Origin of the sequence: Streptosporangium sp. NPDC005286 (assembly GCF_040607515.1) — a bacterium.
Classification (GTDB): domain Bacteria; phylum Actinomycetota; class Actinomycetes; order Streptosporangiales; family Streptosporangiaceae; genus Streptosporangium.
This window is the reverse complement of record NZ_JBEXGU010000013.1, coordinates 55,523-98,521: the sequence shown is the minus strand read 5'-3', so window position 1 is coordinate 98,521 and position 42,999 is coordinate 55,523. Positions and strand designations below refer to the sequence as shown.

The 42,999-nt window shown below is 69.5% G+C and carries 42 protein-coding genes and 1 pseudogene (1 of these 43 running past the window's edge); 29 read left to right on the top strand and 14 right to left on the bottom strand.

Annotated features, from left to right (window positions below):
• Nucleotides 1-69: 69 nt before the first annotated feature.
• A complete protein-coding gene (acs, locus tag ABZU75_RS07920; RefSeq protein ID WP_355550676.1) occupies nt 70-2,055 on the bottom strand; it encodes an acetate--CoA ligase in 1,986 nt (661 codons plus the stop codon).
• Nucleotides 2,056-2,393: 338 nt separating this feature from the next.
• On the opposite strand from acs, the gene ABZU75_RS07915 reads away from it, so the two are divergent.
• The 6 genes and pseudogenes from ABZU75_RS07915 (at nt 2,394) to cyaB (ending at nt 9,202) form a co-directional block, all read left to right on the top strand.
• Complete coding sequence (locus ABZU75_RS07915; RefSeq protein ID WP_350958938.1) at nt 2,394-3,167, top strand: oxidoreductase; 774 nt, start codon at nt 2,394-2,396, stop codon at nt 3,165-3,167.
• Nucleotides 3,168-4,226: 1,059 nt separating this feature from the next.
• A complete protein-coding gene (ssd, locus tag ABZU75_RS07910; protein ID WP_355550673.1) occupies nt 4,227-5,273 on the top strand; it encodes a septum site-determining protein Ssd in 1,047 nt (348 codons plus the stop codon).
• A pseudogene (locus tag ABZU75_RS07905) lies at nt 5,270-6,397 on the top strand (TadA family conjugal transfer-associated ATPase); the annotation flags it as partial. The gene ssd and the pseudogene ABZU75_RS07905, both read left to right, overlap by 4 nt.
• 392 nt (nt 6,398-6,789) lie before the next feature.
• Nucleotides 6,790-7,494 carry a type II secretion system F family protein gene (locus tag ABZU75_RS07900; RefSeq protein WP_355550670.1) on the top strand — a complete coding sequence of 235 codons (705 nt, stop codon included), beginning with the start codon at nt 6,790-6,792 and terminating at the stop codon, nt 7,492-7,494.
• 323 nt (nt 7,495-7,817) lie between these two features.
• Entirely contained in the window at nt 7,818-8,447 is a 630-nt protein-coding gene (locus ABZU75_RS07895) for a type II secretion system F family protein (RefSeq protein WP_355550668.1), read from the top strand.
• Between the two features lie 200 nt (nt 8,448-8,647).
• A complete protein-coding gene (gene cyaB, locus ABZU75_RS07890) occupies nt 8,648-9,202 on the top strand; it encodes a class IV adenylate cyclase (protein ID WP_355550666.1) in 555 nt (184 codons plus the stop codon).
• Here the strand turns inward: cyaB and ABZU75_RS07885 are convergent.
• The 7 genes from ABZU75_RS07885 to ABZU75_RS07855 form a co-directional block, all read right to left on the bottom strand.
• Nucleotides 9,199-10,002, bottom strand: a complete 804-nt coding sequence (locus tag ABZU75_RS07885) for an endonuclease/exonuclease/phosphatase family protein (RefSeq protein ID WP_355550664.1) — start codon at nt 10,000-10,002, stop codon at nt 9,199-9,201. The genes cyaB and ABZU75_RS07885 overlap by 4 nt on opposite strands.
• 20 nt (nt 10,003-10,022) lie before the next feature.
• A complete protein-coding gene (gene tmk, locus ABZU75_RS07880) occupies nt 10,023-10,625 on the bottom strand; it encodes a dTMP kinase (protein WP_355550662.1) in 603 nt (200 codons plus the stop codon).
• The gene (locus ABZU75_RS07875; RefSeq protein ID WP_355550660.1) at nt 10,622-11,722 is read right to left on the bottom strand and encodes a radical SAM protein; all 1,101 of its coding nucleotides are present in this window, start codon (nt 11,720-11,722) and stop codon (nt 10,622-10,624) included. The genes tmk and ABZU75_RS07875 overlap by 4 nt, the downstream gene beginning before the upstream one ends.
• 318 nt (nt 11,723-12,040) lie before the next feature.
• Nucleotides 12,041-12,367 carry a hypothetical protein gene (locus ABZU75_RS07870; protein ID WP_350930167.1) on the bottom strand — a complete coding sequence of 109 codons (327 nt, stop codon included), beginning with the start codon at nt 12,365-12,367 and terminating at the stop codon, nt 12,041-12,043.
• The gene (locus tag ABZU75_RS07865) at nt 12,364-12,738 is read right to left on the bottom strand and encodes a hypothetical protein (RefSeq protein ID WP_355550657.1); all 375 of its coding nucleotides are present in this window, start codon (nt 12,736-12,738) and stop codon (nt 12,364-12,366) included. Before ABZU75_RS07865 ends, ABZU75_RS07870 begins: the two co-directional genes overlap by 4 nt.
• Nucleotides 12,722-13,144: a hypothetical protein gene (locus ABZU75_RS07860; protein WP_355550655.1), complete on the bottom strand. Its 423-nt coding sequence runs from the start codon at nt 13,142-13,144 to the stop codon at nt 12,722-12,724. The genes ABZU75_RS07865 and ABZU75_RS07860 overlap by 17 nt, the downstream gene beginning before the upstream one ends.
• On the bottom strand, nt 13,141-13,857 hold the full coding sequence (locus tag ABZU75_RS07855) for a hypothetical protein (protein ID WP_355550653.1): 717 nt from the start codon (nt 13,855-13,857) through the stop codon (nt 13,141-13,143). The genes ABZU75_RS07860 and ABZU75_RS07855 overlap by 4 nt, the downstream gene beginning before the upstream one ends.
• A 158-nt stretch (nt 13,858-14,015) precedes the next feature.
• Between ABZU75_RS07855 and ABZU75_RS07850 the strand changes: the two genes are divergently transcribed.
• The 7 genes from ABZU75_RS07850 to ABZU75_RS07820 all read left to right on the top strand — a co-directional run bounded on the left by ABZU75_RS07850 (nt 14,016) and on the right by ABZU75_RS07820 (nt 20,021).
• Nucleotides 14,016-14,648 (top strand): UTRA domain-containing protein, encoded by a 633-nt coding sequence (locus ABZU75_RS07850; protein WP_355550651.1) that lies wholly within the window; start codon nt 14,016-14,018, stop codon nt 14,646-14,648.
• 15 nt (nt 14,649-14,663) lie between these two features.
• Entirely contained in the window at nt 14,664-15,380 is a 717-nt protein-coding gene (locus ABZU75_RS07845; RefSeq protein ID WP_355550649.1) for a GntR family transcriptional regulator, read from the top strand.
• Between the two features lie 201 nt (nt 15,381-15,581).
• Nucleotides 15,582-15,809: a hypothetical protein gene (locus ABZU75_RS07840; RefSeq protein WP_355550647.1), complete on the top strand. Its 228-nt coding sequence runs from the start codon at nt 15,582-15,584 to the stop codon at nt 15,807-15,809.
• 516 nt (nt 15,810-16,325) lie between these two features.
• Complete coding sequence (locus ABZU75_RS07835) at nt 16,326-16,562, top strand: DUF4244 domain-containing protein (protein ID WP_350930265.1); 237 nt, start codon at nt 16,326-16,328, stop codon at nt 16,560-16,562.
• Nucleotides 16,559-16,939 (top strand): TadE family type IV pilus minor pilin, encoded by a 381-nt coding sequence (locus tag ABZU75_RS07830; RefSeq protein WP_355550644.1) that lies wholly within the window; start codon nt 16,559-16,561, stop codon nt 16,937-16,939. Before ABZU75_RS07835 ends, ABZU75_RS07830 begins: the two co-directional genes overlap by 4 nt.
• A gap of 88 nt (nt 16,940-17,027) precedes the next feature.
• Nucleotides 17,028-17,402, top strand: coding sequence for an Rv3654c family TadE-like protein (locus tag ABZU75_RS07825; RefSeq protein WP_355550642.1), 375 nt, complete (start codon nt 17,028-17,030; stop codon nt 17,400-17,402).
• Between the two features lie 519 nt (nt 17,403-17,921).
• Nucleotides 17,922-20,021: a hypothetical protein gene (locus ABZU75_RS07820; RefSeq protein ID WP_355550640.1), complete on the top strand. Its 2,100-nt coding sequence runs from the start codon at nt 17,922-17,924 to the stop codon at nt 20,019-20,021.
• Between the two features lie 74 nt (nt 20,022-20,095).
• Here ABZU75_RS07820 and ABZU75_RS07815 read toward each other — a convergent pair whose 3' ends face one another.
• Nucleotides 20,096-22,339, bottom strand: coding sequence for a DEAD/DEAH box helicase (locus ABZU75_RS07815; protein ID WP_355550638.1), 2,244 nt, complete (start codon nt 22,337-22,339; stop codon nt 20,096-20,098).
• A 262-nt stretch (nt 22,340-22,601) separates the two neighbouring features.
• On the opposite strand from ABZU75_RS07815, the gene ABZU75_RS07810 reads away from it, so the two are divergent.
• From ABZU75_RS07810 to ABZU75_RS07790, 5 genes are all read left to right on the top strand, one after another.
• Nucleotides 22,602-22,952 carry an STAS domain-containing protein gene (locus ABZU75_RS07810; protein ID WP_030916965.1) on the top strand — a complete coding sequence of 117 codons (351 nt, stop codon included), beginning with the start codon at nt 22,602-22,604 and terminating at the stop codon, nt 22,950-22,952.
• Nucleotides 22,953-22,954: 2 nt separating this feature from the next.
• A complete protein-coding gene (locus ABZU75_RS07805; protein WP_355550635.1) occupies nt 22,955-23,401 on the top strand; it encodes an ATP-binding protein in 447 nt (148 codons plus the stop codon).
• 424 nt (nt 23,402-23,825) lie between these two features.
• On the top strand, nt 23,826-26,159 hold the full coding sequence (locus tag ABZU75_RS07800; protein ID WP_355550633.1) for a sodium-translocating pyrophosphatase: 2,334 nt from the start codon (nt 23,826-23,828) through the stop codon (nt 26,157-26,159).
• Between the two features lie 181 nt (nt 26,160-26,340).
• Complete coding sequence (locus ABZU75_RS07795) at nt 26,341-26,817, top strand: histidine phosphatase family protein (RefSeq protein WP_355550631.1); 477 nt, start codon at nt 26,341-26,343, stop codon at nt 26,815-26,817.
• Between the two features lie 59 nt (nt 26,818-26,876).
• Nucleotides 26,877-28,970 carry an FUSC family protein gene (locus ABZU75_RS07790; RefSeq protein WP_355550629.1) on the top strand — a complete coding sequence of 698 codons (2,094 nt, stop codon included), beginning with the start codon at nt 26,877-26,879 and terminating at the stop codon, nt 28,968-28,970.
• Nucleotides 28,971-29,012: 42 nt separating this feature from the next.
• On the opposite strand, the gene serB is transcribed toward ABZU75_RS07790, so the two are convergent.
• The 3 genes from serB to ABZU75_RS07775 all read right to left on the bottom strand — a co-directional run bounded on the left by serB (nt 29,013) and on the right by ABZU75_RS07775 (nt 32,478).
• Nucleotides 29,013-30,233 carry a phosphoserine phosphatase SerB gene (serB, locus tag ABZU75_RS07785; RefSeq protein ID WP_350930256.1) on the bottom strand — a complete coding sequence of 407 codons (1,221 nt, stop codon included), beginning with the start codon at nt 30,231-30,233 and terminating at the stop codon, nt 29,013-29,015.
• A 76-nt stretch (nt 30,234-30,309) separates the two neighbouring features.
• Nucleotides 30,310-31,101, bottom strand: coding sequence for an IclR family transcriptional regulator (locus ABZU75_RS07780; protein WP_350958991.1), 792 nt, complete (start codon nt 31,099-31,101; stop codon nt 30,310-30,312).
• An 84-nt stretch (nt 31,102-31,185) separates the two neighbouring features.
• On the bottom strand, nt 31,186-32,478 hold the full coding sequence (locus ABZU75_RS07775; RefSeq protein ID WP_355550625.1) for a hypothetical protein: 1,293 nt from the start codon (nt 32,476-32,478) through the stop codon (nt 31,186-31,188).
• A gap of 98 nt (nt 32,479-32,576) precedes the next feature.
• On the opposite strand from ABZU75_RS07775, the gene fdxA reads away from it, so the two are divergent.
• From fdxA to ABZU75_RS07740, 7 genes are all read left to right on the top strand, one after another.
• Entirely contained in the window at nt 32,577-32,894 is a 318-nt protein-coding gene (gene fdxA / locus ABZU75_RS07770) for a ferredoxin (RefSeq protein WP_350930253.1), read from the top strand.
• Entirely contained in the window at nt 32,891-33,868 is a 978-nt protein-coding gene (locus tag ABZU75_RS07765) for an NAD(P)/FAD-dependent oxidoreductase (protein ID WP_355550623.1), read from the top strand. Before fdxA ends, ABZU75_RS07765 begins: the two co-directional genes overlap by 4 nt.
• Nucleotides 33,869-33,922: 54 nt before the next feature.
• On the top strand, nt 33,923-34,699 hold the full coding sequence (locus ABZU75_RS07760) for an IclR family transcriptional regulator (RefSeq protein WP_355550620.1): 777 nt from the start codon (nt 33,923-33,925) through the stop codon (nt 34,697-34,699).
• A 417-nt stretch (nt 34,700-35,116) separates the two neighbouring features.
• A complete protein-coding gene (locus ABZU75_RS07755; protein ID WP_355550618.1) occupies nt 35,117-35,923 on the top strand; it encodes a fumarylacetoacetate hydrolase family protein in 807 nt (268 codons plus the stop codon).
• Between the two features lie 50 nt (nt 35,924-35,973).
• The gene (locus tag ABZU75_RS07750; protein WP_355550616.1) at nt 35,974-37,131 is read left to right on the top strand and encodes a hypothetical protein; all 1,158 of its coding nucleotides are present in this window, start codon (nt 35,974-35,976) and stop codon (nt 37,129-37,131) included.
• Nucleotides 37,128-37,901 carry an aldolase/citrate lyase family protein gene (locus tag ABZU75_RS07745; protein WP_355550614.1) on the top strand — a complete coding sequence of 258 codons (774 nt, stop codon included), beginning with the start codon at nt 37,128-37,130 and terminating at the stop codon, nt 37,899-37,901. Before ABZU75_RS07750 ends, ABZU75_RS07745 begins: the two co-directional genes overlap by 4 nt.
• Before the next feature lie 11 nt (nt 37,902-37,912).
• On the top strand, nt 37,913-38,284 hold the full coding sequence (locus ABZU75_RS07740) for a cupin domain-containing protein (RefSeq protein ID WP_343961829.1): 372 nt from the start codon (nt 37,913-37,915) through the stop codon (nt 38,282-38,284).
• 20 nt (nt 38,285-38,304) lie between these two features.
• Here the strand turns inward: ABZU75_RS07740 and ABZU75_RS07735 are convergent, their stop codons facing one another.
• On the bottom strand, nt 38,305-39,408 hold the full coding sequence (locus tag ABZU75_RS07735; RefSeq protein WP_355550612.1) for an acetamidase/formamidase family protein: 1,104 nt from the start codon (nt 39,406-39,408) through the stop codon (nt 38,305-38,307).
• Between the two features lie 197 nt (nt 39,409-39,605).
• Between ABZU75_RS07735 and ABZU75_RS07730 the strand changes: the two genes are divergently transcribed.
• The 4 genes from ABZU75_RS07730 (at nt 39,606) to ABZU75_RS07715 (ending at nt 42,714) form a co-directional block, all read left to right on the top strand.
• Nucleotides 39,606-40,916, top strand: coding sequence for an aromatic ring-hydroxylating dioxygenase subunit alpha (locus ABZU75_RS07730; RefSeq protein WP_355550610.1), 1,311 nt, complete (start codon nt 39,606-39,608; stop codon nt 40,914-40,916).
• 19 nt (nt 40,917-40,935) lie between these two features.
• The gene (locus ABZU75_RS07725; protein WP_355550608.1) at nt 40,936-41,454 is read left to right on the top strand and encodes an aromatic-ring-hydroxylating dioxygenase subunit beta; all 519 of its coding nucleotides are present in this window, start codon (nt 40,936-40,938) and stop codon (nt 41,452-41,454) included.
• Nucleotides 41,454-41,747 carry a Dabb family protein gene (locus tag ABZU75_RS07720; RefSeq protein ID WP_030916912.1) on the top strand — a complete coding sequence of 98 codons (294 nt, stop codon included), beginning with the start codon at nt 41,454-41,456 and terminating at the stop codon, nt 41,745-41,747. The genes ABZU75_RS07725 and ABZU75_RS07720 overlap by 1 nt, the downstream gene beginning before the upstream one ends.
• A 79-nt stretch (nt 41,748-41,826) precedes the next feature.
• Nucleotides 41,827-42,714, top strand: coding sequence for a VOC family protein (locus ABZU75_RS07715; RefSeq protein ID WP_355550605.1), 888 nt, complete (start codon nt 41,827-41,829; stop codon nt 42,712-42,714).
• Between the two features lie 70 nt (nt 42,715-42,784).
• Here ABZU75_RS07715 and ABZU75_RS07710 read toward each other — a convergent pair whose 3' ends face one another.
• Nucleotides 42,785-42,999, bottom strand: partial view of a hypothetical protein gene (locus tag ABZU75_RS07710; RefSeq protein ID WP_355550603.1) — the final stretch only. The gene runs 340 nt beyond the window's last position; the window shows 215 of its 555 coding nt (coding positions 341-555); its start codon lies beyond the right edge, outside the window — the gene reads right to left on this strand; the stop codon is at nt 42,785-42,787.

Below are 42,999 nucleotides of genomic sequence, written 5' to 3'. Positions count from 1 at the left end.
GCGGCGGGGAGGGGGGCGGGGGCCGCGGGGGGGCCAGGGGTCCTGGTCCACCCGGGGCCTCCGGTTCGCTCAGTCCTCGCCCTTGGCGCTGGGCAGCTTCTCCGAGATGAGGTTCATCACCGTGCTGTCGGCCAGGGTGGTGACGTCGCCGATGCTGCGGTTCTCCGCCACGTCGCGCAGTAGACGCCGCATGATCTTGCCGGAGCGGGTCTTGGGCAACTCGGGCACCACCAGGATCTGGCGGGGCTTCGCGATCGGGCCCAGTGTCTTGGACACGTGGGCGCGGAGTTCGGCGGCGATGTCCGCACCTTCCACGGCATCGCCGCGCAGGATCACGAACGACACGATGGCCTGCCCGGTCACCGGGTCGGTCGCCCCGACCACGGCCGCCTCCGCGACCTTCGGGTGGGAGACCAGCGCCGACTCGACCTCGGTGGTGGAGATGTTGTGCCCGGAGACGAGCATGACGTCGTCCACCCGGCCGAGCAGCCAGATGTCGCCGTCCTGGTCCCTCTTGGCGCCGTCGCCCGCGAAGTACATGCCCTCGAAGCGGGACCAGTAGGTGTCGATGTAGCGCTGGTCGTCGCCCCAGATCGTGCGGAGCATCGACGGCCACGGGTCGCGGATCGCGAGGTAGCCGCCACCGCCGTTGCCGACGCTTCGGCCCTGGTCGTCGACCACGTCGGCGGTGATGCCCGGCAGCGGGCGCATGGCCGCGCCGGGCTTGCCCTCGGTGACGCCGGGCAGCGGGCTGATCATGATGGCGCCGGTCTCGGTCTGCCACCAGGTGTCGACGACCGGGGTACGGTTGCCGCCGATGTGCTCGCGGTACCAGACGTACGCCTCGGGGTTGATCGGCTCGCCGACGCTGCCCAGGATCCGCAGAGACGACATGTCGTACTTGGCGGGGATGTCGTCGCCCCACTTCATGAACGTGCGGATGGCGGTCGGGGCGGTGTAGAGCAGCGTGACCCCGTACTTCTGCACGATCTCCCAGAACCGGCCGCGGTGCGGGGTGTCCGGAGTGCCCTCGTAGATGACGCTGGTCGCGCCGTTGGCCAGCGGGCCGTACACGATGTAGGAGTGGCCGGTCACCCAGCCGATGTCGGCGGTGCACCAGTAGACGTCGGTGTCGGGCTTGAGGTCGAAGACCGCGTCGTGGGTGTACGCGGCCTGGGTGAGGTAGCCGCCGGTGGTGTGCAGGATGCCCTTGGGCTTACCGGTCGTGCCGCTGGTGTAGAGGATGTAGAGCGGATCCTCGGCATCGTTCGGCAGCGCCTCGTGGACGTCGGACTGCCGGTCCACCACGTCGTGCCACCAGACGTCCTTGTCGGTCTGGCCGACCTCCTGGCCGGTCCGCCGCACGACCAGGACGTGCTCTATGCCGGGGCACTCCGCGACCGCCTCGTCCACGGTCGGCTTGAGCGCGCTGGGCGCGCCGCGACGGTAGCCGCCGTCGGCGGTGACCACGATCTTGGCGTCCGCGTCCTTGATCCGGCCGCTGAGCGCGCTGGAGGAGAACCCGCCGAACACGACCGAGTGGATCGCTCCGATCCGGGCGCAGGCCAGCATCGTGATCGGCAGTTCGGGGATCATCGGCATGTAGATCGCGACCCGGTCACCCTTGCCGACGCCCAGCTCGGAGAGCGCGTTGGCGGCCTTGGAGACCTCGCGCCGCAGGTCGGCGTAGGTGAGTGTGCGGCTGTCGCCCTCGGGCTCACCCTCCCAGTAGTAGGCGACCTTGTCGCCGTGACCGGCCTCCACATGGCGGTCGACGCAGTTGTAGGCGATGTTGAGCTCGCCGCCGACGAACCACTTGGCGAAAGGCGGGTTCCACTCAAGGACACTGTCCCAGCGCTTTGACCAGGTCAGGCGGTCGGCCTGCTTCTCCCAGAAGGCGAGGCGATCCTGCTCGGCCTCCGCATAGGCGTCGGCGGTCACGTTCGCGGCCGCGGCCAGGCCTGCGGGAGGTGCGAACCGCCGGGTCTCGTTCAGCAGGTTCGACAGCGTCTCCTGGGTCTCACGAGACTCGGAACCAGGGGTCTCCGGGGCCACTACGCACTCCTCACGTACTGCTATCGACTGGTCGTGTCCCACTTCACCAGGCCACCGGTGCTCGCCACAAGAGGTCTAGACAGGTCTGTACCAATCGGTGACAAGGCCTCATAGGCCTTCAAAACGCTTGATTTTGTGGAAACGGCCACTCTGGAAATGTTGTGTTTTCGACACCGTAGGAATGTAGACGGCGTTATTCAATGCGTATTGACACGGTGATGCGCCGGACGGTGTCATGCGCTCGGCGAACGGTTCCGCAGCGGTTTTCCCGAGCCGCCGGGGGTGACCCCGCGGCCTGGTCGAGGTCTCGCCGAGCGGCCCCGATAGGGTCGGGCAGCGTGAGCGACCCATTGGCTGTCATCGCAGGAATGCCCGGAGTGTCCGAGGCGGTCACCGACGCGCGCAAGGCCGTCGACCGGCTTTACGGGCACCGCGTACTGCGGCGTAAGAGCCCGGAGGTGTCGGCCAGGTCCGCCCTGCGCGGTGCTCGTGCGTCAGCCGCACTGGAGGGCGTGGACATCCCGCTCGATGTCATCCCCGAGGCCACCGACCCGGTGGTGCAGGGCGCGCTGCGCGTCTCGGCCGAGCTGGGGCGGCTCGGCTCGACCTGGCGCACGGCGCCCCGCCAGGTGCTGGCCAGGCTGCACACGCTCGCCGCCTCCGGGCTCACCAAGGATCTCGGCCGCCCCAGGGCCACGGCCGAGGCGCCCGATCCGCTCGGTCTTGGTGCCGCGCCCGAACCACAGGAGGCGGTGGCGCGGGTGGACGGTCTCGTCCAGCTGGTGACGGCCTCCTCGAAGGCGCCGGCGCTGGTGCTCGCCGCCGTCGTGCACGCGGAGCTGGCGGTGCTGCGCCCGTTCGGGTCGGCGGACGGGCTGGTCGCGCGGGCGGCGGAGCGGCTGACGCTGGTGGAGTTCGGCCTGGACCCGAAATCGCTGGTGGCCGTCGAGGTGGGTCATCTCGAACTCGGCCCGGCCTACGGGGAGGGACTGCGGTCGTACCTGAGCGGTACCCCCGAGGGCGTCGCGGCCTGGGTGCGACACTGCGCGACGGCGGTCACCCTGGGCGTGCGCGAGGCCACGGCGATCTGCGAGGCCATGCAGCGGGGCTGATCCCGATCCCGGCGGGGACGGCCGGGCGGCTTGGGACGCCGCCCGCGCATACTCGATCACCCGCGGTCATCGATTACGGACACCTGTCCACACGAGCCGACGGCGCCCCTGATAGGGGGCGCCGTCGTCGGCACGTTCCTACCGGGTTACCAAGCGTGCACCTGATAATCGTTGAAACGGGACAAGCCCGCTTCAACGCGCCTCCCGCGGCTGACGGCGCGTGGGTACCCAGCGGTCGTGCCCGGACACATGGTCCGTGCAACCTTTGTACGTCCGATTCGCGCTGATGGGAACCCCTAGGGGCAAAACCTTTGCGGATCGAGGAACATTAATCAGCAGACCCACCTGTGTGCCGTCTTGCGTCGCGCGAGGCCGACCGACGCCGTCCGTGCGGGCGGGGTCGTGCTCCGGTGGTGATCACTTAACGTAGTCGCGGTTCGCCCGTGCCGGGAGTGTGCCCGGGTCGGGCGGTATCCGGAGACTGGATCGTTACATTAAAAAAACTACTGGAAAATGAGGATTACTCCTCGACGAAACTTGAGTTGATCGGGCAGCATGAGTTTGTATCTCCCCAAACCGGAGTAACTGCGTACAGGTTGCCACCGCAATCCTTTGCCATGCTCTGGTTGGCCGTTGAAGCTTTCTTCTGAAACGGGACCGGCTCTACCCCCCCAGAGCCGGACCGGTCGGCGACCCCCGTCCTCCCCCCGGCGGGGGTCGCCTCTTTTCCCGGCCGCCACTCCCGCCTCGGTGGCACCGTCCTTCCGGCCCTCTCCGCGGTGGAGGGCTCCTGCCCGGTACGAGGTCCTCTTCGGTGCGGGCTCTCGGTGTGGCGCGTCGGCGCGTGAACGTGTGAGCAGGCCCGTTGAGGTGTTCGTCTTTGCCCGCCTGTCCGAGGTCTTCCGCGCTCGTACGGCTCCTTTCGGGGGCGACCTCCTGGCCGCTGGTTTTCCACAGGCAGGGCCACCCTGGAGCCGGCTGTCCACAGTATGGCGTTCGGTACCTCGGGGATGGGGAGCCGTCGCGGAGGGTGGGGTCCCCGTATCCCAGGAGGCATCAGTGGACCGCCCGCTGGTCATCACCGAAGACCATGATCTGCTCGACGACCTGCTCCGCATCGCCGCCGCGGCCGGAGCCGAGCTTGACGTCGCCCACGCGCCCGCGCACGCCCGGCCCTACTGGAACCGTGCTCCGCTGGTCGTCGTCGGTGACGACATGGCAGGCGCGCTGGCCTCGACCGGACCGCCACCTCGTCACCGTGTTCTCCTGGTCACCCGCACCTGCGACGACCCCGACACATGGCGCAGGTGCGTCGCGGTCGGTGCCCAGGCCGTGCTGGAGCTGCCCGCCGCGGAGCGCCGGCTGGTCGACGAGTTCGCAGACGTCGTCGAGCCACCCGCCAAGCCGGGGTTCGTGGTCTGCGTCGCGGGCGGGCGCGGCGGAGCCGGGGCCAGCGTGCTGGCGGGCTCGCTGGCGCTGGCCGCGTCCCGCCGGCGCATCCGCACCCTCCTGATCGACGCCGACCCGCTTGGCGGAGGTCTGGATCTCCTCCTTGGCCAGGAGGAGTCCGACGGAGCGCGCTGGTCGGACCTGGTCGCCCGCGAGGGCAGGGTCAGTTGCACAGCGCTCCAGGCGGCCCTGCCGACCTTCGCGGGGCTGACGCTGCTCTCCTTCAGCCGGGGCGAGGTCGAGCCGATCCCGGCCGAGGCGATGCGCTCGGTCCTCGAAGCGGGGCGCAGGGGCTTCGAGCTGGTGGTCGTCGACCTGCCGCGCCACCTCGACCAGGCCGCGGTGGAGGCGCTCGGCCGTGCCGGCACCACCCTCCTGGTCGTCACCGCCGACGTGCGCGGCGTGCTTGCCGCGGCACAGGTGCTGGCCTCCTTGCGCGAGCACACCGGTGAGGTGCGGGCCGTTGTGCGCAGCGGGGTCCTGAACGACGACGTGGTGACGGGCTCGCTCGGCGTCCCGCACGGCGGTAGCCTCCCCGACCAGCCTCGCCTCGCCGCCGCGCTTGATCGGGGGGACGTTCCCCCACTCGGCCGTCGCACCTCTCTCGGGCGGTTCTGCGCCGCTTTCCTGCACGAGCAGCTCGGGGCGGACAGGTGAAACGGGCCGAGAGCGCGGTGACGGTCTCGCCGGAGCTGGTGGAGGCGGTCCGGGTACGGCTGGCCAGGACGGGAGTCGAGCCCAGTGCCGCGCACGTCGCGGTAGCGCTGCGGGCCGAGCGGGCGATGCTCGGCGACGCGGAGATTCTGGCGGTGGCCCGGGTCCTGTGCGCCGATCTCATCGGAGCGGGTCCACTGGAGCCGTTGCTGGCCGAGGCCCAGGTCACCGACGTGCTGGTGAACGGCCCGCGCGAGGTGTGGGTCGACGACGGGCACGGGCTGCGCCTGACCTCGGTCGTCTTCCCCGGCGAAGACGCGCTCCGGCGGCTCGCGCAGCGGCTCGCCTCCGCCGCGGGCAGGCGCCTCGACGACGCCTGCCCCTATGTCGACGCCCGCCTGGCGGGAGGTGTCCGGCTGCACGCCGTCCTGCCGCCCGTGGCGCCCAACGGCACCTGCCTGTCCTTACGACTCCCGCCCCGGCGCACCTTCACCCTTCACGATCTGGTCGAGGCGGGCGCGATCGGGGCGGAAAGCGTCGCCGTTCTCACCGCGGTGATCGAGTCGAGGCTCGCCTTCCTGGTCACCGGTGGTACCGGGACCGGCAAGACGACCATGCTGTCGGCCCTGCTCTCCCTGGCGGATCCCGGTGAAAGGCTGTTGCTGGTCGAGGACTCCGCCGAGCTGAGACCACTACATCCCCATGTCGTCCGCCTGGAGGCGCGCCCGGCCAATCTTGAGGGCGCCGGTGGCGTCGGCCTGCGTGACCTCGTCCGTCAGGCCCTGCGAATGCGCCCCGACCGTCTCGTCGTCGGTGAGGTGAGGGGTTCCGAGGTCGTGGACCTCCTGAGTGCGCTGAACACCGGTCATGAGGGAGGCTGCGGCACCCTGCACGCCAACACCGCGACCGATGTGCCACCCCGTCTGGAGGCGCTGGCATGCGCGGCGGGTCTCAGCAGGGAGGCGGTCCACAGCCAGATCGCCGCGGCCCTGGACGTCGTCATCCACCTCGCTCGCGACCACGCCGACGGGCGCCGCCGGGTCGCCGAGATCTGCATGATGATCCGCCGCCCCTCGGGACTGGTGGAGGCCGAACCGGCCCTCACCTTCGCCCCGGACGGCCGGATGACTCCCGGCCCCGGCCTGCCCGCCCTCGCAGCCCGAGCACCCGGCATCCCCGCCTCGCCGGCTCCCCGCCGCAGGCCCTACCCGTCACCCCGCCCGCCGCGGTCGTACGGGCCGTCCGAGGCCCCCCAGAGCACGAGCCCTGCACCGGTCACCTCCTACCGGGACACCGCGGCCTCCGAGGCTCTCGGCGGCTCGGATCCGGACATCCGGGTTCCCGCGCTTCCACGAGAGGCCTCTCCCGACGCCTCGGGTTCCCCAAGCCTTTCGAGCCCGTGTTCCGGTGTCCCCACATCCCCGTCTCGCCGGAAGACGCACCTGGACGTCGCCGGCCGCCCGAGTCCCGGTGAGCCGACGTCCCGAACGGCCCCAAGAACGATGTCACGGCCGGCGTCATGACGGCAGCCGCCCTGGTTCTCGTCACCCTGGCGGCATGGCTGTGGACGGGTGCGGATGCCGGCACCGCCCGCCTGGGCCGCCTGCGCCGTCGTGGCCCGGTCGCCTCGCCCTCTTTGCGGGAGAGGTTCGCCGCTCACTCGCGGCCCTCCCGGCGCGCGGCGGCCTGGCGGATCGCGTCGATCGAGCTCTGTCAGGGCCTCGCCGCCGAACTGGCGGCGGGACGGGCCGCCGGTGACGCGCTGGCGCGGGCCGTGCGGGCGGCGGGGTTTCCCGATCCCGAGGCGCTGCGCCCGCTGGTCGCGGCCGCGAGGGACGGCGGTGACGTACCCGCCGCTTTACTGGCCGTGGCGCCGGAACAGGGAGGCGAGGCCTTCCGAGCCCTGGCCGCCTGCTGGAAGGTGAGCGTGACGGCGGGGGCCGGCCTGGCCGCCCTTGTCGATCGTGTCGCCGCCTCCCTGCGAGAGGCCCAGAGCCATCGCCAGGACGTCGCCGCCCAACTCGCGGGACCCCGCGCCACGGCCCGCCTGCTGGCAGGTCTGCCCATCCTCGGCCTGCTGATGGCGGCCGGCCTCGGCATGCGCCCGCTGCACTTCCTGTTCGGCGGTCCGGCGGGCGTCGGCTGTCTGGTCGCCGGCCTCGCACTCGACGCCTGTGGCCTGTGGTGGACCCGTTGCCTGGTCGCCCAAGCCCAGCGGGGCTGACGTCCCCGCGGTCCGGTTCGCGAGAAGGAGAGAAAGTGATCGCTCTGCTTGCCGTGGTGCTCGCCGGAATCGCCGTCCGGCTGTGGATCGCCCGGCGTGAACCCGCCGACCGGCTCCGCCGCGCACGGCGCTCAGCACACCTGGCCGGGTTTCCGAAGATACGGCCAGAGGCCGAAGCACCCACGGTTCTTCCGGCCACGGGGACGGTTCGAGACCCGTTCGCGGGAGCGGCTCGGGACTCGTTTGCGTGGACAGGCCGGGGGCTGTCCACGAGGACGGCTCGGGGTCCGGCTGCGGGAGCGGCCCGTGGCCCGTTCGCCGGGATGGTGCATGATCCGGAGGGAAGGCGGCGGCCGAGCCGGGGTGAGATCACGGCGGCCCTCGCCGTGGGGCTGGCGGCGTTCCTGGCCGTAGGAGGTCTGCCGGGAGCGGTCGTCGGGGCGACAGGTTCCGGGATCGCGCTGGCGGTGCTGCGGCGGCGAGAGTCACCCGAACTGCGCGAGGAACGCAGACGGTTGACGGCGGATCTGCCGCTGGCGGCCGATCTCATGGTCGCCTGCCTGCGCGCGGGCCAGCCGATCACCGGAGCCGTCGACGTCACGGCGGAGGCGATCGCGGGACCACTGGGCGAGAGACTGGCCTGGGTGAGCGGCCAGCTGAGACTGGGAGCCGCACCGGAGAGCGCCTGGCAGGCCCTGGCCTCCGAGCGCTCGCTCGCCCCGCTGGCCCGTGCCATGAGCCGGGCCGCGTCGAGTGGCGCACCGGTGGCCGACGTCCTCACCAGGCTCTCCGACGACTTCCGCCGTGCCGTCCGCGCCGCATCGTCGGCGGCCGCCCAACGGGTCGGCGTCCAGGCAGTCGCTCCCCTGGGACTCTGTTTCCTGCCCGCGTTCGTCTTCCTGGGCATCATCCCCGTCGTGGCCGGCCTCGCCGGCGAGGTGCTCCTTCCCTGACGACCGCCACCAAGGTCACGGCCGATATGGTCTTGGCCGATCAATTGCTCGGCACACCCGTCCGTGCCGGGGTAGCGGCCTGCCGGGGCGTCTGTATGTGCGGCCATTCGCAGTCGGGTCAGCCGTGTACGCGGACTTCACGTCGTGCTGAGAGTGCTCTCGATAGGCTCCCTGCGTCACAGCAGACACAGGAGGCCGACGTGACACACGAGGTGCGGGAGATCGAGGTCAAGTACCGGGTGCGCGATCTGTCGGCTCTGGAAGAAGCGCTGGCCCGGTGCGGGGCGTTCCTCTCGTCCCCGGCGCGGCAGGATGACCAGGCGTATGCCGAGAACGGGTGGACCTATGAGCAGAGCAAGCTCGGGGCCACGTTCGCCCGGCTGCGTACACAGCAGGAGCGGCACCTGTTTACGATCAAGCGCCCGTTGGACAACGCGATGGCGTGCCTGGAACACGAGACCGAAGTCACTGATCGGGAGCAGATGCACCACGCCATCCTCGCGATGGGCTTTCATCCCACGGTCCGCATCGTGAAGACCCGGCGGACCGCGACGTTCGGCGACATGGCGATCTGCGTCGACGAGGTCGAGCACGCAGGAATCTTCGTCGAGATCGAACGTACGGTGAGCGGTGAGGAATCCGGAACCGCCGTACAGCAGGAACTCGACACCTTCGCCCGCTCGCTGGGTGTTGAGCTGGAACGCACGACTGACACCTACGACTCGCTGGTCCGCGCCGCGTTGGCGTTGGCCTAGAACAGCGCGATCTCGTCCGGCTCGGCGAGGTTCCCATACGGCAGGCGGATGGCGTCGAGGGCCAGGTCCAGCCGGACCGCGGCGTGGTCGGTCAGGCCCAGTTCGCGGGTCTCGTGCAGGTAGGCGCAGCCGCCGATGCGGTCGGCCAGGGCCGCGCCCACGTGGAAGTAGTCGTAGCAGTAGCCTGCTCCGGTCCGGCCGATCCAGCTGTACGCCTGCGTCTCGGGTGAGCAGTGCTCGTAGGCGTTGACGAACCCCTGAGCGCGCAACGTGTCCAGCAGGCCGAATTCGAACGGCAGGAACCCCGGATGGAGGGGGGAGTGGTCGGTGGCGATCACGTTGTAGTCGCCACCGATCACCAGGTGGTCGCGCTGCTCGGCGGGCAGCTCGTGCAGGGCTTTGAGCAAGGAGGCGATGAACAGTTCCTTGCGGGCGGTCTTATCCGCGCTGCGGTCCCGGCTGGGCACGTAGACGCTGAGAAACCACGTCCGCGGATTCGTGTCGAGGACCGCGGTGGCGACCCGGCCGGGAATGCTCACTTGGTCGAACGGATCCCGCCGATCCTGGATCAGCGGGATCCGGCTGACCAGCGCTGCCCCTCGCTCGCCGTTGACGTCAGGCGTGTTGACGACGGCATAACCCGCACGCAGGAACTGCTCCAGCAGGTAGGCGGTGCCGGTGCCCGCGCTGGTCTCGGTCAGCAGGAACATATCCTCGGGGCGGGAGGTGAGCCAGCGCAGCAGCAGCGCGGCGCGCTCCCTGGACGCGGCCCCAATGTTGACGGTCAGCGCTGTGACCATCTGGCTCACCTCATCTCGTATCACGTTTCGAGCTGCTCCAGGTGTTGGAGGAGCTGCGCCACTACGCCGTCCGGGGTCAGATCACGGCAGTCGATCCGGGCCTGACGCCAGCCGCGAGCAGCAAGAAAGCCGAACGCGTCCTCGTACAGGTCGAGCTCTCGCCGGGGCGAGCCGACACGCTCCAGGCGTGACCGCCTAGCGCGCTGTTCCAACCGCTGCCATAGCACTTCGGGGGTGTGGTGCAGGTAGAAGGATAGGGACGCGGGTGACACATGAGCGTTGTAACGCCAGATCTCTCTCAAGGGCAGGCCGTCGAGGCGCTGGAGCACCAGGGAGGACTGCACGTAGCGGTCGCTGATCACGATCTTCCCGTCGGCGAGTGCCGGGAGGATCTCGGCGTCGAGGTGGGCGTATCGGTCGGCGGCCACCGCCAGGGCCAAGGCCCGGCCGGTCAGTGCGCCTTCGCTGGTGCGGATCAGACGCCCCAGAGGTGTGTCGGACGGTTCGGTGGTCACGTGGATGTTTCGACCACTCGCGCGAAGCCGGTCAGCCAGGCGTGTGACGGCGGTGGTCTTGCCGACGCCGTTGGGGCCTTCCACCGCGACGAACAGGCCGCCGGTCATGACGGGCGGGTGGTGATCTGCAACAGGGGGCCGTCGGCGACGGGGCACTGTTCGGTGTCCACCTCACCGATCCGCTGCCCCCGGGAGATGAGCGCGGCCGGACACCCCTTACCGCAAGCGGTGTTCATCGAGCAGGAGCCGCAGGTGGGGTTGGCGCCCATGCCGAGCGTGCCGGTCAGGTTGTAGGCGTCGAGGGCCTGTGCGACCTCCTCGTGCAGGATGTTGCCGACCAGGAACTCACGGTCGGAGTAGGGCGACTGCGGGGTGCGGGCGGCGAACACCAGGTAGGGGCAGACCGCGGTGAGCCCGTCGGCGAAGACGTAGATGAGCTTGCCGGCGTCACAGCCGGCGAGTGGCTTGCCGTCGTCGTTGGGAAAGCGGATGTGGACGATATCGATGCCCTGCTCGTGGAACTGTTCGGTGACGTCATGGATGGCGCGCATCTTGCCGGTGTCGGCGGCCAGGCGGCCTTGGCTCTTCACTCCGCGGCCGAACGACGACAGCGGGTTCATCAGCACGTACTCGGCGCCGACTTCGACGGCGAAGGAGCACAGTGCGGCGAACTCCTCCACGTGGGTGAGTGCGTTGGGCGTGGACAGCAGTCCTTGCAGCAGGCCCGCCTCGGCGAAGGCGCGGGCGGTGGCCAAGGTGGTCTCGAAGGAGGCCACATTGCCGCGGAACTTGCCGTGGCTCTGGGGTCGGAACCCATCGAAGCTGACGTTGATGTGGACGTTGCCGAGGCCGGCTAGGGCGGTGATCTGCTCGGGCGTGGTCTGCGTGGCGTTGGTGCAGATTCCCAGCGGAAGCCCCATGTCGGCGACGGCGCGGCAGATGTCCATGATGTTCGGGTGGACGAACGGTTCGCCGCCGGTCAGGGTCAGGCGCTGGACCCGGGCGCGGCGCAGCCGCGGGAATACGGTCTCGACGAGGTCTTCCAGGCGCATGTGCTCGCCCCAGTCGCCGGAGGAGACGAAGCAGTGGGCGCAGTGCAGGTTGCAGCGTTCGGTGATCTGTACCAGTGCTTTGCGCTCGTCTCCTCCGACCGATGTCCGGAAGTAGCAGGAGCTGGCGTGGGTGTCGACGATGAGACGTTTCACGGTTCTCCCTCTGGTAGAGCTTGTAACGAAACAAGTGCTCAAAGTGACCGAAAAGGGGTGGGGTTCGCTGGTTACCGTGTGTCTGCGTTCAGGATGACTAGCCGTACAGATTCAGACCAGACGGTGTCTGTCTTTCCTGTCCCGCCTTGGGCGATGCTCCCCGCCACCCCTGACGGGGCACCGCCGTGGTTGGACGAACCCATGGTCAAAGCCTCGTCTGGCCGTCTACCCCGCGAGCGGCCCCTGGTGGTGCGCCACTGCCTGCGGAGAGTTGGGGTGCGGCGGCACGGGAGGTGGATCGCCGTGCCGCCGCGCTGCTCAGGGTGAGGCGGGTTCGGCGTAGTGCTTCCCGAGTCGTCCGGCGATTCGGCGCGCGGCCTGGGGAAGGTCCTCGGCCGGTGCCTGGTCGGCGGGTTCCTCCATGAAGGAGGTGCCCCAGCAGAAGACTGTGCCCGCCTGGTCGGTCCACACGGTCAGCCCGGCGCTGACGATGAGGCGGGGCTGGCCTTCGTCGTAGGAGATGGTCGGATAGATGCGGTGGGTGTGGAGCTCGGTGCGCAGGTGCTTGAGGGCGGCGATGGCACCGGGGTGCCAGGTGGCCGCGCTCAGCCGATCGCCCGCAGGGGTGTCGTAGGGCGGAATCACGGCCGGCTCCTGTCCTGCGACGAGGGGCATGGCTCCGGAGCTCGTTCGGGGTGGCCCGGTGGCAGAGCGCGAGAGTGGGGAACGAGCTCCGGGGCCACCGGGAGTGGCGAACCCGGACGACCGGCCGCATCGGGTGTGGGTGGCGTGGCGTCGTGCGGTGAGGTCCGCCAGAGGGCGAGCTCTGTTCGCTCCATGAGGTCCCACAGCTCAGCGGCGCTGGTCGCGTGGACGATGTGGCAGCGCGCCGGGTCGGTGCACTGCCAGGCCTCGAAACGCCGGTGGCGCAGGCTCCAGATGACCAGCCAGGTGGGCGCGTACTTCTGTACCTGCTGGGCGGCTCGGGCCGCGTCGGCGTCAGCGCGGGTCGACATGCTCGGCCAGAATCACGTCGGCCAGCAGCGGCAGTCCATTGCGCACCACATCGGCCGCGTCTTTGGTGCGCAGGATGGCGTAGTGCTCGGCGAGCTGTCCGGCAGCCGCGAGCAGTGTCGGCTCGGAGCTGAGCAGCGGGCTGCCTGCGCGGTTGAGTTCGGGACTGGTCCACCAGAACCTCTCGCCATCGGTGTAGGCGAGCAGCCCGTGGTGGACGGAGACGATGGCGTTGCCGGAGGCGAGCTCGTGGACGTCCGCGCGGATGTGGTGAACCTCGGCCAGTACGGCGGCCAGGTCCTGGGCGTACTGCACGGCGGTCGACGGCGTGGCGGCGGTCATCGGGGAGGCGGGTTCACCACCGCACCTGCACGCGGGGGTGTCGCCCCGCTCCGGGGTCGTGTTCATGCCGCGACCTCCTGCCAGTGCGGATGCTGTCGCCAGGACAAAGGGGCGTCCGGGGAGTGGTCCCGGCCGGGGGTGACGGCGAGCCCCGGCGGGAGAGTCTGGTGCGGCGGGTGGGGGGCCACATCGGGAACGCCTGGCACCGGGGTGAGCGGCGGCCGGGCTATCGGCTCTGCGTGTCGCAGGCGTCTCGCTTCCTGGCCCACGTTCAGGGATGGGGCGCCGCTGTGGGGCGCGGGCTCGTGCGCGCGGGCCGCGACGCGGGCTCGACGGCGGGCGCGCGGATCCCGGGCGAGCGCAAGGCGGGCCGCGCGGTTCTCCTGTGTCTCGACCGGCCGGTGCGGGTGGGCGCTGGGCATGACCGGGCGGCGCGTGTCCGTACGCCCGGCGGGCCGGGTGTGGGCCAATGCCGTCTCGCGCTCGGCCTGGCGGGGCGCAGGCACCAGCGGCGTCGGCTGCGCGGTGACCTCGTGGGCGGGCTCAAAGGTCGGCAGGGTCCGGCCCAGGCCGAACTGACGGCGCACGTCTAAGCGCTCGGCCATCAGCTCACCGGACGGCTGCGCGTACTCGTGATCGGCGGTCTGGCGGGGGCAGCCGTGTGCATAGGGTGCGTGCCCGCAGACGGCGCAACCCATCGGCATGGGTGGGGCTTCGGCGAAGCAGCCGCAGCCGCTCGCCGTGGTCCGGTTGAGGACCGGGGTACTACGGTTGCTCATGGGTCAGGGCCTCATTCCTGATCAAGGGTCCGGTACGGCGTTGCGAGCGCCTGCCGGGCCCGACTTGTGTCTGGAGGGGGACCGAATACCCCAGCCCTCGGGCGCCGACTCGTTCGCCAACCTTACTGCCATTCGCGAAAGGCGGCAATGATGTACTCATGCTGAAGTGGCTATCCTCAACCAACCCGGCATGTTGTCGAACCGGTACGGTGGCTGCTAAATGGCCTTTCGTGACCATGGAGGAGCGCATGGCGGACACAGGCTGGGTCAGCGTTTCTGCGCCCTACGTGAGACCTCGCCGTCCTGGAGAGTCAGATCCCTGGGCGGAAGAGGCCGCTCAGCAAGGTCACATCGGCACTCATCAACTCCGCACCGTGGAAGAGGTCCACCCGCCACAAGCGGTTGCTCAAGTCCTCGGCCTCGATCCAGGGGACACCGCGATTGTTCGTCGCCGACTGGTACTCCTGGACGGGCGTCCGACAGAACTCGCAGACTCCTACTACCCCGTGACGATCGCCCGCGACACACCGTTGGCCGAAGCGCGCAAGATTCCGGGCGGAGCCCCTACCATGCTTGCCGAACTCGGCTACCAACCACACAGTGCAGAGGAAGGCGTCATAGCGCGCCCCTCAACCCTTCCAGAGCAAGACCTGCTTGATGTCCGGCCGGAGGACTGGGTCCTGGTCCTCACTCGGGTGCTACGAACCAACGACGGGGCGCCGATTGAGGTCGCCGTAATGACGATGATCGCCGACGGGCGTGAACTGCGATACAAAATGATCATCCAATGAGGAGACCTGACAATCTTGGCAAGGCGGCTGGACCCTCGTCCTCGTCATCAGCAGATCGCCGCAGAGCTGCGCGCTGAGATCATGTCCGGCGCTCTGAAGCCGGGCCAGCAGCTCCCTTCGACACCACACCTGGTGGCGCGCTTCAGCGCAGCCAACGCGACGATCCAGCGTGCTCTGCAATCCTTGAAGGAGGAAGGGTTCGTACGTGGCCACGCAGGAAAAGGCGTTTTCGTGCGAGACGGGCAGCCCTTTGTTGTCGAAGCCGCTACCTACAAAGCCCCAGCTCCACGTGGCTACAGCTACGAGCTGCTTCAGGTCGGCGAGGTGGAACCGCCGACCGACGTCGCTGCGGCTCTCGCCATTCCGCACAGCGATCTGGTCATCATGCGTCACCGGCTACTGCTGCACGACGGCGCGCCCGTGGAGCTGTCATGGTCGTACTACCCACCCCACATCGCCTCCGGAAGTCCCCTGGCAGGTCGTGGAAAGATTCGCGGCGGGGCACCTCAAGCATTGGCCGATCTCGGGTTTCCGGAGCGACACTTCGAGGACCGCATCTCGGTTCGGCAACCCACCACGAAGGAGGTCGAGAGGCTGGACCTTCCGACCGATGTACCGGTATTTCGCCAGTTTCGGGTGATCTACAGCGACCTGAGGCGGCCGGTGGAGGCCTCAATCCTGATCAAGGGTGGCCACCTCTACGAGCTCTCGTATCAGCAGGTCGTCGACTGATGGACCGTGCTTAGGGCCCAGGCCCCTAGGCTCTGGCCGTCCGCGGTGGCAGTGAACGTCGACCGTGTCCGCTGACAGCCACAGTTTCCGATACGAGGTGAAGAGGTGGTGACACTCACCATCGGAGCTGCCCTATCCCTGACCGGTAAGCACGCCCGTTTCGGCACGCAGGCCCGGCTCGGCCTGGAAATCTGACATGCCGTGATTGGTGCCCTGGAGTTGGTGGCCGAGGACGACCAGAGCGATCCGAAGGTCTTGGAAGCCGTGCTCTGCGGACTGGCGAATCGCTGCGACATCCTGCTCGGCCCGTACTCGACCCGGCTGATGCGCAGGGCGGGTAACCTCGCCGCCGAGCTCGGCCGCCTGATCTGGAACCACGGCGGGTCAGGTGACGATGTCGAGGCGGCCCGCTCGTGTGGGGATGTGTGAGAGACGTCCCGAGCATTCGCCTGGATGACATGGCCTGTGATTCTTCGCCCGTTTGTGAATGCCGCCAGGTCGAGCGGTCACGTCGGCTGCCTCCTTGGGTTATCCACAGGTTTTTCGTCAAATCTCCGGGTTATCCACAGAAGATTGGTGGGGCCTGTGGACAGTCATCCTGAAATCTCACCATCTAGGGCCTGAAGTGGCCTCCTTCGGTTGGAGGGTGTTTCGCGCTTTGGCGTTGTGCCATGTTTTCCCTGGCTGTGGAGAGTCCGACGTTCCTCGCGGAAGGGCGGCGGGCCATCACCGACGAAGGGTGATGGATCATCTTCGCGTTCGTGCGGGGTCATGCCGACCCGCGCGCACTGCCCGGCGCCTGGGCGCGGTATCCCCAATCGAGGGGTTGGCCTACGGAGTTATCCACAGAATGGCGTTCGGGTCGACGGGACCGCAGGCGCATGGAGAACCCTGGCGTGACCGATGCCGGGCGGTGGGTCCGGCGGGGATCTCCAGGAGGAGCAGATGGCTCGAACGAGCGCGCTTCGTGTGCGGCGTGATCGGTTGCGGTGGCTGCGTGCCCGGTGGGCGCTGCTTACCACCGGCGCGCGCCGTGATCGTGGCATGTCCACCGCGGAGTACGCGGTCGGAACGATCGCCGCCTGTGCCTTCGCCGCCCTTCTCTTCAAGGTGGTGACGAGTCCCGACGTCCAACAGATGATCACAACTCTGATCAACCGAGCGCTGACCGTGGCGGGATGACCCTCCCCATGGCAGCGATCTTCTCCCGTCGGACCAGGGGGTCGGTGACCGCGGAGACGGCCGCGGTGCTGCCCGCCCTCCTGGTCGTGCTGGGAGCCGGGCTGTGGGCGGTGTCAGCGGTCGAGGCGCAGCTGGAGTGCGTGGACGCGGCCCGGGCCGGGGCTCGGGCCGCCTCGCGCGGTGAATCGCTGGAGCGGGTCCGAGGCAGCGTCCTGTCCGTGGCTCCTGCGGGCGCGACCGTCGTGGTGACCCGAAGCGCGGAGATGGCACGGGTGGAGGTGTCGGTGAACGTCAGGCCGCGCTGGGGCGCCTCACTCCCGGGCGTCACCGTGCACGCGAGTGCCGCCTCCGTCACCGAGCCCGGACTGGAGTGGTAGGCCCGTGACTCCTCCGCTTCCTGGGGAGAGCGGCTTCTCGTCAAGCCGCTCCCGCCGCCTCACGAAGGGCAGATCCTGCCCGCAGGATATGGATGACGGTGGGGCTGAGCGGGGGTCGGCCACCATCTGGACGGTCGGGCTCATGGCTTTGCTCTTCGCGGTCGCGGCGGCGGTCATGGTCGCGGGCACGGCTCGGGTCGCGCGCCACCGAGCGCAGAGTGCCGCCGACCTGAGCGCGCTCACCGCCGCTCGGCTGGCCTTCGCGGACCCGGACCGGAGTTGCGCGAGGGCCTCCCTGCTCGCTGTGGACAACGGGGTCAGGGTCATCCGCTGTTCCGTGGGAAATGACGGCATCGCGGAGATCGAGGTGACCATGGACGTCTCGCTTCCCCTGAAGGGAGAGGTGGCGATCAACGCCAGGGCACGTGCCGGCCCTGTCCACATTGCTGATTCAGGCCGGTGAAGGAAAGCACGTCAGGAATCCGATGGGAGCCGACCGGAAAGCAGTTGAGTACGGCTTCAAAGGGCGGATGCGGCAGGAACAGACATCCGCGCCGGGCACGCACCGATGAAATGGGAGCCCCCGCCAAGGAAACGCCGCGACGGCAACGCGGCAGAGCACTGCTCCGCACAGACGGACACCGAGAATCGGCGGACGGAAGTCTTCAGGAAACCGGGTGTACGAAGCCTTCGGGAAACAAGGTCGCAATAAAATCACGACTTCTTGGACGGCGTGTCCAAGAGTCCGAAAGCTCACGTAAGGTGCCGCTTACCGGTGATCCGTGCTGTTTCCCGATCGGCCTGGGGAGGGTGAGATGCGAATCGCCAGGTCACACGACATCATCGGGCGGTCTCGCGACCTCGGGGCCGGAGGGCGGAGCCGGTGCGAGCCGGTCGGGAGGAGGGAACGGCCTGGCCGCCGGGTGACCGTACGGGTGGCGGATGGCCGACTGGCGCGCGGTTCTCGACGAAGGGAAACGTCGTGACAACAGTTCGCAGACTGGTCGCCATGGCGGTGATCGCGCCGATCATATCCATGTCCTTCGTGCTCACCGCCGCGAATCCGGCGCAGGCCGTGGCGCGGCTGAAGGCCCCGTCCCGGGTGACCTCCAACAGCACAGTGATCCTTTCCGGCAGAGTCGATCTTCTGTTCGACGCGGTCCTTTTCGTCAATGGCAGGCAGGTGGCGAAGGGAGATCAAAAGGTCTCCTACGCCTGGAATCCTCGTTATCACCGGAACGGCAGTTACCGGATCAGGCTTGAACAGCGGGGCAAGGTGCTCGGAGCCGAATGGCACCAGACCAGCAGGACCCTGGTCCAGGCCGTTCCTCCGGCGACGCCGAGCGGGGTGAGCGCCCGGTTGTACGGCAAGCAGGTGGTCGTCAGATGGAGCAGGGGTGCCGAGCCCGACCTGCAGGGTTACGTGATCTCCACGAGCCGGACCGGCAGGGTCGGGTCCGTGCGGGTGGGCAGCGCGTGTTCCGGTGGTTCATGCAGGGCGACCCTGGCCGTTCCGGGGAAGGCGGCCGGACAGCGGATCGGGTTCACGGTGCGGGCCCTGCGCGGCAACGGCGGTGGCGGCACGCTCTCCTCAGGTAACTCGGCCGGCGCCTCGGTGAAGGTGCCGGCGGCCACGGTGGCGAAGAGCGGCAGGAAAACCGGCGGCCAGGAGAGTTCCGGCACCCGGAGCGGATCGCACCAGAGCGACACGGGCAGTCGGCAGAACACCGAGAAAAGCGGGAACAGGAGCGAGAACAAGCAGGCCGGAGTCCACGACCTTCCGCAGTTGCCCGCGAAGAAGCCCACGGCGGCCTCGAATCGGCCGTCGGGAACAGCGGGCGCGTCAACGGAGAAGCCCGGGGTTTCGGAAAAGGCGGAGAACGGCGGCGACGCCACCTCGTCGGTCGCCGAGCCGGCCGAGGAGACGAATGAGGGGACCGGCGGCGATCGGGAGAAGAAGGAAGGCGCGGACAGTGCCCCCGACTCCGGAGCGGCCGGCGAGACCGAGGCGGACTCCGCCCCGAATACGAACACCACAGCAGGGTCATCTGACGTACCGACCGGCGGTATGAGTCAGTACGGCATGTTCATCGCCGGTGCTCTCGTCCTGCTGCTTCTCGGCGCGCACGGTGGCGCCTGGATCCGTCGCAGGCTACTGGCCGCGGAGGACGGTTCCGCCGGCGGAGACAGGCGCCGTGGTGGATGGAGCGACGGGCAGACCACGCCCTTCACGCCCGAGCCACTCGGTGGGAGGGACTCGACGGGGGACGCCAGGACGGCGGGCCGAGGCGGTACGGCGGACAGGAGTGGCACGACCGGCAGCGGCGGCAGGGGTGGTGTGGCGGGCAAGGGCGGCATCGCTGTCACTGTCGATCCACGGCGTCCCGCGGTCATTCTCGCCGTGGTCAAGACCGGCCTGGCCCCGGGGAGCCCGTCGCCCGATTCCCGTGGTTCGGTCCGCCCCCACTCTCCCGGGCAGTCTCCGGATCGGTCTGCCCCGGATCGGTCCGTGCCGGAGCGGAACGTCTCGGCCGAGCCGGCTCCAGCCCGGCGCGTCCCGGCTCAGCGCATCTCGATCAGGGATGCCCCGGTTCAGCCGATCTCGGTTCAGCCGGCTTCGGTTCGGCTGGCCTCGGTTCGGAAAGCCGCTGACCGCGAGACGGAGGCACAGCGGGCGGGGACCCGCCAGGCAGAGGGCGAGCACGCGGAGGGCGACCACGCGGAGATTGAGCACGCGGAGATTGAGCACGCGGAGATTGAGCACGCGGAGATTGAATACGCGGAGGCCGAGTACGCGGAGACCTGGCAGGCAGGTCACGCTGGACGGCCGGACGCGGGTCCCGCTCCCGGCGCAGTGCCGCTCTCCGAGGCCGGTGATGTCGGCCAGGCCGCGGCCCGGACGGCTGACCGGTGGGACGACTACCTTCCGCCCGCGCCCCGTTCCATGGAGGACAGCGGGTTCTGGGAGCGCCCGCAGCCCGGCGCGACCGATTTCTGGGCCGAGGACCGTAACGACGACGAGCGACGAGATCGCGATGGCCTCTCACCCTCGGGGCATCGCTTCACCCCCGATACGAGCTGATCCGTCACAGTCTCCGGCAGGCCGGCGCCCCGGCCCGCTGCCGGTGTGTTCCGCGGCCCTCACATCCGCGGCCCTCACATCCGCAGCTCGTCGGAGGAGAGCAGGACGGCCAGCAGGCGGAGGGCTCCGGCCTTGTCGAGGGGTTCGTTGCCGTTGCCGCACTTGGGGGACTGGATACACGAGGGGCAGCCGCGTTCGCACTCGCACGAGGCGATGGCCTCGCGGGTGGCCGTGAGCCAGTCGCGCGCGCGGGCGTAACCGCGCTCGGCGAAGCCGGCGCCGCCCTCGTGCCCGTCGTAGACGAAGACGGTGAGCAGCCCCGTGTCGGCGTGGAGTTCGGTGGAGACGCCTCCGATGTCCCAGCGGTCGCAGGTCGCGAAGAGCGGCAGCAGGCCGATGGAGGCGTGTTCGGCCGCGTGCGCGGCGCCGCCGAGGTCCAGGCCGTCCTCGATCAGGGGAATGATCGCCGAGGTGGGCAGCGTCCACCAGACGGCGCGGGTCCGCAGCGTGCGCGGGGGCAGGTCGAGGGGTTCGTCTCCCATGAGCTCGCCGCTCTGGGCCCGGCGCTTGAGATAGGCCACGACCTGGCTGGTCACCTCCACCGAGCCGAAGTGGAGCTCTCCAGGACCGAGGGGGTGCGAGCCGAGGGACTCGATGACCGAGATATCGGTGACATCCCTGGCGAAGGTCGTGTAGTCGGGGGCCCCGGCCTCGACCAGCGCGACCCCCGCCTCCAGGTCGAGTTCGGCCACCAGGAACGTCTCTCCCTGGTGCACGTAGACGGCGCCGGCGTGCACGGTGGAGTGAGCCGAGGGCTCGTCCACGGTGCCGAGCAGCCGTCCGGTGGACATCTCGACGACCTGGACCGGCGCGGCGCCCGACCCGCGGATGTCGGCGAGATCGGTGGCGCGTCCCCTGCTGGTCCAGAACCAGCCCGCGGCGCGTTCCCTGAGCAGCCCGTCACCGACCAGGTCCGCGAGCACCTCCTTGCTGGTGGGGCCGAAGATGTCCAGGTCGTCGTGGGTCAGCGGGATCTCGGCGGCCGCCGCGCACAGGTGGGGGCCCAGCACGTACGGATTGCCGGGATCGAGCACGATCGTCTCCACCGGCCTGCCGAACAGGGCTTCGGGATGGTGGACGAGATAGGTGTCCAGGGGGTCGTCCCTGGCGATCAGCACCGCCAGCGCGTCCTGCCCGTCCCTTCCGGCCCGCCCGGCCTGCTGCCAGAGTGAGGCCCGGGTTCCCGGCCACCCCGCGATGAGCACGGCGTCCAGCCCGGAGACGTCGACGCCGAGTTCCAGGGCGTTGGTCGTCGCCAGGCCGAGCAGCTCGCCCGAACGCAGTGCCTTTTCCAGCCCCCTGCGATCCTCGGCCAGATAGCCCGCCCGGTAGGCCGCCACCTTGTCGGGCAGGTCCGCGGGCACGCTCCCGTCGGCGACGAGGTCGCCGAGCCTGGCCCGCGTGGTGAGGGCCACGGACTCGGCGGCCCGCCGGGAGCGGACGAAGGCCAGGGTCCGCACCTCGGAGACGACGAGGTCGGCCAGGAGGTCCGCGCTCTCGGCGGTCGCGGGGCGGCGGACGGGTGCCCCGCCCTCGCCCCGCAGATCGGTCAGGGGCGGCTCCCACAGTGCGAAGGTGGTCGAGCCTCGGGGAGAGGCGTCCGTGGTCACCTCGGCCATCTGGAGGCCTGTCAGACGTCTCGCGAAGGCCCCGGGCTCGCTGGCCGTCGCCGAGGAGAGCAGGAAGGTCGGGTGTGAGCCGTAGCGCGCGCAGATCCGGCGCAGGCGGCGCAGGATCTGGGCGACGTGGGAGCCGAACACGCCTCGGTAGCCGTGGCACTCGTCCACGACGACCATCCGGAGCCGCCGCCAGAAGGCCGACCACTGGGCGTGACGGGGCAGCAGGCCGCGATGGAGCATGTCCGGGTTGGTGAGGACGTAGTTGGCGTGCCTGCGTACCCAGGTCCGCTCCTCGAAGGAGGTGTCGCCGTCATAGGTGGCGGCACGGAGCTCGGGCGGGTCGAGCTCGCGCAGCGTGCGGAGCTGGTCGGCGGCCAGAGCCTTGCTGGGGGACAGGTAGAGGATCGTGCCGCCGTCGAGCGTCGCGGAAAGCGCCGGGACCAGGTAGGAGAGGGACTTGCCCGAGGCGGTCCCGGTGGAGATGATCACGTTTTGGCCACGGTGGGCCAGCTCGGCGGCCTCGGCCTGATGCGGCCACAGGCCAGAAACGCCGTGGTTCGCCCAGCGCGTAACCAATCGCTGGTCAACCCAGTCCGGCCACCGGGTCTTACCGGCCTGACGTGCGGGAACGTGTTCCACATGGGTGACACGCGCGCGACGTGCGGGAACATCGAGCAGGCGATTGAGGGCGTTACCCGCTCGGAGGGGCGAGGATGAGGGCGGGGTCACTGGTTTCAGTCTCACATCTGTGGGCAGAGTCGCCGGGAATCGTGATTTCGTATAGACACTGAGCGTACGCATGGTTGAATGCCGCGCGTCGGGGCTTGTCGTCCGGGGGTCATCCGGTCCCAGGAGGGCATGCTCGAATCGGTACTTTCGCAGGCAAGGCGCTGGAGGATCTGTGGATCTGAAGTTGGACCACCATTCCGAGGACCGTCTCACCATCGTTGAGGTCGAGGGTGAGATTGATGTCTACACCGCGCCCAGATTGCGTGAGCTCCTGATCGACCTGGTCAACAAGGGGAATTTCCACCTGCTCGTCAACATGGAGAAGGTCGACTTCCTTGACTCCACGGGCCTTGGTGTCCTGGTCGGCGGGCTCAAGCGAGTTAGGGCGCACGATGGCTCACTGGAGCTTGTCTGCACTCAGGAGCGCATCCTGAAGATTTTCCGGATCACCGGGCTGACGAAGGTCTTCGGTATCTACGCCTCGGTTGATGAAGCCAAGGAAGCTCACGGTCGAGACAAGTAGTCGTGGCTACCGTCGAACTGACGTTCAGCGCTCTCCCCGCGCACGTGCGCACGGCGCGTCTGGTCGCCACGGCGATCGCCAGACGCACCGGTGTGCAGGAGTCGTTGCTGGACGAGGTACGGCTCGCTGTCGGTGAGGCGTGCTCGCGGGCCGTGGAGGCGCACCGCCTCCACTGTCCGGGAGAGCCGATCCGTATCGAGCTACGTGATGACTCAGGGCGCTTCGAGGTGACCGTCACCGACTCCGCCCCCAGTGACGAACTGGAGCAGGATCGCGCCCTCCTGGGGTTCGACGATCCGTTCGGGCAACTTCCCGATGATCTGATGTCCGGCCTGGGCATCGCGGTCATCGTGGGACTGGCCGACGATGTTCAGGTCTACCCGAGCCAGAAGGGCATGTGCATCCGCATGAGCTGGCCCGCGGCGACGAACGGCCTGTCTCCGGCCTGACAGAAGACTTCGAACAGCCGGGCGTGTCCATCTGGACACGCCCGGCTGTTCGTCGTGCGGAACCCAGTTTTGGACAAAATATAACCACGATTTTTCCCACCCGAAATTGGGTGGAAACAGAGGCTGGTGGGGTAGGTGTGACAGGCGAAATGCCGTTATAAGCAGGCCGGTCGGTAAAAGGTGCTGGACTCGGCGTCAATTGTCCGCAGGCAGAGGCTTCATATCCGCGTCCTCGCTGCGTAGACTCCCGGGACCGGCCAAGGTTTATCCTTCGGAGCGGCCCGCACGCGAGCCGTCCTCCGTGGGGGTCTGCAACTGGAAGCGGCACTGCCAACCATCCCGGATGTGCGCCGCTCCGCTCGTCTAACCACTTCGGCAGCGCACTCCGGGCAGGACGTGTTCCCGTCTTGCCAAGGAGAGTCGGATGTCTGTGCTCCATCTCGCCGCTGTCGAAGAGCCAGCGGTATCCCTGAGTGGTTACCACTTCAACATCGTGATCGTGGTCGCCGTCGTGGCACTGCTCGCACTCGCCGTCGCCGGCACACTGGTGCGGGAAGTGCTGGCCGCCGGCCAAGGCACCGAGCGTATGCAAAACATCGCGCGAGCCGTCCAGGAAGGGGCTTCGGCGTATCTTACCCGGCAGTTCCGGACGCTCGCGCTGTTCGTCATCCTGATCCCGTTCCTGCTGTACCTCCTCCCGGCGGAGACGACCGGCGTGCGGATCGGCAGATCGGCTTTCTTCGTCGTCGGCGCGTTGTTCTCCGCGCTGACCGGATTCATCGGCATGTGGCTGGCGGTCCGCGGCAACGTCCGCGTCGCCGCCGCCGCCCGCGAGTCGGGTGAGAAGATCGCGATGCGGATCGCCTTCCGCACCGGCGGCGTGGCCGGAATGATCACCGTTGGCCTCGGCCTTCTCGGCGCGGCCGTGGTGGTGATCACCTACGGGGGCAGCGCCCCGGCCGTGCTGGAGGGCTTCGGCTTCGGTGCCGCGCTGCTCGCGATGTTCATGCGAGTCGGCGGCGGCATCTTCACCAAGGCCGCCGACGTCGGCGCCGACCTGGTCGGCAAGGTCGAGCAGGGCATTCCCGAGGACGATCCGCGCAACGCCGCCACCATCGCCGACAACGTGGGCGACAACGTGGGCGACTGCGCGGGCATGGCCGCCGACCTGTTCGAGTCCTACGCGGTCATGCTCGTCGCCAGCCTGATCCTGGGCAAGGTGGCCTTCGGCGTCGAGGGACTGGTGTTCCCGATGATCGTGCCGATGATCGGTGTGATCACGGCGATCATCGGCATCTTCGTCACCGCCCCGCGCGCCGGCGACCGCAACGCGATGGCCGCGATCAACCGGGGCTTCTTCATCTCGGCGGCCATCTCGGCCGTCCTCGTCGCGGTCGCGGCCTACCTCTACCTGCCGGCCAGCTTCTCCGGGCTGACCGGGGTGAGTCCGGAGATCGCCGCGATCACCTCCGACCCGCGCCTGATCGCGATCGGGGCGGTGCTCATCGGCCTGGTGCTGGCAAGCGCCATCCAGATCCTCACCGGGTACTTCACCGAGACGAACCGCCGTCCGGTGCGGGACATCGGCGAGAGCTCCCGCACCGGTCCCGCCACGGTCATCCTGTCCGGCATCAGCGTCGGCCTGGAGTCGGCCGTCTACTCCGCGCTGGTCATCGGAGCCGCCGTCTACGGCGCGTTCCTGCTGGGCTTCGGCAACGTCACGGTCGCGCTGTTCGCCGTGGCACTGGCGGGCACGGGCCTGCTGACCACGGTCGGCGTGATCGTGTCGATGGACACCTTCGGTCCTGTCTCCGACAACGCCCAGGGCATCGCCGAGATGTCCGGGGACGTCGAGGGCGAGGGCGCCCAGGTCCTCACCTCGCTGGACGCCGTCGGAAACACCACCAAGGCCATCACCAAGGGCATCGCGATCGCCACGGCCGTGCTCGCCGCGACCGCGCTGTTCGGCGCGTTCCGTACGGCGGTCGAGAGCGAGCTGGTCAAGGCGGGCGCGTCCGTCAAGGAGGCGCTGGGCTCCTTCAGCACGTTCAGCCTGAGCGTCGACTCCCCGAACGTGCTGGTCGGCCTGATCATCGGCGCCGCGGTGGTGTTCATGTTCTCCGGCCTCGCGATCATGGCGGTCGGCCGCGCGGCCGGTCGGGTGGTCTTCGAGGTACGCGAGCAGTTCCGCACCAAGCCGGGGATCATGGCCGGCACGGAGTTGCCCGACTACGGCAGGGTCGTGGACATCTGCACCCGCGACTCGCTGCGGGAGCTGGCCACGCCCGGCCTGCTGGCCGTGCTGACCCCGATCGCCGTCGGTTTCGCCCTCGGCTACGCGCCGCTCGGCGCGTTCCTGGCCGGTGCCATCGCGTGCGGCACGCTCATGGCGGTGTTCCTGGCCAACTCCGGCGGAGCCTGGGACAACGCCAAGAAGCTCGTCGAGGACGGTCACCACGGCGGCAAGGGCTCGCAGGCCCACGAGGCCACCATCATCGGTGACACCGTCGGTGACCCGTTCAAGGACACCGCCGGACCGGCGATCAACCCGCTCCTCAAGGTGATGAACCTGGTGGCGCTGCTGATCGCCCCGGCCGTGGTGGCCTACGCGGACAACCCGACGCTGCGCATCGGCATCACGGTGCTCGCGGTGGGCGTCGTCATCGCCGCGGTGGTCATCTCCAAGCGTCGTTCGGCGGGCATCGCCCCGACGGAGGAGAACAACAGCGACCGCGAGCCGGAGCAGGTCTCCAGCTGAGCAATGTTTGACGAAGGGGTGCACGGGCCGCGTGCACCCCTTCTGCATGTGCGGACCGTCTCGGTGGGAAACTGGCCGATATGGAACAGCAGCCCTCCGGAGGCAGAACTCTCATCCTCATCCTGCTGGCGATGGCCGCGGTGTTCGCGGTGATCGTGGGCCTTGCCATGTGGGCTTCGAGATGACGGCGCGCACGCTCGTCGTGCTGCGTCACGCCAAGGCGGTCAGCGCCTCGGGTCTCGCCGATCGCGAGCGTCCCCTCAGCGCCGACGGCGAGCACGACGCCCGCAGGGTCGGTGAGGCCCTCGCCGCGCGGGGCCTCCGCCCCGACCTGGTGATCTGCTCGCCGTCGGTGCGCACCCGGCAGACCGCGAACCTGGCCCTTCCCGGTGCGGACCTCCTTTTCGAACCGGCCGTCTACGAGGCCTACCCCGACGAGCTGCTGACGCTGATCCGGCGGAGTGATCCGCAGGTGCGCACGCTGGTCCTGGTCGGTCACAACCCCGGCGTCCACGAGCTGATCAGGCAGCTCACCGAGGAGGACGGCGGCGACGCAGGGTTCCCGCCAGGGGCGTTCGCCGTCATCGAGGTGGACGGCGAGTGGGCGGAGCTCGACGCCGGTCGCGGGATCGCCAGATGGAGCCCCAAGAAGCCCTGAGGGCCAGGGCGTAACGAGGCGTAACGAGGCACGGGGGAGCTCCCGGGATCGGGGGTGGCATGCGCAGGCTCGTCGACATGCTGCGTGCCGACTTCCGGCTCTCCGGGCCTCCCGCCTGGACGTACGGCCTGCTGTGCATGCTGGTCGTCTGCCTCCCGCTGCTGCTCGGCGTTCTCCTCGGCCGTCTCGCGGAGGGCGCCTCGGTGGCTCTGGGCGGCTATCTGACGCTCTTCGGCGACGCCCCCGGACAGCTGTACGGCGACCGGGTCAGAAGGTTGCTCACCACCACGGCCACCGTCACGCTCGGCTCCGGACTCGGCGCGCTCATCCACCCCCACCCGTGGCCGATCGCGGCCGTGGTGGTCGGCCTGGTCGCGGCGGCGGGCATCTACTGGCGGGCGCTGGGCATACCCGCGATCCTCTCCGTGACCTTGACCTACTTCGGCTCTTCCACCATGGGCGTTCTGTTCCACATGGGGGCCTCGGCCTGCGGTGGCCTGCTGGCCGTGCTGATGGTCATGACGATCTGGCCGTTACGCCGCCGCAGGCCGCTGCGCAGGACCGTGGAGGAGGCGGGTACGGCGCTCGCCGACCTCCTGGCCGGCGGGGGGCGGGCACCGCTCGCGGACGAGAGCTGGGAGTCGCTGCGCCACCGGGCCGCCACCGCGCTCAAGGATCTGGAGGCGGCGCTCTCCCTCTACCGGGTCGCCGGGGAGGACGACGGGTCGTCGGAGCGGCTCCCGGCCACGCTGACCCGCATCTTCCAGCAGACGATCGCGTTGCGCGTGTTGCGCGCGGCGGCCGTGGAGGCGAGGGCCGGGACGGAGTGGACCCGGGAGCTGGACGAGGCGATCGGGGCGCTGGCCCGCGCGCTGCGAGAGGCGGTACTGCTTGGCGGCTCGGCCGAGATGCCGGGGGCGCTGGCCGCCGTCGGGCGGTTCGCCGACAGGGTGGAGGAGATCCGCAGAACCGCTCGTGCGGGGGATGCGCCGCTGCCCGCGGCCGCGCTGCTGGGGCAGGTGACCCGGTGTGTGGACCGGATCGCGATGGCCGTGCGCTCGGTGGAGCGGCAGGTTGCGGAGAGCGTCGAGGTGGGGCCGCGCCTGCCGAAGTTCGTACGGTCGGGAAAACCGGTGATCACGACCGGTTACCACCCGATCAGAGTGGGCCTGGCGGTGACCGCGGCCATGGTGCTGATGATGGTGATCCACGAGCACTACGCCAAGTGGTTCGTGGTGACCGTGGCGGTCAGCCTCCGCCCGACCTATCGCGACACGGTGGATCGGGTGCGGCTGCGGGTGCTGGGCACGGCCGTGGGCGCGGTGGCCGGGGCGGTGGTGCTGGCGGTCGCGCCGGGGCATCTGTATCTGACGCTGTTCATCTCCGTCTGCGCGGCGTTGGGCTTCGCACTGCGCGGGTGCAGCTACGGATACTGGATGATGCTCGCGACACCGCTCTCGCTGATGCTGGCCGACTTCGCCCTGTCGCTCGACTGGGGCGCGGCCGAGGCCAGGGTGGTGCTCACGATCATGGGTGGCGTGCTGGCGCTGCTCTTCGCCCGGCTGCTGTGGTCCAGGGGGCACCGGGCCACGCTGACCGCCGCCATCGCGGAGATGCTCGATCGGCACGCCGCGCTGGTGCGGTCACTGATCGACCAGGACCCCAAGGAGGTGAACGCCCGGATCTCCTCGGCGTCCGACGCCGCCGGGCGGCTCGCCGACTCGCTCGACGGACTGGACAAGGAGCCGGGCGGCGGCGCGCCGCGGCGCCTGCGGGATGCGGTGACGGTGGCCGGGCGGCTGCGGGACAACGCGCTCGCGCTGTTCGCGATACCGCCCCCCGGGAACGAGGCCGGGCCCACGGTGACGGTCCTCGACCTCGTCGCCGACCGGTTGGAGAGGGCCGCCGAGGGGGTCAGGACGGACCGGCCGGGAACGCCGCCCGACGATCTGGACCGAGCCCTCGACGAACTCGGCGCGTACGTGGACGAGCTGGCCGCCCGCCGCCTGGACGAGCTGGCCGAGGGGGCGGGCGACAGGATGACGGGTCTGCGGCGCAGCATCAGGCACGCCGCCGCCGCGTGGCCCGCCCTGCGGGGTCTCAGCGCCGAAGCCGTACGGTTGGCCTCCCTGACCGCCCCGAGGACCTGTTAGCCGCGATCGTCCGGGGGACGAAGGCGGCCAGGGCCGGTGTGTTCAGCGGTTGGTGATGACGCCGTCCTCGGCGTCGGCGTCCTCCACCTCGGCGCGGGGGATGCCGAGCAGGTAGAGGATCGAGTCGAGGTAGGGCACGTTGACCGCGGTGTCCGCGGCGCGGCGGACCACCGGCTTGGCGTTGAACGCGATGCCGAGGCCGGCCGCCGCGATCATGTCCAGGTCGTTGGCGCCGTCGCCGATGGCGACGGTCTGGCTGATCGGGATGCCCGCCTCGCGGGCGAAGCGCTCCAGCGCCCGCGCCTTGCCAGGCCGGTCGACGATCTCCCCGACGACCCGCCCGGTGAGCACGCCGTCGACGACCTCCAGGGTGTTGGCCGCGGAGTAGTCGATCCCGAGGTCCTCCACGAGGGCATCGGTGAGCTGCGTGAACCCGCCGCTGACGATCGCGAACCGGTAGTCGAGCCGCTTGAGCGTCCGTACCAGTGTGCGGGCGCCGGGGGTCAGCACGAGTTCCTCGCGCACCTTCTCGAAGACCTCCTCGGAGAGGCCCTCCAGCAGTGCGACCCGGCGGCGCAGCGACTCGGCGAAGTCGAGCTCGCCGCGCATCGCCTCCTCGGTGACCCTGGCGACCTCCTCCAGGCAGCCGGCGTGCGCCGCCAGCAGCTCGATCACCTCGGCCTGGATGAGCGTCGAGTCGACGTCCATCACGATCAGCCGCTTGGCCCTGCGGTGCAGGCCGGTCCGCTGCACGGCGACGTCCACCTGCTGGGCGTGCGCCTCGACGGCCAGCTCGGCCCGCAGGGTGTCGGGGTCGGCGCCGGACAGGGAGAGCTCGATGCAGGTCACCGGGTAGCTGGACAGGCGCTCGATCCGGTCGATATTGGCGCCGGCCGCGGCGATCCGCCCCGAGATGCCCGCCATGGCGGCGGGCTGCAGCGGCGCGCCGAGCACGGTGACGTTGAGCCGTCCCCTGCGTCGCTTCTCCTTCGGGTCGGAGCCGGTGGACATCTCCACGTGCAGACCGAGATCCTCGGCGGTCCGCTCGACGGCGGTCCAGAGGGCACCGAGGGTGCCGCCGGTGCCGGTCGGTGTGTCGCCCGCGTAGGAGACGAGGACGCCGAGAGTGAGCCGGCCGCGGATGACGACCTGCTCCACGTCGGCGACGACGACGGGGAATCCGGCCAGAACAGAGAAGAGGCGTGAGGTCACGCCTGGGCGGTCCGGACCGGTCAACGTGATCAGAAGCGTGCGCTGGTTCATCGGGTCCTACGCTACTTGGCTCCGGTTTCGACCGTGAATGCGGTTCGCCATCCGGACACCTGGAGTTCACGGAACGTCAGTGACCAGGGGAATTCTGCTCCCTGCCCAGCTCGGCCGTCACCTCGGCCGCGGTCTGCCGCAGGGCTTCGGCGAGCGGGGAGTGGGTGCCCGCGGGAACCGAGGAGGTCGTGCCGACGATGGCCATCGCGGCCAGCAGAACCGGGCCGCGGAACACTGGGGAGGCGATACTGCGCACGCCGTTGACGGAGGGGGTGTTGGCCGAGATGTTGTCCTCGCGGATCTTCACGAGCTCCTGGCGCAGCTCGGGGGAGGCGGCCAGCTGCGCTTCGAGGCCGGGAACGTCCTCCGGGGGGAGGAAGGCGCAGAAGACCCGGCCCTGGGCGGATTCGGTCCGCGAGAGGCGGGAGCCCATCCGGACGCTGACCCTTATGGTGCGGTCGGTGTTGTCGTCGACGCGGACGACGACGGCGGTGTCGCCGTCCCAGACGCTCAGCACGACGGTCTCGTCGATCTCCCTGACGAGCCGCTGCATGTACGGCCCGGCGATGCCGATCACGGGCATGCCGACGCGGGCGGCGGCGGAGAGAGTGAGGATCTGCGGTCCCAGGGAGTACAGCGCCTCGCGCTCGTCGTAGCGGAGCAGGTTGCTCTCGCGCAGGGCCTTGGTGTACCGGTGCGCGGTAGCCTTGCTGGTGCCCAGGCTGGCGGTGAGCTGGTTGAGCGTCAGGTGCGGGCGGCTCACCGTGAACGCGCTGAGGATCATCGCGGCCCGCTGGACGGTCTGGATCGCCGGGGTTCTGTTCTCGCCGGCGACACCTTTCAGGCTAGGCACTGGGTCGTCACCCATGTTGGTTCCCTCGCGTTATGTGTGGAAGCTCGGCGCCGAGAGTATATTTTGCATTGCGAGACAGCATCCTGCCATCCAGAACATTCAATGTCGATGGCCCTGTTCCTCGACATCGCCGAGCGCGTGCCTGACGGCGATCCCGGCGTACAGGCGCGCGAAGCGCACCAGCGTCCGCGGATCGAAGACGTCCCGCCGGGGGTCGGCCGGGTCGGATCCGGCCGCCGGGCCGACCCTGGCGGTCGGGACCCCGTGGCCGCGCAGCACCACTCCGTCCGTCGAGCCCTTCCAGCCGGAGATGGCGGGCGGGGGTTCGCCGTGCTCGTCGTGCCAGGCGGCGATCGCGTGGCGGATCACCGGGGCGTCGGGTGAGGTCACCCCGGCGGGATGGACCAGCCGCGCGTCCACGCTCACCCGGCAGCCGTCCAGTGGCCCGCCGGGGATTTCGGCCCGCATCCTGGCGAGTACGGTCCGGACGATCTCGTCGGGGTCGTCGCCGGGGACGGTGACCAGGTAGAGGTGGAGCTCCACGACGCCCGGCAGCAGGTCGGGCTTCTCCAGGAGCCCTCCCCGTACCGCGCCGATGCCGGCCTCGGCGGCGAGCTGGCGGCCGGCGCCCGCCCTGGCCGCCACGTGCTCGGTGCGCCACGACTCCAGGATCGCGGTGGCGGTGCCAAGGTTGGCGAGGAGCCCGCCGCCCGCGTCCCTGGCCAGCACCGGCCGATAGGGGCCGCCCAGCCGTACGCGCAGGAAGATCGCTCCAGGCTCCTCGTACAGGACGCCGCGCGGGCCGCACTTGGCGACCACCGCGGCCGAGGGCAGCGGGTGCGACCGGAGATGCTCGTCGATGCCCGCAGGCCCGGCGGGGGCGAACGGCGACGAGTGCGTGCCGCCCGAGGCCAGGAGCAGGGAGAGGCGGTATGGCAGGCCGTGGTGTCGCAGGGCCGTGGCCGCGGCCACGTATCCCGCCAGCGCCGCGGCGGCGGGTGCGCGGGCGACGCCGAGGCCGAAACCCGCCAGCAGGCCGGACTCCGGATCCACGGAGAGCGGCGCGGGCTCCTCGTCGATCCCGGTGGTCCACCGGTCGTGTTCGACGTCACCGGACAGGGAGGTGTCCAGGTGGGAGTAGAGGAGCAGTTCGGGCCCCGCGCCGCCGGCGGTGGACGTCAGGTTCGCCCCCTCGTCCCCGACCGCCTGGATGTTCCAGGGCAGCTCGGGCCAGCGGCTCCGGGCCCACGCCGCCAGCCGGGTCGCGGTCGCGCGCTCCCGGCCCCGGGGGCTGGGGCCGGCGGCCATCACCCGGATCGCCTCGACGATCGGCCCGCTGGAGATCGCCGCGCCCGTGGCGTGTCGCAGATGTCGCAGGGCATCGCTCTTCATGCTCACATGTTAACTCCATGCAAGACGCCATCTCGTATATTGACAATGCTTGCGGCTGAATCCTACTGTTCCCCCACGTTGCCGACGAGGGAGGACTGATGGTCTACGTCGTGACCGACGCGTGTGTGGACGTGCAGGACAGATCGTGTGTCGAGGAGTGCCCGGTCGACTGCATCTATGAGGGCGACCGGATGATGTACATCCATCCGGATGAGTGCGTCGACTGTGGCCGGTGCGAACCCGCCTGCCCGGTGATGTCGATCTTCCATCAGGAGGACCTCCCGGCGGAGGCGACCAGGTTCGCCGAGATCAACGCCGAGTTCTTCGCCGATCTGGGCTCTCCCGGCGGGGCCAGGAAGGTCGGCCGTACCGGCAGCGACCATCCCGCCGCGGTGCCTCCCGGCGGTGGGGCGTGACGGCGTACGACGTCGATCTGGTGATCGTCGGCGCGGGCCCCTCGGGGCTGTACGGCGCCTACTACGCGGGCTTTCGCGGCATGTCCGTCGCCGTGATCGACTCGCTGCCCGAGCCCGGCGGCCAGATCTCGGCGCTCTACCCGGAGAAGGACATCTTCGACATCGCGGGGTTCCCCGCGGTGAAGGGGCAGCGGCTGGTCGACGAGCTGATGACGCAGGCGGCTCAGGCCGATCCGCTCTTCCTGCTCGGGGAGAGCGCCTGCGAACTGCTGCACGGCGAGGAGGGCGTGGAGGTCGTCACCGACGCGGGTACCCGGGTGCGCGCCAAGGCCATGCTCCTCACCGGGGGCATCGGCACCTTCACCCCTCGGGAGCTGCCCGTGGGCGAGGAGTACCTGGGCCGGGGGTTGCGCTACTTCGTCCGCAGGCTGGACGAGGTGGCCGGCCACGACGTCGTGGTGGTCGGCGGCGGAGACTCCGCGGTGGACTGGGCACTCGCCCTGGAACCGCTGGCTCGCTCGGTGACGCTCGTGCACCGCAGGCCCATCTTCCGTGCGCACGAGCGCAGCGTGGCGACGCTGCACGCGTCGTCGGTACGGGTGCTGACGCCGTACGAGGTCGCCGAGATCGGCGGTGACCCCCTTCTCGGTGAGGTCGTCGTCGAGAAGGTCAAGGAGGGCGACCGCGTCACGCTGCCGGCCCAGACCGTGGTGGCGGCGCTCGGTTTCATAGCCGACCTCGGGCCTGTCCAGAAGTGGGGCCTTGAGCTGCGTAAACGGCACGTCCTCGTCGACCGGTCGATGAGGACGAACCTGCCCAGGGTGTTCGCCGCCGGGGACATCAGCGACTATGACGGCAAGGTCCGGCTGATCTCCGTCGGGTTCGGCGAGGCCGCCGCGGCGGTCAACAACCTGGCGCCGCTGGTGAATCCCGCCCTCGGTACCACGCCCGGCCATTCTTCCGATGCGGCCTGAGTTCGACAGTCGGTAGAGTCCGGTCCAACGGATGGTCTGTGCGGAGGAGTCGGCATGGCGGATCAGGCGCACCCCGGCGACGTCGACGTGGCCGACGAGGTGCCCGCCATCCAGACGGTGCGGCGCGCCGCGCTGATCCTGAGTGGTTTCACCATCGAGCGTCCCTGGCTGAGCCTCAATGAGATCACCACGCGCCTGGGGGTCAGCAAGCCCACCGCCCACCGGTACGCCAGGGCGTTGCGGGCGGCCAACCTGCTCCGCTACGACCCGCGTAGCGCGCTGTACTCGCTCGGTCCCCAGCTGCTCGGGCTGGAGGCCGCCGCGCGGGCCGGGCTGCCCATCGCCGCGGCCGCCGCTCCCCACCTCGAACTGCTCATGCGCGAGATCAACCAGACGGTCGTGCTCAGCGTCTGGAACGGTGAGTGCCCGGTGGTGGTCAGCTGCGTGGACAACACCCTCGGCGACATCCGGCTGAGCGTCCGTACCGGCTCGCAGCTTGACGTCACCCGCTCGGCCCAGGGCCGGATCTTCTGCGCCTACCTGCCCGCGGGAGAGGTACCCGGGCTCGCGCGGCGGCTGCGGGCCTCCGCGGAGCTGCGTGAACTCCTCAGGGAGGTCCGGCGGACCGGGCTCGCGATCAACTCTCCGGTGGATCACGGGGTGCGCGTGCTCGCGGCGCCGATCTTCGAGGGTGACCAGGTGGTCGCCTCGATGGCGGTCCTCGGCACGGTGGCCTCCCTCGCGGGCGACCTGGAGACGCAGGCCGCCGCCGTGCTGCTGGGGGTGGCGCGCGAGCTGTCGCGCGAGCTGGGCGGCACCACGCCCGTCTGAGTGCGGGCCAGCGGGCTCGGAAGCGGAAGTCACGGCGCGGCGGCGTGTCCCGTCGGCGTGCGTTCTCGCTGATCAGACATTCTTTCCGGAAATCGCAGGTGATCTCCCGCAGCGCTCAAGCACGCCTGCGATGTGACGCAATGCGAGATGTGATTCCGCATCTTGACACGTGCCAAGCGTTCCTCGTACGTTCATGAAGCCCGGTTGACCTGGCACGGCGGTGGGGAATCCGGCCACTGGCGCGACCGCCCGCCGATGCCCCAAGAAAAACCACCCCCTGAACCCTCGCCGTCTCCCCGGACCGGCGGCGAGAGGAGTAGGAGCAAGCATGGGTACGCGACGCGCAGGGGCCGTCATGGCCTTCGCGACAGTCCTCCTCGCCACCGCCTGCGGCGGCTCGCTCTCCGGGGAGGAGGCATGAACCTGATCGCCACGCCGCGTGGCCTGGCACGTCTCGACGGTGACGGCGCCGTCCTGCTGGACCTGCCCTTCGCCGATGTGGCGGAGCTGCTCGCGGCGGGTGAGGGCTTCGCCCCCGCGCACGCCGCGCGGGAGCGGGGCCGGATCGAGCCGGGGGAGCTCCTGGCCCCGCTGGGCGGTACCGGGGCCATCTGGGGTGTGGGGCTGAACTACCTGTCGAAGGCACGGCTGACCGGGCGGGCCGTCCCCTCGGAACCCATCCTCTTCCTCCGGTCGCCCTCGGCGGTGTCCGCGCCGGGAGCGGAGGTGACGCTGCCGCAGGACCGTTCCAGCCAGGTGGACTACGAGGGCGAGGTCGCCTTCGTGATCGGGCGGCCGATGCACCGCACCCCGCCCGGTGAGGTGTGGAGGCACATCGCCGGCATCACGGCGGCCAACGACATGACCGCGCGTGACGTCATGGTCGCCACCGCGACCCCCACCCTGGCCAAGAGCTTCCCCGGCTTCGGCGCGCTCGGTGCCTCGGTGCTCGAACTCTCGGCGGTCGACGACCCCGAGAAGATCACTGTCAGGACCAGCGTGAACGGAACGGTCCGGCAGGACTCCAGCACGGCGGAACTGATCTTCGCCGTGCCCGAGCTGATCTCCAGGATCTCCCACTTCGCCGCGCTGCGACCCGGCGACGTCGTGCTGACCGGTACCCCGGCGGGCACGGGCCAGGACCGCGGGGTCTTCCTGCGTCCCGGTGACGAGGTGGAGGTGTCCGTCGCCGGCGTGCTGCCGCTGCGCACCCGGTACCGCTGAGTTCCCCCCTTCCCAGAGCCTTCGCAGTTCCCTGAGATGAGAGATATGAGATGACCGAGATTTCGTTCGACCTTGTTCTGTCCGGCGGCACCGTCTTCGACTCCGTGGCGGGCACTCACTCGGTCACCGACGTGGCCGTGACCGACGGCCGCGTCGCGCGCATCGCGCCCTCGCTCGCCGCGCAGGCCGGGGAGGTCGTCGACTGCGCGGGCAAGTGGGTCATGCCGGGCCTGGTCGAGGGGCACACCCATGTCTTCGAGAACGTCTCGAAGGTGGGGGCGCCGCCGGACGAGGCCCATCTGCGCCGGGGAGTGGTCGCCGCCGCCGACGCCGGTACGGTCGGCGCCTCGACCTTCGCCGCCTTCCGCGAATTCGTGGTCCGGCCCGCCGAGATGCGCCTGGTCAACTTCCTCAACGTCTCGGTGCTCGGGCTGATCGACTTCCGTTTCGGCGAGCTGCTCAACCCGGACACGCTGGTCGCCGAGGACGCGCTGGCCGTGGCGCGGGACAACCCGGACGTGGTCCGCGGCTTCAAGATCCGTCTCTCCGAGGACGTGGTCGGCTCGGCCTGGCGCTCGCTGCTCAAGAGCTCCCTCGCGTTGGCCGCCGACGCGGGTCTGCCCCTCATGGTCCACATCGGGGAGACCGAGGAGCCGCTGCCCGAGGTTCTGGGGATGCTCCGCCCGGGGGACATCGTCGCGCACTGCTACACCGGCAAGCCGCACGGCATCCTCGACGACGACAAGGTCATTCCCGCGGTGCTCGACGCGCGGGCTCGCGGGGTCCTCTTCGACAGCGCCCACGGCAAGAGCAATCTCAGCTTCGAGGTCGCCAGGAAGGCGATCGCCGAGGGCTTCCTGCCCGACCTGCTCACCTCCGACACCAGCGCCAGGAACTGGCGCGGGCCGGTCTTCGACCTGATCACCAGCGCCGCCAAGCTGCGGGCGCTCGGCATGACCATGGACGAGATCGTGCCGCGGATGACCATCGCCCCCGCCCGGCGGCTCGGCCTGGACACCGAGGGGTACGGCACCCTCGTCGAGGGCGGTCCCGCCCACGTCACGGTGCTGGAGGACACCGAGGAGACGACCCTGCCCGACGCGGCGGGCAACTCGATCGTGGCGCCCAGGCTGGAGCCGGCCCTCGTCCTGCACGGCGGGCAGCGGGTGGAGACGACGCCCTGGCGCGGCCTGGGCACCGGCCGGTGACGCCGGTCGTCGAGGCGAGGCGGAGGCTGCGGAGCGCGCTGGCCGGTGGAGGCCGGGTCGTCGGCACGTTCGTCAAGCTGCCCACCGTCGACTCCGTGGATCTCGCCCGGCAGGCCGGGTTCGACTTCGTCGTCGTCGACCTGGAGCACTCCTCGCTGTCGGCGGAGACGGTGATCTCCCTGGTGCGGCATGCCGCCGCGACGGGCATCCCGGCCCTGGTCCGGGTGCCCGTCGTGGATCCGCCGCTGATCAACAGGGTGCTGGAGGCGGGCGCGGCGGGAGTGCAGCTCTCGACGCTGACCGCCGCCGCCGAGAGCGCCGCCCTGGTCGCCGCGGCCCGCTACGCCCCCCATGGGCGGCGGAGCATCAGCCTCTCCCACCCGACCGCCGGCTTCGGCGCCGTGGACCTGGCGGCGTACCTGGCGGCGGAGGCGGCGGAGCCGCCGCTGCTCGTCGGGCAGATCGAGACCGCCACCACCTGTGACCCGCTGCCGGAGCTGCTGGACGGCCTGGACGTGGCCTTCGTCGGTACCACCGACCTGGCCGTCAGCCTGGGCCTCCCCGGTGCGGAGGTGCTGCTCGCGCGGGTGGGGGAGATCGTCGACGCGGCCCGTTCCGTCGGGGTGGCATCGGGCGGCTGGCTCGCCCGTGCGGACGCCGAGCTGGCCGCCGGGAGCGGCCTCGGCGCCGCGCGTTACCTCATCGTCGGCTCGGACCTGCAACTCCTCGGTTCGGCCCTGCGCGAGGTGATGGACAAGTGGGATCAATGAAAGGAATGCCCGTGTTCAATCAGCGGCTGTACGCCACCGCCGTCAACTGGGACGACATCCCCGCGACCGAGATCCGGCCGGGTGTCCGGCGCAAGGTGTACTCCACTGACGAGACCATGCTCGCCTGGCACGAACTGGCCGTCGGCATGACGCTCAACCCGCACAAGCACGACGACTTCGATCAGCTCGTACTGATCCTGCAGGGCAGGTGCAACTACTACGTCGACGGCGTGCCGCACGAGATGTCCGCGGGTTCGATGATGCTGGTCCCCCGGGGGGCCGAGCACTACGTCGAGCCCACCGAGGGGCCGTGCGTCAACGTCGACGTGTTCAGTCCCCCGCGGGCGGACTTCGGCGACTCCGTCTGGCTGCCCGGGAGCTAGCATCCCGGGCGGCCCGGTGGCTACCGCCCGAAGTCGGCCTTCCTGATCAGGCAGTGCACCCCCTTGACCTGGTCGACGACCTGGCTGACCTCGAAGTCGGCCGCCGCGCTGAGGTAGGCGAGCGCCCTTGAGCGTTCCATGCCCTGGGTGAGTTCGAGGAACGTCACGGCTGCCCGTACGGCACGCCGCATGGCCTCGTTGAGGTCTGTGTGCAGGCCGACGGGGAGCCAGTGGGTCGAGGTCTCGGCGAACGGTTCACCGAGCGTGCCAAGGAGCGGACCGGCCTCCTTGGCGGGGATCACCGACAGGCGCAGTGTGGCGCGCAGCGGTGCCTCAAGCGCGGTCAGGGCGACCTCGCCGTCGCCCTGGGCGTAGTGCGGGTCGCCCGCGTAGAACCCGGCACCCGGGACCTGTACCGGCAGGTAGAGGCTGGACCCGACCCGCAGCTCGTTGATGTCGAGGTTCCCGCCGAAGGAGCCGGGCGGCACCGAGTGGACCTGGTCGCCGGTGTCGACCGCCACCCCCATCAGGCCCAGGAACGGCGCGAGCGGGAAGCGCGCCGCCCGCCCCTCGCCGAACGGGATGACGCCGTGCAGGCGCCCGGCCTCCTCGACCACCTCGGTGAAGACGCAGACGCTGTTGTACTCCCGCGCGCCGTCCGCGAGCGGGCCGGTGTCGGCGGTGGTCTCGGGGAACTCCCCGGGGAGCGCGCCGTAGCCGTGCCTGCTGCTGATGAACCCGTACGGCGCCCGGATCAGCAGGCTGAGCACGTCCACCTTGAGCACGTCGCCGGGTTGGGCCCCGGCGACGGAGATCGGCCCCGTCACCACGTGCGGGCCGTCGTTGTCGTAGTCGTGGGCGACGTCGGAGGCGGCCAGGTCGCGTGCGTCGGTGAGCACCTGGTCGGCGCCGACGCCGAACCCGGCGAGGTAGGAGACCGGGTCACGACCCTGGTCCTCCAGGATTCCCTCGTGACTGAGAGTATCGATGGTGACGGTGTCGCCGGACTCGACGCGGAGTACGTGCTGGTGGTCGCGATTGGGCAACAGGCCCCAGAGGCTGGTGTCCGGGCTGGTGGGGAGGTAGTGGGAACCATCGATGCGGCCGGTCTTCGGCTGGAGCATTGTCCCTCCACGGGGGATACGTCGCTGTCACCGGCTGAGAAAACTCGACAAGTGTTGCGTCGCCGTTAACGGGGAGTAACCGAAGATTTCGGTGCGAAGACTGGCACTTGACACCGGGATGGCGTGGTAGCAGCATCACATAGCGAGATGGCATCTCGAATTCTCGTTCAAAGTCCGTAGGAAGGCCAGGCGCCGCGATGACGCAGCTGACACAGGGATATCCGATCTCCTCCCTCGTGAAGGAGGATGGGGAGGCGTTGTCGTTCAAGGTGCACAGGTCCGCCTACCGGTCAGAAGAGGTCTTCCAGGCGGAGATCTCCCGGATCTGGGGGCACACCTGGCTCTACCTCGGCCACGAGACGGAGATCCCCAAGCCGGGTGACTTCAAGACGAGGACTCTCGGCGGGCGTCCGCTGATCTTCTGCCGCGACTCCTCCGGCGAGGTCCAGGTCTTCCTCAACGCCTGCACCCACCGGGGCACCGTGCTCTGCCGGCACAGCGAGGGCAACACGAAGTTCTTCCAGTGCTTCTACCACGCATGGGTGTTCAGCAACTCGGGTGATCTCTCGGCGCTGCCCGGCGACGACGCGTACGTCGACGTGCCGGAGTTCCGCGAGGCGATGAAGCTGCGCTCGGTGCCCAGGATCCAGAGCCACGAGGGCTTCGTGTTCATCGCCTTCGACCCGGACGTGCCCGACCTGATGACCCACCTCGGCAAGGCCGCCCACTACATGTCGCTGACCGCGAAGATCGGTCCCGCGGGCATGGAGACCGTGCCCGGGGTGCAGCTGTACTCGGTCAAGGGCAACTGGAAGCTCGCGGTCGAGAACGCGATGGACGGCTACCACTTCGCGCCCACCCACAACACCTTCGTGGGCTACCTGCGCGAGACCGGCTTCGCCGTCACCGACGACGACCAGTACGCCTACGACCTCGGCGGCGGCCACGGACTGCTCATCCTGACCGGCCACAACGGGCGGATCGGCATGGTCTGGGAGCCGAGGTTCGGCGAGGCGGAGAAGGAGCGGACGGCTCTCAAGCGCCAGGAGATGGAGGATCGGCTCGGCCCCGAGCCGGCCAAGGAGGTCGCCGACGCCAGTCGTATCCTCTTCGTCTTCCCCAACCTGCTCCTGTTCGACCTGGAGGCGCTGACCATCCGCCAGCTCGATCCGGTCTCCGCCGGCCAGACCAGCGTGCGGGCCTGGCAGTTCGTCGAGGTGGACGAGCCCGCCGAGGTGCGGGCACTGCGGATCAAGACGATGGTCAGCTTCGTCGGTCCCGGCGGCCTCGCGACGCCGGACGACATCGAGGCGTACGAGGCGGTGCAGCGCGGGATCGAGGCGACCGCGAACGCGGCGGACCCCGCCTTCGACTGGAGTGACATGTCGCGCGGCATGGCCAACGAGAAAAAGGGCAACCAGGGCCGTTCCATCGACGAGGGCGCGATGCGCAGCTTCTGGCGTCACTGGGCCACCGTCGTGGACCAGGACGTCGTGGGCCAGGACTGAGCGGGCCGGGACCGAGTCGATGGACGGTAAGAAGAGTAAGGAGAGCGCCGTGGGCGGCAGGACCATCACCCGGCACGAGGTGGAGGACTTTCTCTATCGCGAGGCGTCGCTGCTCGACGAGTGGCGCCTCGACGAGTGGTTCGCCCTCTTCGAGGAGGGCGGACGGCTGGAGGTCGCCACCACCGACTGGAAGGGCTGGGACAGCTCGGAGGCCGGCTCCTTCATGTGTGACGACTACGATCTCATCAAGGCCAGGGTGAAGCGGCTCAAGAGCCGTAAGGCGCACGCGGAGAACCCGCACTCCAGGACCCATCGGATGATCTCCAACGTGCTCATCCTGGAACAGGGCGACAAGACGGTCTGGGTGAGTGCCAACTTCATCGTCCACCGCTACCGCGACGGCGGGACCTACAGCTACGTGGGCCGCTACGAGCACGTCCTGCTGATCGAGGACGAGGGGCTCCGCTTCAGGCTCCGCAGGTCGATTCCCACCATGGAGGCCATGGACGCGGGCGCACGGCTGAGCTTCATCCTCTGATGATCAAGCACATGCTGGTCTTCCGCTTCAAGGAGGACGTACCTGCCGAGACGGTGGCGGCGGTCCTGGCGGAGCTGGAGACGTTCCCGAGCAGGTATCCGGCCATGCGCGACTGGGCCTGCGGTCCCAACGTCAGCACGCGCGACACGAGCATGACGCACGGCTTCGTCGTCGGGTTCGACTCCGAGCAGGAGTTGCTGGACTACCTGCACAGCTCCTCGCACGAGGAGTTCGTGCGGCTGCGCTGGCGGCCGGTGATCGAGCGGCAGGCCATCGTCAGCCTGCACTGCTGATCCCGCCGCGACGCCCGCGCCGACCGGCACCACACGACGAGCACGCCACGAAGAACCAAGAAGGAATGAGGAAGGCACCATGACAGCTGACGCCCGTCCCCGGGCACCGTACGGGATGGAGTACGCCCGGATCGCGGTGCCGGATATGGCAGAGACCATTGAGTTCCTCCAGTATCACGTGGGTCTCCAGCTCGAACAGCACGACGACGAGTACGCCTACCTGCGCGCCGACATCGAGCACCACTGTGTGGAACTGCTCCACGAGCCCGGCAGGGAGACGTCGCACACGGTCGCGATCGGCTTCAGCGTGGAGTCCGACGAGGTCCTCGACGACCTGAGGGAGAGGGTGCTCGCGGCGGGGCTGGAGGTGCTGCCCCTGCAGGACAGGATGAAGGGCCTGTGCCAGCGCGGCTTCGGCGTGAGCGACCCGAACGGGCTGATCGTGGAGCTGTTCACCGAGTTCCAGGAGTACGCCGAGGCGCCCGTCATCGAGCTGCGTCCGCTCGACCTCGTGCACCCCTTCATCGCCACCGACAAGTACGACGAGTCCCTGGCCTTCTACACCGGGGTGCTCGGCTTCATGGCCTCCGACTACGTCGGGGACGGCACCGTGTTCCTGCGGGCCGAGGATCGTTACCACCACAGCCTGGCCCTGCAGCGCAACAACGAGTACTACGTCGCCCACCTGTGCTTCATGATGAAGAGCCTCGACCACGTCATGCGCGGCAGGGCACGCGCCCTGTACAAGGGGGTGCCGATCGCCTCCGACATGGTCAACCACTCCGCGTCGACCTCGATCGCCTTCTACATGTTCGAACCCAAGCACGGGCCCAGGTACGAGCTGTGCGACGGCCACCGGGTCTTCACCCCCGAGGAGCACGAGACGCACCGGCCGCGCAGGATGGCCGTCGACCCGCGCAACATCGACGTCTGGCGCGCCGCCGCCGACGACTGGGGCCGTTTCTGAGCGGTGTCCCCGAACGGAGAAGGCGAGGAGCCCCGGCCTGTCACAGGCCGGGGCTCCTCGCCAGGTTCGACTAGCGCACGATCTTGGTCTTGACCTTCTTCGCGAAGTACCAGCCCTTGGTGCCCAGACGCTCCAACTCGTCCCGGGAGAGGTCCTCGGCGCCGGTCTGGAGGTCGTAGGAGTCGACGCCCAGGATGGCCTCGGCGGTCCGCCCCGACTTCTTGCCGAGCTTCACCGTGATCGCGATGGTCTCGTAGTCATCGATCTCAAGGGCGTAGGGGGTGA

Excerpts from the sequence above, each read along its gene's own strand:
- ABZU75_RS07900 (WP_355550670.1), top strand. The coding sequence starts at position 6,790 with ATGACGGCAGCCGCCCTGGTTCTCGTCACCCTGGCGGCATGGCTGTGG.
- ABZU75_RS07895 (WP_355550668.1), top strand. The coding sequence starts at position 7,818 with ATGGTGCATGATCCGGAGGGAAGGCGGCGGCCGAGCCGGGGTGAGATC.
- ABZU75_RS07885 (WP_355550664.1), bottom strand. The coding sequence starts at position 10,002 with ATGGTCACAGCGCTGACCGTCAACATTGGGGCCGCGTCCAGGGAGCGC.
- tmk (WP_355550662.1), bottom strand. The coding sequence starts at position 10,625 with ATGACCGGCGGCCTGTTCGTCGCGGTGGAAGGCCCCAACGGCGTCGGC.
- ABZU75_RS07865 (WP_355550657.1), bottom strand. The coding sequence starts at position 12,738 with ATGTCGACCCGCGCTGACGCCGACGCGGCCCGAGCCGCCCAGCAGGTA.
- ABZU75_RS07860 (WP_355550655.1), bottom strand. The coding sequence starts at position 13,144 with ATGAACACGACCCCGGAGCGGGGCGACACCCCCGCGTGCAGGTGCGGT.
- ABZU75_RS07855 (WP_355550653.1), bottom strand. The coding sequence starts at position 13,857 with ATGAGCAACCGTAGTACCCCGGTCCTCAACCGGACCACGGCGAGCGGC.
- ABZU75_RS07850 (WP_355550651.1), top strand. The coding sequence starts at position 14,016 with ATGCTGAAGTGGCTATCCTCAACCAACCCGGCATGTTGTCGAACCGGT.
- ABZU75_RS07835 (WP_350930265.1), top strand. The coding sequence starts at position 16,326 with ATGGCTCGAACGAGCGCGCTTCGTGTGCGGCGTGATCGGTTGCGGTGG.
- ABZU75_RS07830 (WP_355550644.1), top strand. The coding sequence starts at position 16,559 with ATGACCCTCCCCATGGCAGCGATCTTCTCCCGTCGGACCAGGGGGTCG.
- ABZU75_RS07825 (WP_355550642.1), top strand. The coding sequence starts at position 17,028 with ATGGATGACGGTGGGGCTGAGCGGGGGTCGGCCACCATCTGGACGGTC.
- ABZU75_RS07800 (WP_355550633.1), top strand. The coding sequence starts at position 23,826 with ATGTCTGTGCTCCATCTCGCCGCTGTCGAAGAGCCAGCGGTATCCCTG.
- ABZU75_RS07795 (WP_355550631.1), top strand. The coding sequence starts at position 26,341 with ATGACGGCGCGCACGCTCGTCGTGCTGCGTCACGCCAAGGCGGTCAGC.
- ABZU75_RS07790 (WP_355550629.1), top strand. The coding sequence starts at position 26,877 with ATGCGCAGGCTCGTCGACATGCTGCGTGCCGACTTCCGGCTCTCCGGG.
- serB (WP_350930256.1), bottom strand. The coding sequence starts at position 30,233 with ATGAACCAGCGCACGCTTCTGATCACGTTGACCGGTCCGGACCGCCCA.
- ABZU75_RS07780 (WP_350958991.1), bottom strand. The coding sequence starts at position 31,101 with ATGGGTGACGACCCAGTGCCTAGCCTGAAAGGTGTCGCCGGCGAGAAC.
- ABZU75_RS07775 (WP_355550625.1), bottom strand. The coding sequence starts at position 32,478 with ATGAAGAGCGATGCCCTGCGACATCTGCGACACGCCACGGGCGCGGCG.
- fdxA (WP_350930253.1), top strand. The coding sequence starts at position 32,577 with ATGGTCTACGTCGTGACCGACGCGTGTGTGGACGTGCAGGACAGATCG.
- ABZU75_RS07760 (WP_355550620.1), top strand. The coding sequence starts at position 33,923 with ATGGCGGATCAGGCGCACCCCGGCGACGTCGACGTGGCCGACGAGGTG.
- ABZU75_RS07755 (WP_355550618.1), top strand. The coding sequence starts at position 35,117 with ATGAACCTGATCGCCACGCCGCGTGGCCTGGCACGTCTCGACGGTGAC.
- ABZU75_RS07750 (WP_355550616.1), top strand. The coding sequence starts at position 35,974 with ATGACCGAGATTTCGTTCGACCTTGTTCTGTCCGGCGGCACCGTCTTC.
- ABZU75_RS07735 (WP_355550612.1), bottom strand. The coding sequence starts at position 39,408 with ATGCTCCAGCCGAAGACCGGCCGCATCGATGGTTCCCACTACCTCCCC.
- ABZU75_RS07730 (WP_355550610.1), top strand. The coding sequence starts at position 39,606 with ATGACGCAGCTGACACAGGGATATCCGATCTCCTCCCTCGTGAAGGAG.
- ABZU75_RS07725 (WP_355550608.1), top strand. The coding sequence starts at position 40,936 with ATGGACGGTAAGAAGAGTAAGGAGAGCGCCGTGGGCGGCAGGACCATC.
- ABZU75_RS07720 (WP_030916912.1), top strand. The coding sequence starts at position 41,454 with ATGATCAAGCACATGCTGGTCTTCCGCTTCAAGGAGGACGTACCTGCC.
- ABZU75_RS07715 (WP_355550605.1), top strand. The coding sequence starts at position 41,827 with ATGACAGCTGACGCCCGTCCCCGGGCACCGTACGGGATGGAGTACGCC.